The 57,671-nt window shown below is 56.8% G+C and carries 52 protein-coding genes (1 of these 52 only partly in view); 23 read left to right on the forward strand and 29 right to left on the reverse strand.

The window, feature by feature from the left end; all coding sequences use genetic code 11:
* Positions 1-210: 210 nt before the first annotated feature.
* Both ACR0NN_RS17630 and ACR0NN_RS17635 read left to right on the forward strand, forming a co-directional pair.
* Positions 211-1,332 (forward strand): amidinotransferase domain-containing protein, encoded by a 1,122-nt coding sequence (locus tag ACR0NN_RS17630; RefSeq protein ID WP_170722812.1) that lies wholly within the window; start codon positions 211-213, stop codon positions 1,330-1,332.
* Between the two features lie 190 nt (positions 1,333-1,522).
* A complete protein-coding gene (locus ACR0NN_RS17635; protein ID WP_170722809.1) occupies positions 1,523-2,215 on the forward strand; it encodes a substrate-binding domain-containing protein in 693 nt (230 codons plus the stop codon).
* Between the two features lie 105 nt (positions 2,216-2,320).
* On the opposite strand, the gene mutT is transcribed toward ACR0NN_RS17635, so the two are convergent.
* Genes mutT through ACR0NN_RS17650 form a run of 3 tightly spaced genes read right to left on the reverse strand, consistent with a single transcriptional unit; the run spans position 2,321 to position 4,855 of the window.
* Positions 2,321-2,719 (reverse strand): 8-oxo-dGTP diphosphatase MutT, encoded by a 399-nt coding sequence (gene mutT, locus ACR0NN_RS17640; RefSeq protein WP_170684815.1) that lies wholly within the window; start codon positions 2,717-2,719, stop codon positions 2,321-2,323.
* 55 nt (positions 2,720-2,774) lie between these two features.
* Positions 2,775-4,001: a bifunctional glutamate N-acetyltransferase/amino-acid acetyltransferase ArgJ gene (gene argJ, locus ACR0NN_RS17645; RefSeq protein ID WP_170722807.1), complete on the reverse strand. Its 1,227-nt coding sequence runs from the start codon at positions 3,999-4,001 to the stop codon at positions 2,775-2,777.
* 5 nt (positions 4,002-4,006) lie between these two features.
* Positions 4,007-4,855, reverse strand: a complete 849-nt coding sequence (locus tag ACR0NN_RS17650; RefSeq protein WP_170722805.1) for a peptidylprolyl isomerase — start codon at positions 4,853-4,855, stop codon at positions 4,007-4,009.
* A 176-nt stretch (positions 4,856-5,031) separates the two neighbouring features.
* On the opposite strand from ACR0NN_RS17650, the gene secA reads away from it, so the two are divergent.
* The 3 genes from secA (at position 5,032) to ACR0NN_RS17665 (ending at position 10,340) form a co-directional block, all read left to right on the forward strand.
* Entirely contained in the window at positions 5,032-7,749 is a 2,718-nt protein-coding gene (secA, locus tag ACR0NN_RS17655; protein ID WP_170722802.1) for a preprotein translocase subunit SecA, read from the forward strand.
* A gap of 100 nt (positions 7,750-7,849) precedes the next feature.
* Positions 7,850-8,767: a hypothetical protein gene (locus ACR0NN_RS17660; RefSeq protein WP_480685227.1), complete on the forward strand. Its 918-nt coding sequence runs from the start codon at positions 7,850-7,852 to the stop codon at positions 8,765-8,767.
* Between the two features lie 25 nt (positions 8,768-8,792).
* The gene (locus ACR0NN_RS17665) at positions 8,793-10,340 is read left to right on the forward strand and encodes a phosphate ABC transporter substrate-binding/OmpA family protein (protein WP_480685228.1); all 1,548 of its coding nucleotides are present in this window, start codon (positions 8,793-8,795) and stop codon (positions 10,338-10,340) included.
* A gap of 3 nt (positions 10,341-10,343) precedes the next feature.
* Here the strand turns inward: ACR0NN_RS17665 and radC are convergent, their stop codons facing one another.
* The 3 genes from radC to dnaK all read right to left on the reverse strand — a co-directional run bounded on the left by radC (position 10,344) and on the right by dnaK (position 14,389).
* On the reverse strand, positions 10,344-11,099 hold the full coding sequence (gene radC, locus ACR0NN_RS17670; RefSeq protein WP_480685230.1) for a RadC family protein: 756 nt from the start codon (positions 11,097-11,099) through the stop codon (positions 10,344-10,346).
* A gap of 159 nt (positions 11,100-11,258) precedes the next feature.
* Positions 11,259-12,407 carry a molecular chaperone DnaJ gene (gene dnaJ, locus ACR0NN_RS17675; RefSeq protein WP_170722795.1) on the reverse strand — a complete coding sequence of 383 codons (1,149 nt, stop codon included), beginning with the start codon at positions 12,405-12,407 and terminating at the stop codon, positions 11,259-11,261.
* A gap of 74 nt (positions 12,408-12,481) precedes the next feature.
* Entirely contained in the window at positions 12,482-14,389 is a 1,908-nt protein-coding gene (gene dnaK / locus ACR0NN_RS17680; RefSeq protein ID WP_170722791.1) for a molecular chaperone DnaK, read from the reverse strand.
* Positions 14,390-14,602: 213 nt separating this feature from the next.
* Here dnaK and ACR0NN_RS17685 point away from each other — a divergent pair, with 213 nt between their 5' ends.
* Positions 14,603-15,205, forward strand: a complete 603-nt coding sequence (locus ACR0NN_RS17685; protein WP_170722788.1) for an alpha-ketoglutarate-dependent dioxygenase AlkB — start codon at positions 14,603-14,605, stop codon at positions 15,203-15,205.
* Positions 15,206-15,261: 56 nt separating this feature from the next.
* Here ACR0NN_RS17685 and ACR0NN_RS17690 read toward each other — a convergent pair whose 3' ends face one another.
* Positions 15,262-16,083, reverse strand: coding sequence for an ABC-2 transporter permease (locus tag ACR0NN_RS17690; RefSeq protein WP_170722785.1), 822 nt, complete (start codon positions 16,081-16,083; stop codon positions 15,262-15,264).
* Positions 16,084-16,206: 123 nt separating this feature from the next.
* On the opposite strand from ACR0NN_RS17690, the gene cysQ reads away from it, so the two are divergent.
* The 7 genes from cysQ (at position 16,207) to ACR0NN_RS17725 (ending at position 24,099) form a co-directional block, all read left to right on the forward strand.
* Entirely contained in the window at positions 16,207-17,004 is a 798-nt protein-coding gene (gene cysQ / locus ACR0NN_RS17695) for a 3'(2'),5'-bisphosphate nucleotidase CysQ (protein WP_170722982.1), read from the forward strand.
* On the forward strand, positions 17,004-17,804 hold the full coding sequence (locus ACR0NN_RS17700; protein WP_170722783.1) for a 3-deoxy-manno-octulosonate cytidylyltransferase family protein: 801 nt from the start codon (positions 17,004-17,006) through the stop codon (positions 17,802-17,804). Before cysQ ends, ACR0NN_RS17700 begins: the two co-directional genes overlap by 1 nt.
* The gene (gene galE / locus ACR0NN_RS17705; protein ID WP_170722781.1) at positions 17,801-18,784 is read left to right on the forward strand and encodes a UDP-glucose 4-epimerase GalE; all 984 of its coding nucleotides are present in this window, start codon (positions 17,801-17,803) and stop codon (positions 18,782-18,784) included. Before ACR0NN_RS17700 ends, galE begins: the two co-directional genes overlap by 4 nt.
* Complete coding sequence (locus ACR0NN_RS17710; RefSeq protein ID WP_170722779.1) at positions 18,781-19,827, forward strand: glycosyltransferase family 2 protein; 1,047 nt, start codon at positions 18,781-18,783, stop codon at positions 19,825-19,827. Before galE ends, ACR0NN_RS17710 begins: the two co-directional genes overlap by 4 nt.
* A 148-nt stretch (positions 19,828-19,975) precedes the next feature.
* Positions 19,976-20,962: a glycosyltransferase family 2 protein gene (locus ACR0NN_RS17715; protein WP_170722777.1), complete on the forward strand. Its 987-nt coding sequence runs from the start codon at positions 19,976-19,978 to the stop codon at positions 20,960-20,962.
* The gene (locus tag ACR0NN_RS17720) at positions 20,959-22,659 is read left to right on the forward strand and encodes a DUF5927 domain-containing protein (protein WP_170722774.1); all 1,701 of its coding nucleotides are present in this window, start codon (positions 20,959-20,961) and stop codon (positions 22,657-22,659) included. The genes ACR0NN_RS17715 and ACR0NN_RS17720 overlap by 4 nt, the downstream gene beginning before the upstream one ends.
* A 6-nt stretch (positions 22,660-22,665) precedes the next feature.
* Positions 22,666-24,099 (forward strand): nodulation protein NodH, encoded by a 1,434-nt coding sequence (locus tag ACR0NN_RS17725; protein ID WP_170722772.1) that lies wholly within the window; start codon positions 22,666-22,668, stop codon positions 24,097-24,099.
* Between the two features lie 7 nt (positions 24,100-24,106).
* On the opposite strand, the gene ACR0NN_RS17730 is transcribed toward ACR0NN_RS17725, so the two are convergent.
* From ACR0NN_RS17730 to hslO, 8 genes are all read right to left on the reverse strand, one after another.
* Positions 24,107-24,625, reverse strand: a complete 519-nt coding sequence (locus tag ACR0NN_RS17730) for a L,D-transpeptidase family protein (RefSeq protein WP_170684787.1) — start codon at positions 24,623-24,625, stop codon at positions 24,107-24,109.
* A gap of 62 nt (positions 24,626-24,687) precedes the next feature.
* On the reverse strand, positions 24,688-25,473 hold the full coding sequence (locus tag ACR0NN_RS17735; RefSeq protein WP_170684785.1) for an ion transporter: 786 nt from the start codon (positions 25,471-25,473) through the stop codon (positions 24,688-24,690).
* A gap of 22 nt (positions 25,474-25,495) precedes the next feature.
* A complete protein-coding gene (locus tag ACR0NN_RS17740) occupies positions 25,496-26,719 on the reverse strand; it encodes a class I SAM-dependent RNA methyltransferase (protein ID WP_170722770.1) in 1,224 nt (407 codons plus the stop codon).
* A gap of 50 nt (positions 26,720-26,769) precedes the next feature.
* Positions 26,770-28,602, reverse strand: a complete 1,833-nt coding sequence (locus ACR0NN_RS17745; RefSeq protein ID WP_170722767.1) for an ABC transporter ATP-binding protein — start codon at positions 28,600-28,602, stop codon at positions 26,770-26,772.
* Positions 28,599-30,437: an ABC transporter ATP-binding protein gene (locus ACR0NN_RS17750; RefSeq protein ID WP_170722765.1), complete on the reverse strand. Its 1,839-nt coding sequence runs from the start codon at positions 30,435-30,437 to the stop codon at positions 28,599-28,601. The genes ACR0NN_RS17745 and ACR0NN_RS17750 overlap by 4 nt, the downstream gene beginning before the upstream one ends.
* Before the next feature lie 194 nt (positions 30,438-30,631).
* Positions 30,632-31,786, reverse strand: a complete 1,155-nt coding sequence (locus tag ACR0NN_RS17755) for a CCA tRNA nucleotidyltransferase (protein WP_170722763.1) — start codon at positions 31,784-31,786, stop codon at positions 30,632-30,634.
* Positions 31,783-32,382 (reverse strand): CoA pyrophosphatase, encoded by a 600-nt coding sequence (locus ACR0NN_RS17760; protein WP_170722760.1) that lies wholly within the window; start codon positions 32,380-32,382, stop codon positions 31,783-31,785. Before ACR0NN_RS17760 ends, ACR0NN_RS17755 begins: the two co-directional genes overlap by 4 nt.
* Positions 32,372-33,358, reverse strand: coding sequence for an Hsp33 family molecular chaperone HslO (gene hslO / locus ACR0NN_RS17765; protein ID WP_170722757.1), 987 nt, complete (start codon positions 33,356-33,358; stop codon positions 32,372-32,374). Before hslO ends, ACR0NN_RS17760 begins: the two co-directional genes overlap by 11 nt.
* Positions 33,359-33,434: 76 nt before the next feature.
* Here hslO and ACR0NN_RS17770 point away from each other — a divergent pair, with 76 nt between their 5' ends.
* Complete coding sequence (locus ACR0NN_RS17770; RefSeq protein WP_170722755.1) at positions 33,435-33,878, forward strand: NUDIX hydrolase; 444 nt, start codon at positions 33,435-33,437, stop codon at positions 33,876-33,878.
* Here the strand turns inward: ACR0NN_RS17770 and ACR0NN_RS17775 are convergent.
* A complete protein-coding gene (locus ACR0NN_RS17775) occupies positions 33,875-35,149 on the reverse strand; it encodes a SpoIIE family protein phosphatase (RefSeq protein WP_170722980.1) in 1,275 nt (424 codons plus the stop codon). The genes ACR0NN_RS17770 and ACR0NN_RS17775 overlap by 4 nt on opposite strands.
* Positions 35,150-35,270: 121 nt before the next feature.
* On the opposite strand from ACR0NN_RS17775, the gene ACR0NN_RS17780 reads away from it, so the two are divergent.
* Entirely contained in the window at positions 35,271-35,621 is a 351-nt protein-coding gene (locus ACR0NN_RS17780; protein ID WP_170684770.1) for an Hpt domain-containing protein, read from the forward strand.
* Here ACR0NN_RS17780 and ilvA read toward each other — a convergent pair.
* Positions 35,618-36,844, reverse strand: coding sequence for a threonine ammonia-lyase IlvA (ilvA, locus tag ACR0NN_RS17785; RefSeq protein WP_480685238.1), 1,227 nt, complete (start codon positions 36,842-36,844; stop codon positions 35,618-35,620). The two genes, ACR0NN_RS17780 and ilvA, sit on opposite strands and share 4 nt — an antisense overlap.
* A gap of 58 nt (positions 36,845-36,902) precedes the next feature.
* Positions 36,903-37,670, reverse strand: a complete 768-nt coding sequence (locus tag ACR0NN_RS17790; RefSeq protein ID WP_170722750.1) for a hypothetical protein — start codon at positions 37,668-37,670, stop codon at positions 36,903-36,905.
* 140 nt (positions 37,671-37,810) lie between these two features.
* Here ACR0NN_RS17790 and ACR0NN_RS17795 point away from each other — a divergent pair, with 140 nt between their 5' ends.
* The 3 genes from ACR0NN_RS17795 (at position 37,811) to msrA (ending at position 40,217) form a co-directional block, all read left to right on the forward strand.
* Complete coding sequence (locus ACR0NN_RS17795) at positions 37,811-39,037, forward strand: argininosuccinate synthase (protein WP_170684764.1); 1,227 nt, start codon at positions 37,811-37,813, stop codon at positions 39,035-39,037.
* 135 nt (positions 39,038-39,172) lie between these two features.
* Positions 39,173-39,454, forward strand: a complete 282-nt coding sequence (locus tag ACR0NN_RS17800) for an SCP2 sterol-binding domain-containing protein (protein WP_170722748.1) — start codon at positions 39,173-39,175, stop codon at positions 39,452-39,454.
* A 91-nt stretch (positions 39,455-39,545) separates the two neighbouring features.
* The gene (msrA, locus tag ACR0NN_RS17805) at positions 39,546-40,217 is read left to right on the forward strand and encodes a peptide-methionine (S)-S-oxide reductase MsrA (RefSeq protein WP_170722746.1); all 672 of its coding nucleotides are present in this window, start codon (positions 39,546-39,548) and stop codon (positions 40,215-40,217) included.
* Here msrA and ACR0NN_RS17810 read toward each other — a convergent pair.
* Both ACR0NN_RS17810 and ACR0NN_RS17815 read right to left on the reverse strand, forming a co-directional pair.
* Positions 40,214-41,086 (reverse strand): ribokinase, encoded by an 873-nt coding sequence (locus ACR0NN_RS17810; protein ID WP_170722744.1) that lies wholly within the window; start codon positions 41,084-41,086, stop codon positions 40,214-40,216. The genes msrA and ACR0NN_RS17810 overlap by 4 nt on opposite strands.
* 3 nt (positions 41,087-41,089) lie before the next feature.
* Entirely contained in the window at positions 41,090-43,345 is a 2,256-nt protein-coding gene (locus tag ACR0NN_RS17815) for an NADP-dependent malic enzyme (RefSeq protein WP_170684954.1), read from the reverse strand.
* A gap of 160 nt (positions 43,346-43,505) precedes the next feature.
* Here ACR0NN_RS17815 and mutS point away from each other — a divergent pair, with 160 nt between their 5' ends.
* The gene (gene mutS, locus ACR0NN_RS17820) at positions 43,506-46,121 is read left to right on the forward strand and encodes a DNA mismatch repair protein MutS (RefSeq protein WP_170722969.1); all 2,616 of its coding nucleotides are present in this window, start codon (positions 43,506-43,508) and stop codon (positions 46,119-46,121) included.
* A 59-nt stretch (positions 46,122-46,180) separates the two neighbouring features.
* Here mutS and ACR0NN_RS17825 read toward each other — a convergent pair whose 3' ends face one another.
* Both ACR0NN_RS17825 and hrcA read right to left on the reverse strand, forming a co-directional pair.
* Entirely contained in the window at positions 46,181-46,744 is a 564-nt protein-coding gene (locus tag ACR0NN_RS17825) for a nucleotide exchange factor GrpE (protein ID WP_170722742.1), read from the reverse strand.
* Between the two features lie 10 nt (positions 46,745-46,754).
* On the reverse strand, positions 46,755-47,819 hold the full coding sequence (gene hrcA, locus ACR0NN_RS17830) for a heat-inducible transcriptional repressor HrcA (RefSeq protein WP_170722741.1): 1,065 nt from the start codon (positions 47,817-47,819) through the stop codon (positions 46,755-46,757).
* Positions 47,820-47,931: 112 nt separating this feature from the next.
* Between hrcA and rph the strand changes: the two genes are divergently transcribed.
* The 4 genes from rph to ACR0NN_RS17850 are packed head-to-tail and all read left to right on the forward strand — an operon-like array spanning position 47,932 to position 50,757.
* Positions 47,932-48,645 carry a ribonuclease PH gene (rph, locus tag ACR0NN_RS17835; RefSeq protein ID WP_170722740.1) on the forward strand — a complete coding sequence of 238 codons (714 nt, stop codon included), beginning with the start codon at positions 47,932-47,934 and terminating at the stop codon, positions 48,643-48,645.
* A complete protein-coding gene (rdgB, locus tag ACR0NN_RS17840) occupies positions 48,642-49,256 on the forward strand; it encodes an RdgB/HAM1 family non-canonical purine NTP pyrophosphatase (RefSeq protein ID WP_170722737.1) in 615 nt (204 codons plus the stop codon). Before rph ends, rdgB begins: the two co-directional genes overlap by 4 nt.
* Complete coding sequence (hemW, locus tag ACR0NN_RS17845) at positions 49,246-50,400, forward strand: radical SAM family heme chaperone HemW (RefSeq protein ID WP_170722735.1); 1,155 nt, start codon at positions 49,246-49,248, stop codon at positions 50,398-50,400. The genes rdgB and hemW overlap by 11 nt, the downstream gene beginning before the upstream one ends.
* A 3-nt stretch (positions 50,401-50,403) precedes the next feature.
* Positions 50,404-50,757 (forward strand): YbaN family protein, encoded by a 354-nt coding sequence (locus ACR0NN_RS17850; protein WP_170684724.1) that lies wholly within the window; start codon positions 50,404-50,406, stop codon positions 50,755-50,757.
* Here the strand turns inward: ACR0NN_RS17850 and ACR0NN_RS17855 are convergent.
* From ACR0NN_RS17855 to ACR0NN_RS17885, 7 genes are all read right to left on the reverse strand, one after another.
* On the reverse strand, positions 50,747-51,640 hold the full coding sequence (locus tag ACR0NN_RS17855; protein ID WP_170722732.1) for a ParB/RepB/Spo0J family partition protein: 894 nt from the start codon (positions 51,638-51,640) through the stop codon (positions 50,747-50,749). The two genes, ACR0NN_RS17850 and ACR0NN_RS17855, sit on opposite strands and share 11 nt — an antisense overlap.
* A gap of 20 nt (positions 51,641-51,660) precedes the next feature.
* Entirely contained in the window at positions 51,661-52,464 is an 804-nt protein-coding gene (locus ACR0NN_RS17860; RefSeq protein WP_170684720.1) for an AAA family ATPase, read from the reverse strand.
* Complete coding sequence (rsmG, locus tag ACR0NN_RS17865; protein ID WP_170722730.1) at positions 52,457-53,080, reverse strand: 16S rRNA (guanine(527)-N(7))-methyltransferase RsmG; 624 nt, start codon at positions 53,078-53,080, stop codon at positions 52,457-52,459. The genes ACR0NN_RS17860 and rsmG overlap by 8 nt, the downstream gene beginning before the upstream one ends.
* Positions 53,077-54,945, reverse strand: a complete 1,869-nt coding sequence (gene mnmG / locus ACR0NN_RS17870) for a tRNA uridine-5-carboxymethylaminomethyl(34) synthesis enzyme MnmG (RefSeq protein WP_170722725.1) — start codon at positions 54,943-54,945, stop codon at positions 53,077-53,079. Before mnmG ends, rsmG begins: the two co-directional genes overlap by 4 nt.
* A 12-nt stretch (positions 54,946-54,957) precedes the next feature.
* Complete coding sequence (mnmE, locus tag ACR0NN_RS17875) at positions 54,958-56,244, reverse strand: tRNA uridine-5-carboxymethylaminomethyl(34) synthesis GTPase MnmE (RefSeq protein WP_170722722.1); 1,287 nt, start codon at positions 56,242-56,244, stop codon at positions 54,958-54,960.
* A 31-nt stretch (positions 56,245-56,275) separates the two neighbouring features.
* Positions 56,276-57,547, reverse strand: a complete 1,272-nt coding sequence (rho, locus tag ACR0NN_RS17880; RefSeq protein WP_170684712.1) for a transcription termination factor Rho — start codon at positions 57,545-57,547, stop codon at positions 56,276-56,278.
* Positions 57,548-57,669: 122 nt separating this feature from the next.
* Positions 57,670-57,671 carry a 2-nt sliver of a CopD family protein gene (locus tag ACR0NN_RS17885; protein WP_170684710.1) on the reverse strand. The gene runs 448 nt beyond the window's last position, so only 2 of the gene's 450 nt are visible here; its start codon lies off the right edge, out of view — the gene reads right to left on this strand; its stop codon straddles the right edge of the window (only 2 of its three bases are visible, at positions 57,670-57,671).

Consider the following 57,671-nt stretch of genomic DNA (forward strand, 5'->3'; position numbering starts at 1 on the left):
AATTGTAACAAAGACCCGCTCATCGATCTGGCCAGGGCCTGACACACCCGACTTCCCAATGCTCAAAAGCAATGCTATGAGCGCTCAAAATGCTCTGGCGATGGCGTCGCCAGGTGTAATTTCAGCGTTGAACCATATCCTGTACGCCGGGACTTTCAATCAAGGAGATTGAGGGCCCGGTCCTGATCTCCGTTATCACAGGAGACAGCGATGGCCTGGTCGCCCGACAAAACCGAAGTCAAAAGCTGGAACGAGTGGGACACGTTGCGCCACATCATCGTCGGCCGCGCAGATGATTGCCACATTCCGCCCGAAGAACCCGCGCTGGACGCCAAGGTCCCCGAAGACAGCGATATGCGTGGGCAATGGGGCCGCCGCCCGCAGGAAACCATCGATCGAGCCAATGAACTGCTGGACAATTTCGCCGATCAGCTGCGCAAACGCGCCATTCGTGTGGATCGGCCCACCTCGATCGATCACTCTCAGCCCGCGACCACCCCGGATTTCCATACGGCTAGCCAGTTTGGCTGTATGCCCCCGCGCGATGTGTTGCTGACCGTCGGGCACGAGATTCTTGAGGCGACGATGTCATACCGCTGCCGCTGGTTCGAATATCTGAACTATCGTCCGCTGATGCAGCAATATTGGGACGAAGACCCCAACTTCCGGCACGAGGCCGCGCCCAAACCGCGCCTGACCGATGCGGATTACCATCCCGACTACCTCAGCGACACGATCGGTGTCGAAAAACGCCTGCAATGGGCGGCTGAGAAGTTCTTTGTCACCACCGAAGAAGAGCCTTTGTTCGACGCGGCTGATGTGCTGCGCTTTGGCCGCGATCTGGTGGTGCAGCATGGGTTTACCACCAACCTCAAGGGGATCGAGTGGCTGCGCCGTCACTTCCCGGACCATCGCGTTCACACGGTGAATTTCCCGGGCGACCCTTATCCGATCCATATCGACGCCACGTTCACACCGCTGCGCCCCGGTCTGATCCTGAACAACCCGCAGCGCCGCTTGCCCGAAGATCAGCGCGGCATGTTCGAGAAAAACGGGTGGGAGATCGTGGACGCCGCGCAACCGGCCCACAATACACCCCCACCGCTGTGCTATTCCTCGACCTGGCTATCGATGAACGTGCTGGTGCTGGACCCCAAAACCGTCTGTGTCGAGAAATCCGAGGTCTATCAGGCCGAGCAGATGGACAAGCTGGGCATGGAAGTTGTCGAGGTTGAACTGCGTGACGCCTACGCCTTTGGCGGTGGCTTGCATTGCTGTACCGCGGATGTCTATCGCGATGGTGAGTGCGAGGATTATTTTCCGAACATGTAGGGTTTGTAGGTTGAGAAGATGGTGCCTGGGATTTCTCAGGCATCCTAGCTTGGATGGATAGAGCTAAATGTTGCGTGAACGGCAACTATGAGCCCAAAATGACATCACCGCAATCGGGCTTGCTGGGCACAAAACGATTGCGTTTGATTGTAGGGCCACAGAGCATGCGGGTCTCGGGGAGAGCTTTAGAATGCCGACCACATTGCGGATGTTCATTCCTACGGCGATCCGGGCTGTCATGGAGCACCTCACGCCGCGCGTGGAAGCAGCGACAGGCGTGCGGCTCATACAGGAGGTTGAACTTAACCCACTGATACCGGAGCGACTCAGAGCGGGCGAGCGCTATGACATCGGTCTGACCAATCCACCTTACGCGAAGGCCTTGATCGATGATGGCTTTGCAGACGGAAGCAGCCACCGTGCATTCGGGCGAGTCTCACTTGTGGTTGCGCGCAAAGGCTCGACACATGGCCAATTGATAACGGACACACATGGTATCGAAGCGCTTCTCCGCAGTGCGAAAAGCATAGCCTATACAGGCGCTGGCACGAGCGGACACACCTATCTGGATGTGATGGAGCGCATGGGGCTGACTGACTCCGTCTTGCCGCAAAGCCATGCGATGTCTGGGGGCGTGCCTGCGGCATCGGTTGCGACCGGCGAATACGAACTTGCGATTGCCCCGCTCACAACAGTGATTGCCACACCTGGAGTCGTTCCGGTAGCGGTGTTCCCGGAGCATCTTGGGACACAAATCGACATGTCAATATTTCGGAACGCCGCATCCCCAAACATAGCTTCAGAAGTGATCGAATTCCTAACCGATCACGATCTCGACGATATACTCACCGCTGCGGGAATTGCGCGTTTTGAATTGATCTGATCGCAATTTGAACTTCCGGCAAAATCGCGTACAGATAGGGGAGGCCTGTAAGTCCGGTTTGTCCGCAGTCCAGACACTAAACTACAACGCGGTTTGATCCCGAGACTACAACCAGTCCCGCAAAATCGGGATCAGCGGGATATCCGCCGCGGGCATCGGATAGTTCCGCAGATCATTCGCGCGCACCCATTTCAACGCCTGACCCTCTTTCGATTGCGGAATCCCCTCCCATTTGCGGCAGGCGAATAGGGGCATGAGCAGGTGGAAATCGTCATAGCTGTGGCTGGCGAATGTCAGCGGCGCGAGGCAGGAGGCCCAGGTGTCGATGCCCAGTTCTTCATGTAATTCGCGGATCAGTGCGACTTCGGGCGTTTCGCCGGGTTCGATCTTGCCGCCGGGGAATTCCCAGAGGCCGGCCATGGATTTGCCCTCGGGCCGTTGAGCCAGCAGGACCCGGCCCTCGATGTCGATCAGGGCGACAGCAGATACTAAGACAGTTTTCATGGTCGCGATCCCGGACGCAAAACCGGGCTCCACTTTTGCTGGAATTGCTCCGGTTTCACGAGCGATAATCCGCGTTGATCTCGATGTAGCCGTGGGTCAGGTCGCAGGTCCAGACGGTGGAAGTCCCCTCGCCCAAGCCCAGATCGACGGCGATCACGAGGTCTTGGCCTCTCATATAGGCGGCGGCATCTTCCTCGCGGTAGTCGGGACTAACCCAGCCTTTTTCTGCCACAAGCATGTCTCCGAACGAGATGCTCAGCAGGTCGCGGTCGGCGGCAGCGCCGGATTTGCCGATGGCCATGACGATGCGACCCCAGTTCGGGTCCTCGCCTGCGATGGCGGTTTTGACCAGAGGCGAGTTGGCGATGGCCAGCCCGTGGGTTTTGGCGTCGGCGTCCGTGGCGGCGCCGGTCACACGAATTTCAACGAATTTCGTGGCCCCTTCACCGTCGCGCACCACTTGCTGCGCGAGGTCCAGCATCACCGTTTCCAAAGCCTGCTCAAACGCGGCGTTGCCGGTGGCGTCGATACCCGAGGCTCCGGTTGCACAGAGCAGCAGACTGTCAGAGGTTGAGGTGTCGCTGTCCACAGTGATGCAGTTGAATGTGCGGTCGGTCTGCGCGCCAAGCATTGCCTGCAAAGCGGATTGGTCGACCTGCGCGTCAGTAAAGATGTAAACCAGCATCGTCGCCATATCAGGCGCGATCATGCCGGAACCTTTTGCAATCCCTGCAATAGAGACTGTTTTGCCGTCGATCTCGACCTGAGCGGACGACCCTTTCGGGAAGGTATCGGTGGTCATGATGGCGCGGGCGGCGTCTTCGATGGCGTGGCGGCTGAGGCTGGATTTCAGCTCTTCGAGCTTGGCCACGATACGCTCATGCGCCAGCGGTTCGCCGATCACGCCGGTCGAGGACGTAAAGACCCGCTGCTCGGCCACACCGGTGGCTTTGGCGACGGCCTGCGTCACCTCGGCCACCGAGGTTTGGCCGTAATGGCCGGTAAACGCGTTAGCGTTGCCCGAGTTCACCAGGATCGCCGCTGGTCCGTCTGACGACCCGCCAATCTTGTCCTGACAATCAAGCACAGGTGCCGCGCGGGTGGCCGAGCGGGTGAAAACACCCGCCACCGAGGTGCCAGGATCAAGCACGGCGAGCATCACATCGGTGCGACCCTGATAGCGAACGCCCGCTTCGACCGTGGCAAAGCGCACGCCATCAATGGCAGGCAATTCGGGGAAGGCCGCCGGGGCCAGCGGGGAAACCTTGGTGATTGTGGCCACGGGGGTTACTCCTGCAGCAGGTCGATCTGGCGCATGATCTCGGGGCCGGCACCTTCCAGCGCGGGGCGTTCGATCGTTGCCTGTTGGGTCAGTTCGTCAACCTTGGCCTGAATGGCCTCTTGCCGGAGGGTCTGGGCAAGTTCTTCGCGCACGGCGTCCAGTTCTGGCGCCTGGGTTTTGCGTTTGTCATTCAGGGTGACCAGATGCCAGCCGAATTGCGTCTGGACCGGATCCGACACGCTGCCCTTTTCCAGTGCGACAACGGCGTTTTCAAACTCGGGCACCATCTGGCCCTTGCCAAACCAGCCCAGCGCGCCGCCATTGGGACCCGACGGGCCGGTGGATTTCTCTTTGGCCAGCTCGGCGAAATCCGCGCCATCGTCCAATTGCGCTTTGATGGCTTTGGCTTCGTCTTCGCTTTCGACCAGAATATGGCTGGCGTTGAATTCGTCTTCGCCTTCGAACTCGGCGAATTGTGCGTCATAGGCGGCTTGGATGGCCTCATCCGTGACTTGGGCGGCAGTGACCGCTTCGACTGTTTGCACCGCGCGCAAGGACCGGGTTTCGTTGTCCAGCCGTAGCGCGTTCAGGGGGCTCAGCGCTTCTTGCTCTTGCCCAAGAAGATGCTGCTGGACCAGTTGTTCAACTATGAAGTCATACAGAACGTCGTCTTCCAATTGCTGATACTGCGCAGGCAGGGCAGACGCGGTGGCGATGACGTGACCCAATGTGATCTCATCGCCGTTCACACGCGCCACAACGGTCGAGGCATCGGGCTTGGTTTCGGCGGCCAATGGCAGGGCCATCACGGCGGTCAGTGCCAGCGATGGCAGAAAAGTGAGGCCTTTGGGCATGGAATCATCCTATTTCTTGGCCGCGACAGGGCGCAGCGTTGACACTGTGGAACCTGCCGCTTACATCGCTTTGAAGCCTTGGACAGGGCCGCCTTTCACCCCCCGTATCTATGGGTTGCGCGCAAGGTGGGCAAGCCTGTCGCAACCACGATAAGAACAGATCCGCTGGAGTGAACATGCTGGGACTCGGAACGCTCGCCAAAAAGGTGTTCGGAACACCGAACGACCGCAAGATCAAGGCGACCCGCCCCCTGATCGATAAGATCAACGCGCTGGAACCAGAGTTTGAGAAACTGTCGGATGAAGGCCTGATCGAAAAGACTGCCGAACTGCGCAAACGGGCGCTGGATGGTGAAAAGCTGGATGACCTTTTGCCCGAAGCCTTTGCCAATGTCCGCGAAGGCGCCAAGCGCGCGCTGGGTCTGCGGGCCTTTGACGTGCAGCTGATGGGCGGCATCTTCCTGCATCAGGGCAATATCTCGGAAATGAAGACGGGCGAAGGTAAGACCCTGGTTGCCACCTTACCTGCCTATCTGAACGCGCTGACCGGCAAGGGCGTGCATGTGGTTACGGTGAACGAATACCTAGCCAAGCGCGACTCGGAATGGATGGGCAATGTGTTTGCCGCCGTGGGCATGACCACCGGTGTGATCTGGTCGGGCCAGCCCGATGCCGAGAAGATGGCGGCGTATAACTGCGACATCACCTATGCCACCAATAACGAGCTGGGCTTCGATTATCTGCGCGACAACATGAAGGCTGATCTAGAGCAGGTCTATCAAAAGCACCACAATTTCGCGATTGTGGATGAGGTGGACTCGATCCTGATCGATGAGGCGCGAACGCCGCTGATCATCTCGGGGCCAGCGCAAGACCGGTCAGACCTGTATACGGCGATCGATGCTGTCATCCCGGCACTGCAAGATGATCACTTCTCTCTGGATGAAAAGACCCGCAGTGTAACCTTTACGGATGAGGGCAACGAGTTCCTCGAAGAGCGTTTGCTGGCCGCAGGTCTGCTGCCCGAAGGGCATTCGTTGTACGATCCCGAAAGCACGACCGTTGTGCACCACGTCAATCAAGGCCTGCGTGCGCACAAGCTGTTCCAGCGGGACAAGGACTATATCGTTCGCGACGGGAACGTGATTCTGATCGACGAATTCACCGGACGAATGATGCCGGGCCGCCGTATGTCCGAAGGTCTACATCAGGCGATCGAAGCCAAGGAAGGTGTTCAGATTCAGCCCGAGAACGTGACGCTAGCCAGCGTGACCTTCCAGAACTACTTCCGCCTTTATGACAAGCTGTCGGGCATGACCGGTACGGCACTAACCGAGGCGGAAGAATTCCAGGAAATCTATGGTCTGGGTGTTGTCGAGGTTCCAACCAACAAGCCGATTGCACGTGTGGACAAGGACGATCAGGTCTATCGCACCACGGCCGAGAAATATGACGCCATCATCAAGCAGGTCAAAAAGGCCGGTGAAAAGGGTCAACCGGTGCTGGTCGGTACCACGTCGATTGAAAAGTCCGAAGTGATCAGTCAGTTGCTGACCAAGGAAGGCATCGAACACAACGTTCTGAACGCCCGCCAGCACGAGCAGGAAGCCCAGATCGTAGCCGATGCCGGACGCCTGAGCGCGGTGACCATCGCCACCAACATGGCGGGCCGCGGCACCGACATTCAGCTTGGCGGCAATGTCGAGATGAAGGTTTTGCAGGCGCTGGCAGAAAACCCCGAGGCCGATCCGGCCGAGCTGCGTGCGGCGGAGGAAGCCAAGCACGCTGAAGAAAAAGACAAGGTGCTAGAGGCCGGTGGTCTTTACGTCATGGCGTCCGAACGCCACGAAAGCCGCCGGATCGACAACCAGCTGCGCGGTCGTTCAGGCCGTCAGGGTGACCCGGGCCGCACTGTGTTTTACCTGAGCCTCGAAGACGACCTGATGCGCATTTTCGGCTCGGAGCGGTTGGACAAAGTCCTGACCACGCTGGGCATGAAAGAAGGCGAGGCGATCATTCACCCCTGGGTGAACAAGTCGCTGGAACGAGCGCAGTCCAAGGTCGAAGGTCGCAACTTTGACATGCGCAAGAACGTTCTGAAGTTCGATGATGTGATGAATGACCAGCGAAAGGTCGTGTTTAGCCAGCGGCGCGAGATTATGTCGGCAGATGATCTGTCGGATGTCGTCTCGGACATGCGTGAGCAGGTGATTGACGACCTGATCGACGAATATATGCCACCCAAAACATACGCGGATCAGTGGGATACCGTGGGCTTCTATGCTGCAGTTATCGACAAGCTGGGTGTAGATGTGCCGTTGATTGACTGGGCAGAAGAAGAAGGTGTCGATGACGAGGCCATCCGTTCACGTCTTACTAAAGCAACAGATGAAATGATGGCTCAGAAAGCCGTCGCCTTTGGCCCGGAAAACATGCGCACTATCGAAAAGCAGGTTCTGCTGCAGACCATTGATGGCAAATGGCGCGAACATCTTCTGACGCTGGAACATCTGCGCTCAGTCGTAGGTTTCCGCGGCTATGCCCAGCGCGATCCGCTGAACGAATACAAGACTGAAAGCTTCCAACTGTTTGAAGGAATGCTGGATTCGCTGCGTGAAACCGTGACCCAGCAGTTGTCTCGCGTTCGCCCACTAAGCGAGGAAGAGCAAAAGGAAATGCTCGCCCAAATGGCGGCGCAACAGGCACAGACCCAGAAAACCGTGGATCAAGCCGCCGAGAAGGCCGAGGCAATCGCCGAGGCCGAAGCATCCGGTGACAGGCGCCCGAGCTTTGTCGAAGATGATCCATCGACCTGGGGCAATCCGTCACGCAACGATCCTTGTCCGTGCGGCTCAGGTAAGAAATTCAAACATTGCCACGGCAGATTGACCTAGGGTTACCTGCTTTCAAACACAATGAGTCCGCCTCAAGGCCACATATTGGCCTTGATTCGAAGGCAAGTTAAGGCCTGCTCCTTCAACTGGGGAGGGTGTCTTGTTTGTAATAAAGAACTACGTGACCACGGGCGGAACCGTTGCCTGCGCCTTGGCCATTGGATATTTGATGCAAAGCGGATCGGCGCAGCAACCCAGCGCTGAGCCAAGTGGCGCGCGCGTAGCATCGATATCCGAGCAGGGTGCAGACCTTGCCGGGCTTCAGAGCGTTGTGCTGACGTCATCTTCCCCATCTGATGCGCGCGACGATGTGCTACCCACACCCTCGCTTCCAGCACCTGCTCAAAGCCGTTTGCCGTCGAATTGCGACCTGAGCGCACGCGCCTTGGCCGTACCTGGCGCAAATGCGCGGCTGCGGGTCAAAGCCCCGTGCCATGCAAACGTGACCATCGAGGTTCACCACAACGGGCTGATTTTCAGCACTGAAACCGATGCGCTTGGCGGCTTGAACATGACTGTCCCGGCGCTGTCCGAATACGCCATTTTCCTGATCTCGTTGCCGGATGGTGAGGGCACGGTTGCAACAACCCATGTGCCCGAGATCAACGAATTCAGCCGGATCGCGCTGCAGTGGCAGGGCCAAACTGACCTGCAACTACATGCATTGGAATTCGGTGCGGGCTATGGTGAAGCGGGCCATGTGTGGTCTGGCTCTGACACCGGGACGGGGTCTGTGATCCACTTGGGTCAGGGCGAGTCGGACGCGGTGCGTAACATCGAAGTGTATTCCTTCCCGATCCAGTCGGTCGACCAAGACGGATCAATCGCATTGTCGGTCGAAACCGAAGTGACCGAGGTGAACTGCGGCAAATCCCTGAATGTGCAATCGCTGGAATGGCGCACGGGTCAACGTCTGCGTTCGCGTGAACATACGCTTGAATTACCCGGCTGCGAGGCGACCGGTGATTTTCTGGTGTTGAATAATCTGTTCCCAGACCTGACAATCGCTGCAAAATAAGCAGCAGGCAGGACTTAGGTCTCACATGAAAACTGTTCGTGCGGTTCTGGCCGCGCTTTTCACCATGTTGGCAGCGCATGGAGCGCATGCGCAAGACATTACCCTCACATCTCATGATGGTCAGGTTGAAGTTGTCGGCACGCTGCTGGGCTATGATGGTGAGTTTTATCGCGTCGATACTCAATTCGGTGAGCTGACAATCGATGGTTCAGGCGTCACTTGTGATGGCCCCGCCTGCCCCAGCCTGACCGATTTCGTCGCCGAGATTCGATTGTCGGGCGCATCGGTCATGGCCGAAACTCTGCTGCCCGCATTGATACAAGGTTTCGCCGCACAAGAAGGGCTGAGCGTCAAACAATCCGAAGAAGGATTCACATTTGCATTGTACCAGCCAGATCGGCAGGCTCCGCTTGCGCGTTTGATCCTGAGGGCAACTGATACAGGTCAGGGCTTCGCAGATCTGGCCGAGAATGCCGCGGATATAGTTCTGGCTCAGCGAGAGATTCGCCCGGCCGAACAAGAATTGGCACAAGAGGCCGGGCTCGGGGATTTGACCCGCCCACGGCTTTCTCGGGTTCTGGCACTGGACGCGATCGTGCCCGTTGTCGCAACCGACAATCCCGTACAGAAAATCTCAGCTGCTGAACTGGCGCGCGTGTTTTCTGGTGAGATCACCAATTGGTTTGATCTGGGTGGTCCGGATGCCCCAATTGCCTTGAATCTCACCGGTTCAGCATCGGGTCTCGCGCAGGCGGTGGACGATCTGCTTATGAAGCCGGTTGATGCCACTGTGTCCAACACAATTACGCGCCATCCCCGAAACAGCGATCTGGTCCGCGCGGTCTCGGCTGATCCTTTTGCCATTGGCATCGCCAGCCTGGCCGAAACAGGGGCGGCGCGCGCGCTGCCGCTGGCCGGAGGCTGCGGCCACGCCATCATGGCAACGCGTCAATCGGTAAAGACCGAGGACTATCCACTGACCTCGCCGATGTTTCTGTATTTGCCACAGCGCCGCCTGCCTCGGATGGCCCGTCAGTTTCTGGCTTACACACAAAGTCGTGACGCGCAGAGCGTGATCCGGCAGGCCGGGTTTGTTGATCAATCGACGGAAGAGATTCGGATAGGCCTGCAAGGGGATCGGTTGGCAAATGCCATCGCAACTGGCGGGGCAGAGGTCGGTTTGGACACGCTGCAACGCATGATCGAAACTTTGCGCCCGATGACACGCCTATCGCTGTCTTTCCGGTTCGAGCCAGGTTCATCCCGCCCGGATGCCCAGTCGCGATCAAATATCCTGCAACTGGCCCAAGCCTTGGAAAGCGGCACTCTGGACTTGCAGAAGCTCAGCTTTGTGGGCTTCAGTGACGGCGTTGGCGGCGCCAAGGCAAACACAAGCATTGCGCTCCGCCGTGCTCAGACTGTCCGCAACCTTGTGCTGGCGGCGGTTGAAACCAGCATACCTGAAAGCATTGAGATTACGTCCGAAGGTTTTGGCGAAGCCATGCCCATGGCGTGCGACGACACCGAATGGGGCCGCAAAGTAAATCGCCGCGTCGAGGTTTGGGTGCAATAAACCTCACAGATATCCCTGCGACCGAAAACTCAGTTCCGTCGATTTGCCAATGATCAGATGGTCATGCAGCGTTAGCCCTAGTGCCGTGCAGGCATCCTGTATCCGATTGGTCATATCGATATCAGATTGTGAAGGCGTTGGATCGCCCGACGGATGGTTGTGAACCAAAATCAGTGCCGAGGCATTTAGTTCCAACGCCCGTTTTGCCACCTCTCTCGGGTAGACGGGTACGTGATCCACGGTTCCTTTGGCCTGCTCTTCATCGGCGATCAACACATTCTTGCGGTCCAGGTAGAACACACGGAACTGCTCAATCTCGCGATGGGCCATCGTGGTGTGGCAATAGTCCAGCAACGCGTCCCAACCCGAAATCACATGCCGCTGCATCACCCGCGCTCGGGCCATGCGATGGGCGCAAGCCTCAAGGATTTTGAGATCGGTGATCACCGTGTCCCCGACACCTTTGATCTGACGCAGCCGTTCCTCAGGCGCGGTCAGGACCCGATTGAAATCACCAAACGCATCCATCAGCGCTCGCGCCAGCGGTTTCACGTCTTGTCGGGGAATGGATCGGAACAAAGCAAGTTCTAACAACTCATAATCCGGCATCGCCGCCGAGCCGCCGGACATGAACCGTTCGCGCAGCCGCTTACGATGATCCTTGATGTAGGAGGGTAACCGACCACCGGGCAGCGGCTGCGCAGGCGCTTCGTCCGTATCGAATAGCATGGGAGCTTCGGCAAAGGCGTCTTGGGTCATGGGTTCACCCTGACGCAGAATCGGTTTCCGAATAGTTAACGCACCTCAATTGTACGCCTTAAAGCGCAAAACTAGGGGATGAGAGCGGGGGATCCGGTCTTCATCTGGCTAGAAATATCCCGGGGGAGTCGCCCAGCGGGCGGCGGGGGCAGAGCCCCCTTAGCCTTTCATCCCATCCCAAAAGGATTTGACGGATGAGAAAAAGCTTTTTGACTCCGGATGGTTATCCTCACCCAGATCATCAAACTCACGCAGCAGCTCTTTCTGGCGACTGGTCAGATTGACCGGGGTTTCCACGGCCAGTTCGATGAACATGTCGCCGATACCACCCCCACGTAGCGCGGGCATACCTTTGCCACGCAGACGCATTTGGCGGCCTGATTGGCTGCCTGCCGGTATCTGCACGCGGCCGCGACCGCCATCAATGGTGGGAACCTCGATCGATCCACCCAGCGCAGCCTTACCCATGCTGACCGGGACGCGGCAATAGAGGTTCACGCTGTCACGCTCGAACAATTTGTGCTCGGACACTTCGACAAAGATATAGAGATCACCCGGAGGGCCCCCGCGCATACCGGCTTCACCCTCACCTGCCAGGCGGATACGGGTGCCGGTTTCAACGCCTGCCGGAATGTTCACCGACAGCGCGCGGTCTTTTTCGACACGTCCAGCGCCGCTGCAGGATTTACAGGGGTTTTTGATGATCTGACCCAGACCGGAACAGGTCGGGCAGGTGCGTTCAACGGTGAAAAAGCCCTGCTGCGCGCGCACCTTGCCCATGCCGGAACAGGTCGGACAGGTGGTTGGTTCTACGCCGCCCTCTGCGCCGGTGCCTTCACATGAAGAACAGGCGACAGCCGTTGGGACATTGATGGTTTTCTGCAGGCCTGCATAGGCCTCTTCCAGCGATACACGCAGGTTATACCGCAGGTCCGAGCCGCGTGCGGCACGGCGTCCACCACCTCCGCGTTGTCCACCCATGAAGTCGCCGAACAAATCGTCGAACACATCCGAGAATGCGCTGGAGAAATCCCCTTGCCCGCCAAAGCCGCCGCCGGGGCGTCCTCCACCCCCCATGCCGTTTTCAAAGGCAGCGTGGCCAAAGCGGTCATAGGCGGCTTTTTTGTCGGCGTCGCGCAGCACGTCATAAGCCTCGTTGGCCTCTTTGAACTGCGCTTCGGCATCCGGATTGTCCTTGTTGCGATCGGGATGCAGTTCCTTGGCTTTCTTACGAAAACCTTTCTTGATCTCATCCGAAGAAGCGCCCTTGGACACGCCGAGCACTTCGTAGTAGTCGCGTTTGGACATCAGTATTTCCTTCTGCCTCAACGTAATCGGGCCGGCCCGGCAACCGGACCGGCCCTAATTGGCCCGGTTACCCGTTAGTTACGCTTGTCGTCGTCCAGATCTTCGAACTCGGCGTCGACAATATCGTCCTCACCCGGCGCGGCATCTGCGGCTGCGGGCTCATCTTCGCCCTCTTCCGCTTGTGCCTTATAGATCGCTTCGCCCAGTTTCATGGCCGCTTCGGTCACGTTCTGGATGCCTGATTTAATCTTGTCGGCATTGTCCGTTTCCAGCTCATCCTTGAGCGCGGCAACGGCCAGTTCGATCGCTTCGACGGTCGACGGGTCGACCTTGTCGCCATGTTCCTCGATCGATTTCTCGGTCGCGTGGACAAGGCTTTCGGCCTGGTTTTTGGCTTCGACCAGCTCTTTGCGGGCCTTGTCTGCCTCGGCGTTTTCCTCGGCGTCCTTGACCATCTTGTCGATATCTTCGTCCGACAGACCGCCCGATGCCTGGATGGTGATCTTCTGCTCTTTGCCGGTGCCTTTGTCCTTGGCCGAAACCGAGACAATGCCGTTGGCGTCGATGTCAAAAGTCACCTCGATCTGAGGCATGCCGCGCGGTGCGGGCGGGATCTCTTCTAGATTGAACTGACCCAGGATCTTGTTGTCCGCAGCCATTTCGCGCTCACCCTGGAAACAGCGGATGGTCACGGCGTTTTGGTTATCCTCGGCGGTTGAGAAGACCTGAGACTTCTTGGTCGGAATGGTCGTGTTGCGGTCGATCAGGCGGGTGAACACGCCACCCAGCGTCTCGATGCCCAGCGACAGCGGGGTCACGTCCAGCAGAACCACGTCTTTGACGTCGCCCTGCAGAACACCGGCCTGAATGGCGGCACCCATAGCAACAACTTCGTCCGGGTTCACACCCTTGTGCGGCTCCTTACCGAAGAACTTGGTGACCTCTTCGATCACTTTCGGCATCCGGGTCATACCACCGACCAGAACAACCTCATCCACGTCGCCAGCCGACAGGCCCGCGTCTTTCAGGGCAGCCTGGCAAGGCTTCATCGACTTCTTGATTAGGTCGCCAACCAGCGATTCCAGCTTGGCACGGGTCAGCTTCATGACCATGTGCAGCGGCTGACCGTTCGAGCCCATCGAGATGAACGGCTGGTTGATCTCGGTCTGCGAGGTCGAGGACAGTTCGATCTTGGCTTTTTCAGCGGCTTCTTTCAGACGCTGCAGGGCCATCTTGTCAGCGGACAGATCGACACCGTGTTCCTTTTTGAACTCGTCTGCCAGGTAGTTGACGATGCGCATGTCAAAGTCTTCACCACCCAGGAAGGTGTCACCGTTGGTCGATTTGACCTCGAACAGGCCGTCGTCGATTTCCAGAATGGTCACGTCGAAGGTACCGCCACCAAGGTCATAGACCGCGATGGTTTGGGTTTCTTCTTTGTCCAGACCATAGGCCAGAGCCGCCGCTGTCGGTTCGTTGATGATCCGCAGCACTTCCAGACCGGCGATTTTACCGGCGTCTTTGGTGGCCTGACGCTGAGCATCGTTGAAATAGGCCGGAACAGTGATGACAGCCTGCGTGACTTCCTCACCCAGATAGCTCTCGGCGGTTTCCTTCATCTTGCCCAGAGTGAAGGCCGAGATTTGGCTTGGGGAGTACTTTTCACCGCGGGCTTCGACCCACGCGTCGCCATTGCCGCCATCGACGATAGCGTACGGCACCATTTTCTTATCTTTTTCGACTTCTGCATCATCCACGCGACGACCGATCAGACGCTTGACGCCAAAGATCGTGTTGTCGGGGTTGGTGACCGCCTGACGTTTTGCAGGCTGACCGACCAGACGCTCATCTTCGGTGAAGGCGACGATCGAGGGCGTGGTCCGCGCCCCTTCGGCGTTTTCGATGACCTTCGGCTGCGAGCCGTCCATGATGGCCACGCACGAGTTGGTGGTACCGAGGTCAATCCCGATTACTTTTCCCATATTTTCAATCCCTTTCTCTTCAAGGCGATGTCCCGAGGGTTGGACCCGTTGCGGCATCCTGCCCCCGATTGTTGTGCGCGACAGCACTACACCATCGCGCGTCGAGGCGTATATAAGGGCGAGATGAGGGGCCTGCAAGCGTTCAGAAACGCAGGTTTTCGGGAATCTGTGGCCTTTTTTGGCAAGGATTTGGCAAGGTTTGGGGATTCTGGAATGGCGCGGCTGTTATTGCGCGGATTTGATATCAGGAAAGGCTATTTGGATGTGGTGGTGCAGGCCCAATTGATTGACCTGCTGAGACCGATTCTGAAAGCCGCGCCTCTCTATCGGCCTGTTACGCCGTCGGGCAAGCAAATGTCAGTGCGCATGACGTCGGCCGGGGCGTTGGGCTGGGTCACAGATCGGGCCGGGTATCGGTATCAGGACACGCACCCAAAGGGCATGACATGGCCCGCGATCCCCGATGAGATTTTGGCTATATGGCAAGACCTGACCGGCGCGGATCGGCGGCCCGATTGCTGCCTGATCAACTATTACGGCGAAGGCACCAAGATGGGCCTGCATCAGGACAAGGACGAGGCTGATTTCTCATGGCCCGTCCTATCGATCTCACTGGGTGATGACGCATTGTTCCGGATCGGGAACACCACGCGTGGTGGCAAGACCGAGTCAATTTGGTTGAACTCGGGCGATGTGGTGATCATGGGTGGCCCTGCCCGGCTGACCTATCACGGGGTGGATCGTATCCGGTTCGGATCATCCAAACTGCTACCCAAGGGTGGGCGCATCAACCTGACACTGCGGGTCGCAACATGAAGGCAATCCAAAAAGTAAGAGCCGGTTTTTGGACCAAATTGCGCGTCCAAATTGAATCAACGGCGCGCATCCCAACTTTTTGACACCTGCTTGCGGGTGTAGAATTCGGCTAGCAAGCCGATCATGGTCAGAACAATGCCCACCCACAGCGCGTATTCCCAGCTGGTATTGCGCGGAAAATAGTTGCGAAACACAAAGCCACGGCACTGATCAATAACGTGAAACAGCGGGTTCCATGCAAACATGGTCAGCAAGAAACCACCAAGCGCGTTACCAACGAACATCTTACCTGAAAACACCATATTCATGCGGCGATAGATATTTGTCAGGATGGTCACCGTATTAGGGAACCAGGGCTTGAGCGACAAAAATACCAGACCCACCGAACATCCGGTGAACCAAGCCAGCGCAAGCATGGCAAAGGCACCACCGGGTTCCTGAATTTCAAGCGGTGAAACAGTAACGCTGTAAACAAACAGGATCACCAAAATCGAGACAAGTTGCGTGTAGAGAGTACCAAGCGCAGCGGCAGACAACATCACCATCATGGTCATCGGCGAATGCAGCGTCATAGGATTGTTGCCATCCCCGACGCCCGCAATAGCGCCAACCGACTTGATATGTGTTAGGAACAGAAACACGCCGGATAACAGGAACAGAACGAACTCTCCCCGTATCTTGGCAATACGGGTGCCCATCAGCGAAAGGATAAAGTAGAACGCAGATGCGACAATAACGACCTGCAGAATATTGATCAGGATCGCCATGACCGCATTTGAATGCTGCGACCGGATGTTGCGCACAACTGCATGAAATATCAGTTCAGCGGTAGTGAACGCCCCGCCAAGCAACGACTGATTTCGTTTATAATGAAACACCCGAACACTCTTTCCTGCTCATGTCGCCCGCAAGATGGCACGAAATTCTTGCTGTTCCGTATCCGCCGCATCATAAGTCCGTCAGATGCCCTAATCAACAAACCACAGGAACGGAGCTTTTTTGTGACTTATGACGCGCTTATTCCCGTCATCCGGCGGCTGGCCTTGCAGGCCGGGGATAAGATCATGCAGATCTATGAGGCGGATGATTTCGACGTCAAAGTCAAATCGGATGCCAGCCCTGTGACCGAAGCGGATGAAGCGGCGGATGCGCTGATCTCAGCCGGGCTGCGCGACGCCTTCCCGAATATTCTGCTGGTGACCGAGGAACAGGCAGAATCGCATTCCGAAAAGGGCGATACATTCCTGATCGTTGACCCGCTGGACGGCACCAAAGAGTTCATCAACCGGCGCGGTGATTTCACGGTGAATATTGCTCTGGTCGAGAACGGCGTGCCGACGCGCGGCGTTGTTTATGCACCCGCGCGGGGCCGGATGTTCTATACGCAACCCGATGGGCAAGCGGTTGAGGAAACCGGCGCACTGGACAAAGAACAGGCGGGCCATGTCACGCCGATATCAGTCTCTAAACCGGACAATTCGGCGCTGATGATCGTGGCATCCAAGTCGCATCGCGATCAGGCGACCGAGGACTACATCAACAAATATCAGGTGCGCGACAGCAAAAGCGCCGGCTCGTCGCTAAAATTCTGTCTGGTTGCGACGGGCGAGGCTGACCTATACCCGCGCGTTGGCCGCACGATGGAATGGGACACTGCCGCAGGCCACGCCGTGTTGGCCGGAGCAGGTGGCGAAGTGGTGCGTTTTGACGACCATTCCCCGCTGACCTATGGAAAAGACGGCTATGCCAACCCGTTTTTCATCGCCTATGCTCCGGGCGTTGAGTTGAAGGAGGCCTGATGTCCGTTCTGATCGCCATTCCTGCCCGCTATGCCTCATCCCGTTATCCGGGCAAGCCTTTGGTGCCGCTGAAAGGCGCCAATGGCACAAACATGACCCTGATCGAACGCTCGTGGCGCGCTGCGATTTCCGTTTCAGGTGTGGATCGCGTGGTTGTGGCCACAGATGACGATCGCATCCGCGAAGAAGCCGAAGGTTTCGGGGCCGAGGTTGTGATGACCTCGGAGGCCTGCCGCAACGGCACCGAACGCTGTGCAGAAGCGCATGCGGCGCTGGGCGGCGGCTTTGACATTGTAGTCAATCTGCAGGGCGATGCGCCGCTGACACCGCACTGGTTTGTCGAAGACCTGATCTCGGGCCTGCGCGCGGCAACGGATGCGGGCGTCGCAACGCCGGTTCTGCGCTGCGATGGCGACGCGCTGAACGGGCTGCTAAACGACCGCAAACATGGGCGCGTGGGCGGTACAACAGCCGTGTTCGGCAATGATCACAGCGCGTTGTATTTCTCGAAAGAGGTGATCCCGTTCACCTCGGACACCTATGCCAGCGCCGATCCCACGCCAGTCTTTCACCATGTCGGCGTCTATGCCTACCGGCCCGATGCGCTGGCGGCCTATCCCTCGTGGACCAGCGGACCGTTGGAGACGCTGGAAGGCCTGGAACAGCTGCGCTTTATGGAGAATGGGCGCAAAGTTCTGTGCGTCGAAGTCGAGGCCAAAGGCCGCCAGTTCTGGGAACTGAACAACCCGCAAGACGTGGCCAAGATTGAAACGATGATGGCTGCGATGGGGTTAGAATGACTCATATTCTGGTGACCGGAGGGGCGGGGTATATCGGCTCACACGCGTGCAAGGCGCTGGCGCAGGCGGGCTATGTTCCCGTCACATATGACAATCTGGTCACCGGCTGGCAGGATGCGGTGAAGTTCGGGCCGTTCGAACAGGGGGACCTGCTGGACAAGGCGCGGCTGGACGCGGTGTTCGCCAAGTACCAACCCGCCGCCGTGATGCATTTCGCCGCCCTCAGTCAGGTGGGTGAGGCGATGTCAGAGCCCGGCAAGTACTGGTCAAACAACGTGACCGGTTCATTGACTCTGATACAGGCTGCGGTGGATGCGGGGTGTCTGAACTTTGTGTTCTCGTCGACCTGCGCCACCTATGGCGAGCATGACAATGTGGTGCTGGATGAAACCACGCCACAGCGCCCACTGAACGCCTATGGGGCCTCGAAACGGGCCATCGAAGACATACTGAGTGATTTCGAAGCAGCTTATGGCCTGAACCATGTGATCTTCCGTTATTTCAACGTGGCCGGAGCCGATCCGGAGGCGGAAGTTGGAGAGTTTCACCAGCCCGAAACCCATCTGGTACCGCTGATGTTGGACGCCATCGACGGCAAGCGCGGCGGGTTGACCGTGTTTGGCACGGATTATGATACGCCCGATGGGACCTGTATCCGTGACTATGTACATGTCTGCGATCTGGTTGACGCCCATGTGCTGGGCTTGAACTGGCTAGAGCAGGGCAAGGAAAGCCGCGTGTTCAATTTGGGCACCGGGTCTGGTTTTTCGGTCATGGAGGTAATCGAGCATTCCAAGGCCGTCACCAACCGTGCAGTACCCTACAGCATCGGTCCCCGTCGGGCCGGGGATTGCACGCGATTGGTTTCAGGCTCGGTTCGGGCCGAAGAAGAGTTGGGCTGGACACCAAAAAGATCAACGTTAGAAACGATGATCACGGATGCCTGGCGTTGGCATCAGAATGGCAGTTATAACAAGTGAGCCTTGAAGATCGGCCGCTAAGCTGGGTGCAGCGCTATAAGCTGCGCCTGAAACGCAAGCGGCTGTTGTGGCGGTCTTTTCGCAGCCGCCATCAGCTGAAATCGCTGAGTAACAACACCCAGAATATCATTCCGGGAACCATTCTGGCATTCACCACGCTGCGGAACGAAATCACCCGATTGCCCTGGTTCCTGCAGCACTACCGCGCGCTGGGTGTTGATCACTTTTTGATTGTAGACAATGGCAGTGATGATGACTGTGTCCCTTATCTGCTTGAACAACCGGATGTTTCGCTGTGGCAAACAGGTGCCAGCTATCGCGCGTCACGGTTTGGGCTGGATTGGCTGACCTGGCTGCAATGGCGATACGGGCACGGGCACTGGACGCTGATGGTCGATGCTGACGAGTTACTTATTTACGCCCATCACGATACGCAAACACTGCATGACCTGACTACGTGGCTGGATGCACGCGGGCAAATCGCCTTTGGCGCGTTGATGTTGGACCTTTATCCGAAAGGCCGCCTGGGCGAGCAAGCCAGTGATCCGCAATCTGATCCAACTGAAATACTGAACTGGTTCGACGCCGGCCCCTATCGCGCCCAGCGCCAGATGCCGATGGGCAATCTCTGGGTTCAGGGCGGCGTGCGTGAGCGGATGTTTTTTTCGGGCGAACCCAAAAGATCGCCCACTCTGAACAAGATCCCTCTGGTCCGGTGGTCGCGGCATATGGCCTATGTGAATTCAAGTCATTCCGCCCTGCCCAGATCCCTGAATTTTGACTATGACGGGCCCGGCGGGCAGGCCCCCTCGGGCGTGTTGCTGCATACGAAATTCCTGCCTGAAATTGTCGAAAAGTCGCGCGCCGAAAAACAGAGGCGGCAGCATTTTCACGATCCCGATCAGTTTGGCGCGTATTATGACGGCATCATCAACCAGCCCGATCTGTGGACATCTGCCTCGGTCAAGCTAGATGATTGGCAACAGTTACAAGACCTTGGACTGATGCACGGGGGCGGATTTCCGGCCACAGCGGGGAAGTAAACCGGATTTAAACCCGTTGCCTCACACAGTGCAGAAATGTCATAAACGGTAATGGTCCGGCACCACTCAGGCCTCAGGCGGCCCCGGGCAGACACGCGTATCAAAACAAAGGTTGGGCAGCCGCGTGAGCCTTTTGGATTCCTATCGCATGAGATTGCGGCGCAAGCGCCGACTTTTGCGGTGTCTGCGCCGTCGGCGAGATCTGAAAGCGGTGCAAAACAATACGTCAAGCATCAAACCAAACGATATCCTTTCGATAAGCGTGGTGCGGAACGAAAAGATCCGCCTGCCTTATTTTCTGGAATATTACCGCAAGCTGGGCATTAATCACTTTCTGTTCGTGGACAACAACAGCGACGATGGCACGCGTGAATACCTCAGCAGCCAACCGGACGTGTCGCTTTGGTGGACCGATGCAAGTTACAAAAGATCGACCTATGGTCTGGATTGGTCAAATTATCTGCTGCGCAGATACGCCCATCGGCACTGGGTGTTGACCGTTGATCCCGATGAATTCTTCATTTACCCGTTTTGCGATACGCGCCCGATAAGCGCGCTGACCGACTGGCTGGATGACACTGGCGTGCGTAGTTTCGGAACCATGTTGATCGACATGTATCCTGAAACAGCGATCCAGGATGCGCCTTATCATGAGGGCCAGAACCCATTTGAAATCGCGCCGTGGTTCGATTCTGGCAATTACATGATCACCCGCAACCCGACCTATGGGAATCTGTGGATTCAGGGCGGTGCACGTGCGCGGGTGTTTTTCAAGGACAAGCCAACAAAAGCACCAGCTCTGAACAAGATCCCGCTTGTGAAATGGCATCGGCGCTATGCCTATGTCAGTTCAACCCATGCGCTGCTACCGCGTGGACTTAATCAGGTTTACGAGGAAAAAGGGGGCGAAAAAACCAGCGGTGCCCTGCTACATGCAAAGCTAATCGATACGCTGGGGGATAAAGCACGGGAAGAGATCGAGCGCGGACAGCACTATGGTGCGTCGGGTGAATACAGGGCCTATGCCGAACAGTTGGATGAAAAGCCGGTATTCTGGAACACATGGTCCGAGAAATACATCAACTGGCGGCAGCTTGAGATCCTGGGCCTGATGTCCAAGGGGAATTGGGCATGAGCAGCCTGGGCGTCGTAATGTTGGTGCACACCGCCCTGGACCGGGTCGAGCAGGTGGCGCGCCACTGGACCGCCTCGGGTTGTCCGGTGGTGATCCATGTGGACCAAAAGGTAGGCAATCCGGCCTATTCCGATTTTGTGGCCGCGTGTGCGGATGAGCCAATGATCCTGTTTTCGGACCGTCATGTTTGTGAATGGGGCGGATGGGGGATTGTCGCTGCGTCGCAATCTGCCGCCGCTCTGATGCTTGAACGGTTTCCCGATGTCCGACACGTCTACCTCTCGTCCGGTGCGTGCCTGCCACTACGTCCGATCCCTGACCTGATTGACTATCTGGCCGATCGCCCCAGGGTCGATTTTATCGAAAGCGCGACTACTCGGGATGTGAGCTGGACCATAGGTGGGCTGGATTTGGAACGGTTTACCCTACGGTTCCCGTTCTCATGGCGCAAACAACGAAAGCTGTTCGACAATTATGTCCGGCTGCAACGCGCCCTTGGACTGCGTCGCCGCATTCCCGAAGGCCTTGTGCCACATATGGGCAGCCAGTGGTGGTGTCTGACACGGCAAACTCTGTCGGCCATTCTTCAAGACCCAAAACGCGTGGAATATGATCGCTATTTCCGTCATGTATGGATACCGGATGAAAGCTATTTCCAGACTCTGGCGCGGCTTTATTCCACGCATATCGAAAGCCGGTCTCTGACCCTGTCCAAATTCGACTATCAGGGCAGACCGCATATGTTCTACGACGATCACCTGCAACTGCTGCGCCGATCTGACTGTTTTGTGGCACGCAAAGTCTGGCACCGGGCAGACCGGCTGTATCAGGCCTTTCTGACCGATCAAGACAGCGCCATGACCCCAGCCGAGCCCAACCCGGGCAAGATTGATCGGGTGTTTTCCAAAGCGGTTGAGCGGCGGGTGCATGGCCGGGATGGGCTGTATATGCAAAGCCGCTTTCCAAACACCACGACAGGGCGCAGTCTGACGGCCTTTCCCTATACTGTGCTTCAGGGTTTTGCAGAGCTGTTCGAGGACTTTGAGCCCTGGCTTGCAAACACCACCGGCGGACGTGTGCACGGGCACCTGTTTGATCTGGAACGTGCAAAATTTGCCGAAGACGCACCGATGATCAATGGTGCGCTCAGCGACTGCGCCGCGCTGCGCGACTATAACCCCTCGGCCTTTCTGTCGAACCTCATCTGGAACACTCGGGGCGAGCGGCAGTTTTTTCAGTTTGGGCCAACGGATACACAGGAAATCAATGACTTCCTGGCGCGGGATCAGAATGCACAGATTGCTGTGATCTCGGGCGCTTGGGCCGTGCCACTGTTCCGCTCGAACCTGAATTTCGCCGATATCCGATGTGAAGCCGCCCGGCTTCAACAGATCGAAAGCAAACAGCTGAAACTGCTGGACGCTGCCCGCGCAAAAGCGCGTATCCGGATATGGACGATGGCGGAATTTGTGGAATCCCCGATGGAACAATTGCAGACTGTGCTTGAGGATATGGGCGCGCCCCAGCCCACACATCTGACCGAGGCGCCAACGATGGTGGATCTGACCGGGTTCGGAAAGTTCCTGCAAAATCTCAAGAATCAGGGGATGCACCCTTATCTGATGGGGGATTTCCCGGTGAACGACGTGTTTGGGGCGCAGTCTAAATCGTTCAAAAAACCCTATCTGGTGCAGTAGCGCAAAATGACCCGCCGTTTCGATTACTTCATCGTGCTGGCCGATATGCGCACCGGGTCGAACCTGCTGGAATCTCAGTTGAACGCTATGGAGGGCGTTGCTTGCCATGGTGAGGCGTTCAACCCCTACTTCGTCGGCCTGCCAAAGCTGGATAGCCTGCTGGGATTTGACCTGGAAGATCGCGAGCGCGATCCGCTGGCCCTGATCGACGCGATCCGGAATGCGCCGGGTGAGATGAACGGCTTTCGCTTTTTCAGTGACCACGATGCGCGCGCATTAGAACCCGCGCTGGATGATCCGCGCTGCGCCAAGATCATATTGATGCGCAATCCGCTGGACAGCTACATCTCGTGGAAAATCGCGATGGAAACCAAGCAGTGGCGGTTGGTGAACATCAAGCAGAGACGAGAGGCGCAGATCACCTTCGACGCCGAGGAATTCGCAGACCAGCTTGACCAGCGGCAGGCGTTTCAGCGGACCGTGCTCAGGCACCTGCAGACCACCGGGCAGACGCCGTTCTATATCGACTATGACGACCTGACTGATTTGAACGTGCTAAACGGGCTCGCCGCATGGCTGGGCGTCAGTGCCCGCCTTGAAGAGCTGAACCAACACCTCAAACGCCAGAATCCTGCACCTGCCCTCTCGAAAGTCTCTAACCCGGATGAAATGGAGCAGGCCCTGTCTCGGTATGACCGGTTCAAACTACACCACATCCCGAATTTCGAGCCCAGCCGAGGGCCATCTGTGTCACGCTATGTAGGAGCGGTGGAAACGCCGCTGATGTACCTTCCGGTACGTGGAGGACCCGAGGTTGAGGTAGCGCAGTGGCTTGCCGAGCTCGACGGGGTCACGACCGATGATCTGATTACCGGACGTAATCAGAAGCAGACGCGGAAATGGATGCAGGACCACCCTGGTCATCGTAAATTCACCGTGCTGCGCCATCCGTTGGCGCGCGCGCATGCCGTATTCTGCGACCGTATCTTGCACACCGGTCCCGGCGCATATGTGAGCATCCGAAACATGCTGAGCCGAAGGTACAATGTACCCCTCCCCGCCAAGGGAGATCTAAGCGCATATACGCGCGATCAGCATTACGAGGCGTTTTCTGCCTATCTGGGCATGTTGCGCAGTATTCTGGCAGGTCAGACCCCGATCCGCGTGGACGGAGAATGGTGCGGGCAAGCGCAGACACTTGAAGGAATGGCCGGTTTCACCATGCCCGACCTGATCTTGCGAGAGGACGAAATGGTAACGGCCCTGCCCGAACTCGCCCGTCTGGTGGGCCACAAGACCCCGTCAGATCCGATCAAAGCAATGCCGGATGCGCCATATTCGCTTGAACAGATTTACGACGCACAGCTCGAAATTCTCGCAAGAGAGGCCTACCTGCGCGATTATACGGTCTTCGGATTTGACGATTGGAAACCGCTATGACCTCTGCCTAGGGACGCAGGGTGATCACGGTTCCTTCGTTCACCATCGCGTAGATCTCTTCGATCTCGTCATTTTTGACTGCGATACACCCCGCCGTCCAATCCGGCGTCTTCTTCGCGCGCTTGAATTCGGATCGCAGATTGGGTTGGCCATGAATGAAGATATCGCCCCCGGGATCAACCCCTGCTGCCTTGGCTTTGGCCCGGTCTTCCGAGTTAGGATAAGAAATACCCAAAGACAAATGATACCGGCTGCGCGGATTGCGGCGGTCAATCAGATATGTGCCTTCGGGTGTGCGGCCATCGCCTTTTTGGGTTTTCGTGCCGTTAGGGGCAAAGCCCAAATCAACATCATATTCCCGCAAAATCTGTTCGTTGTGGAGAAGGTACATTTTGCGCGCGCCCTTATTGATGACCAATGAGGTCACCTCGGGCCCGCGATAAGAAAGAAATCTGGGTTTAGCTGAAGCGCATGCTGAAAGGCTCAGCGTTGCCATCGCACCCATTCCAAATGCTCGACGATCCATAATTTTCACTGCCTGATGCTCTTTTTTGCTAATTATTATGCCAGATTTCCGCGAAACATAAATCACTTTTTGCTGTTCGACTGTTCCTTCAGGCGGCGCTCAATGGATTCCAACCGTTCAAGAACCTCATCCCGGTAGGCGTCGGTTTTAACCTCATCCTCGGCATGGTGCGCATCCTGCATCGAGTTCACGATCAGACCGACGAGAAGGTTCACCACTGCAAATGTGGTCACCATGATGAAGGGTACAAAGAACAGCCATGCGTAAGGATAGACCTCCATCACCGGGCGCACGATGCCCATGGACCAGCTTTCCAACGTCATGATCTGGAACAGAGTGTAAGCCGACAGCCCAAGATCGCCGAACCAATTCGGAAAACTGTTCGAGAACAGTTTGGTTGAGATCACCGCGCCGATATAGAAAAGGATCGCCATCAACAGGAACACACTCGCCATACCGGGTAGGGCTGAAATAAAACCTTCGACCACCCGGCGCAGCCGTGGCGCAACCGAGATAACACGCAGGACCCGCAATATACGCAACGCCCGCAGCACAGAAAGCGCCCCGGCGCTAGGCACGAGAGCAACGCCCACAATCACGAAATCAAACACATTCCAGCCGCTGGTAAAGAACCTGCGCCCGGTGGCGATCAGTTTCATCACGATTTCGACGACGAAGATGGTAAGGCACAATTTGTCGAGAGTTACGATCAGCGGGCCTGCGGCCTCCATCAGCGTCGGCGACGTTTCCATCCCCAGCAGAACTGCGTTGAACAGGATCACACCAGTGATGAATTTCCCGAAAACCGGGGCTTCGATGATGGGCAGCAGACGTTGGGCGATCCCCATGCGGGTGGTCCTTATCTCAGATTTATGGGTTCAGGGCGAACCGGGCGGCAAGTTCGGTGTGTAACGACCATCGAAATTGGTCAACCACCTGTACCCAATCAAGGGTATATCCGGCGTTAACCAGCATTTTTGCATCGCGGGCGAAGGTCACTGGGTTGCATGAGACAAAGGCGATCACCGGGCGTTGCGCCTGAGCCAGCTCGGTCACCTGCGCCTCAGCACCCGCGCGCGGCGGGTCTAGTACAACGGCATCGAATTTCAGCAGTTCATCGGGCATGAGCGGTCGGCGGAACAGGTCTCGAGCCTCGGTCGTGACTTGTTTCAGGCCCTGCGCCTTGCGCCAGCCCTGATCCAGTGCTCTGGTCATCTCGGCCTCGCCTTCGACAGCGTGAATTTCAGCCATTTGAGCCAACGGCAGAGAGAAGGTTCCGCACCCCGCGAACAGATCGGCGATGCGTTTCGCCCCCTGCGTTGCCTCCAAAACTGCCCTTAATAGAGCCTGTTCTCCGTCTTTTGTGGCCTGCAAGAAGGAACCGGGAGGAGGCACAACATCAGCCGCGCCAAAGCGCTGCGCCGGAGGCGTACGCATGGCGATAACCTCATCATCCCAGCTGAGCCGAGCAAGGCCATGTTGTTCGGTCGCCTGAGCCAGCGCCAGTTCCAATGGGCCATCCAGCGGCTTGCCACCTTTGACCGACACATCCAATCCACTCTCGGACAGAATCAGCGTTACGGCCAGCACACCTTTGCGGCTGCCACCCAGAAGCGCCAATGCCTCGGCCACCGGGATCGCTTTGGTCAGGTCCGGGTGCAGCAGATGGCAATCCGGGATCTCGGTGATCGTATCCGAAGCGCGACCATGAAATCCGGCTAGAGTTCCCCTTTTTGTTCGACGCACAGCGATCGTGGCGCGGCGGCGCGAACGTTCAGGTGAGGTATGTATGGGCCGCATCGGGGCATCGAGCCCCTGCGCGGCCAGCGCGTTGCGCACCACGTCGACCTTCCAATCGGCAACAAACTCATCAGCCGCGTGCTGCAATTGGCAACCACCACAGGCTTTGTAGTGACGACAAGGGGCTTTGACCCGCTGATCCGAGGGCGTTTCAACGCGGATATCTGTCAGCACCTGCCCATTGAGCACACCGCTCACCACTTCGCCCGGCAAAGTACGTGGTGCATAGATCGGACCATCGGCGATCCCGTCGCCCTGATGACCAAGGCGGGTTATGGTGTAGTGCTGCGTCATAGGGGCCTGATAACGGGGGTTTGGGCGCAACAAAACCCCTCCGAGGTGATTTACTCTGCCGCTTCCACCTGAATGAATCCACCCGACTGACGGTGCCAGAACCGGGCGTAAAGCCCTCCGCGCTCTAACAGGGCCTCATGCGTACCGCTTTCGACGATGTGCCCGTGATCCAGGACGATGATCCGGTCCATCTCGCTGAGTGTGGACAGGCGGTGCGCGATCGCCAGTACGGTTTTGCCCTGCATCACCCGGTGCAGCGCGGTTTGAATCGACGCCTCAACTTCAGAATCCAGCGCCGAGGTTGCTTCGTCCAACACCAAAATCGGGGCATCTTTCAGAATGGCGCGGGCCAGCGCGATCCGCTGCCGTTGACCACCGCTGAGCTTCACGCCCCGTTCGCCAAGATGCGCATCATAGCCTGTGCGGCTCTGCGCGTCCTGTAGCCCAAGAATGAATTCATGCGCTTCGGCCTTTGTGGCCGCCTCGATCATCTCAGCCTCAGTCGCATCGGGGCGACCATAGAGTATGTTCTCGCGCGCTGAACGGTTGAACATTGCGGTTTCCTGCGTGACCATCCCAATCTGCTGTCGCAGACTGTCCTGTGTCACTTGGCTGACATCCTGACCATCGATGCGAATTGCGCCTTTTTCCCCGTCATAGAGCCTAAGTAGCAGCGAAACCAAGGTCGATTTCCCGGCACCCGATGCCCCGACGATGCCCAGCTTTTCGCCCGGCGTGGCGGTGAAATGCAGATCGGACACGCCTCCGATATCGCGGCCATAGGCAAAACTGACATGATCAAAGGCGATCTCACCTGTTGAAACGGTCAGCGTCGAGGCATCTGGTGCGTCCTCAACCCGATCGCGTTTGGTCAACGTGCGCATGCCGTTCTCAATCTCACCGATATTGGCGTAAAGGCCCATCAGGGTAAAACTGACCCAGCCTGTCATTTGTGAGATGCGGATCGCAACAGCCCCGGCCGCCACGATATCTCCGGCAGTCGCGGTGCCAGCCTGCCAAAGCCAAAGCGTCGCGCCAATCAGCAGGATGGGTAGAACCCCAGCCAGTGTCATCAAAATGAACCGGAAACTGGCCGACAACTTACCGAATTCAAGCGAGCGTTCACGCAGATCGACCATCGAATTCCGCGCCGCATGATCTTCGAATTCGGAATGGGCAAATAGCTTGACGGTTTTGATGTTGGTGATCGTATCCACCACCTGCCCTGACACCATCGCCCGCGCCCCGGCCCGCGCGGCTGAGCGAAGACGGATACGAGGCAAGTACCAGCGCACGAGCAGGAAATAGACCCCGAGCCACGCTATAAACGGGACCATGACCAGGGGGTGAATAGACCCTAACAAAAGCAATGACCCCGCAAGTGAGGCCAAGGCGAAGACAATCGCGCTGATCGTTTCCGACACCACTTGCGTCATTGCGTTCGAGGTTTGCATTTGTTTCTGAGCAATCCGCCCGGCGAAGTCATCGTCGAAATAGGTTACCGACTGGCCCAGTGTCCAACGGTTCAGCTTGGCTAGCACCAGCGGTGTGATGTTGGGCATAACGATGTAGTTGTTGGCCACCGAAGACAGGCCGAACAGCGCTGGGCGCAGCAACATGAAGAATGCAATAGCGCCCAGAAGGATCGCTAGATTACCCCCGGTCAGTATTGCCTCTGGCCCATTGGCGGTGACCAGGTCGATGACGCGTCCCAAAACCCAAGCGTTGCCCGCCTCCATCGCGCCTGCAATTGCCGAGAACGCAGCGGCGAGGAACAGCATGGGCCAGGCGCCGGTCAGGCTCCAGCGAATGAACGCCCCCAGCGTTTGCGGCGGGGGCGTTTCGATGTTTTTGAACGGTTGGATGAGGTCGGCAATCCTCATTCAGCGGCCTCCGGGTTCAGGAAGCCCCCAGATTGCCGCGCCCAGAACTGGGCGTAAAGCCCTCCTTGCGCCAGCAGGTCAGAATGGCCGCCCTGTTCAACGATCCGACCACCATCCATCACCAGAATACGATCCATCTGCGCAATCGTGCTGAGCCGGTGCGCAATGGCGATCACGGTTTTACCTTGCATCATGCCGTAGAGTGTTTCCTGAATCGACGCTTCGACTTCGGAATCTAGGGCGGATGTGGCCTCATCCAACAGCAAAATCGGCGCATCTTTCAGGAGCACGCGCGCCAGCGTCACCCGCTGCCGCTGACCACCCGAGAGTTTCACGCCCCGCTCGCCCACATGCGCATCGTAGCCGGTGCGGCCCTCCGGGTCCTGCAGGTCAAGGATGAAATCATGCGCCTCGGCCTGTTTCGCAGCGGCGACCATCTGTTCCTCGGTCGCATTAGGACGACCATAGAGGATGTTTGCCCGCACCGATCGATGCAGCAAAGCGCTGTCTTGTTGGACCATCCCGATATAACCGCGCAAACTGTCCTGCGTGACCTTCGAGATATCTTGGCCATCGATCAGAATCGCGCCCTGCTCGACATCGTAAAATCGCAAAAGTAGCTTTACTAGGGTCGATTTTCCGGCACCAGAGCGGCCGATCAGTCCGATTTTTTCACCTGGTTTGATCGTCAAGTTGACGTGATCCAAGCCCCCGGCTTCACGGCCATAATGGTGCGAAAGATCACGGATTTCGATCTGGCCATTGCCCAGCCGCAAGGGCTTCGCATCGGGCTCATCCAACAAGTCGATGGGCTGTGCGATGGTCTGCATTCCCTCGGCAACGATGCCCAGTTCCCGGAAGAAGCTGGTCAGCGCCCACATGATCCAACCGGTCATGGCATTCAGCCGCAGCGTCAAGGCTGTGGCGGCGGCCACCACACCGACCGTTGCGCTTCCTTGCGCCCAAAGCAGGATTGCCCAACCGACGACCCCCACGATGAGCACACCGTTCAACGCTACTAGTGCGGCATCCATGATGGTGAAAATCCGCATCTCGATCTGGAAAGTGCGACGGGTTTCAGCAATCGCCTCGCGCGCATAGTCCTGTTCCTGCGTGTCGTGGGCGAACATCTTGATCGAATGGATGTTGGTATAACTATCCACCACGCGCCCCGTCACGGTGGAACGCGCGTCGGATGCGGCTTGCGACGCGGGGCCGACCCGCTTGACCGTCCACCGCACCAGCGCTCCGTAAAACACCAGCCAGATCAACAGCGGCAACAACAGACGCGGATCAGCCGCCATCAACAAAATGGCCGCACCGATCATGTAGGCGATCGAGAACGAGATTGCGTCGAAGACCTGAAAGACGACCTCACCCGCGGCGGGCGGAGTCTGCACGACCCGGTTGGCGATACGCCCGGCAAAGTCATTCTCGAACCAGCCAACTGATTGACGCAGAACATGTTTATGGGCCCGCCAACGGATCAGAGTACCAAAATTCGGCAGGATCGTATTGTTAAGCAGCAAGACATCAACCAATTGCAGAATCGGGCGAATGAACAGGATCAGCGCGGCGACGACGATCAACTCGGTCCCGTGTGCTTGCCAGAATTCAGCAGGTGTGCTTCCCAACAGGTCCACAACGCGGCCCATATAGAAGATCAGCCCGACCTCGACCGCAGCAACGATCACGGACATCAGCGCGGCCAGCACAAAGACGCGTTTGAAAGGCTGCGAATAGGCTAGCATGAAGGGCCAGAGCCGTGTTGGCGGCCTGTCTACCTCTTCATAGGCAACAAAAGGGTCAATGAGATTTTCAAAGTAGCGAAACATGGAGAGTGCTCCGATTGAGCAGGTAATTTGGAAATGCGAAGAAAGATGGCGCCAGAACACCACCCCAACGGGTCACGTGTTCTGCGCTTTAGCCGAACCAGATCCCGTAATACATTCGCATTCCTCCCTCCATTCGAGTTACGCGCACCCTGCCAAATCAAATCGGGTTTGTCATCCCCTTTTGAGACTTCAATTTATTCGGCCAGCAATTCTTCGCGGCTGAGTGCAAAATCCGACGCGATCCAGCGCGCCTCAAGCTCGGCCAGTTTTGCGCCCAGCGCCGGGCCGGTAAATGCGGGTATCAAATCCGCCGCTCTGATCGGGAAGCTGGCTGCGGCCCCTTGTTGCAAGGCTTGGCTCAGGTCTTCTGACCAGGGCTGTTCAAGAAATGCGTGACGCAATAGCGTCTCGTGCAATCCACCTTCCGATCCATAGCGATAACCCAGTTCTGCGACGCTGGTAGTTGCCATCGCTTCGTCGCGCATCCGGGTCAGGCGCTGCAATTGAGCCCGGCTAAGTCGCAATGTCATGGCCACCTCGGGTGGCGCAATCGCAGCCAAACGGCGAATCGCTTCGGGTGTGGCATGGGCGTCATATTCCAGCTGAATCAGGATCGCCAGCGCCCGATCATCCGCACCGGGCAAAAGCTGCGCCAGAACACCGGTGCTGCGCATGGCGGCAACTGAAGGTGCGGGATCGGGCGCGGCCAAAAGTTTAAGCATCTCAGCGCCGACCCGTTCGCGCGAAAGTGTCTCTAACCCGTCCAGATTCGCGGCAATCGCATCTAGCGCATCGGGATCAAAGCCCAGATCTGCGTCGCCATACCAAGCGTGAAACCGGAAGTATCTGAGCGATCTCAGATAATCTTCTCTGATACGATCACTGGCCTCGCCAATGAAGCGCACCCGCCGCGCCTGCAGGTCCGGCAAGCCATCCAGAGGATCGAGAATCGTGCCATCGGGCCGGGCATAAAGCGCGTTCATAGTGAAATCGCGCCGCGCCGCGTCTTCCTCTACCTTATCAGAGAATGCGACTACTGCGCGCCGGCCATCCGTCTCGATATCGCGCCGGAATGTCGTGACCTCATGCGGGATGCCTTTGCTGACGACGGTAACAGTGCCGTGTTCTATTCCAGTCGGGATCGGCTTAAGCCCAGCTCTTTGCGCCAGTTCCACAACCTGTTCCGGCCTTGCATCTGTAGCAATATCAATGTCCGAGACCGGAACCTGCAGCAACGCATTGCGCACGCAACCACCAACAAAAAGGGCTTGTGCCCCGCCATTCGTCAAAGCCGTGCACACATCCTGAGTGGCTTGTTCTGTTAACCAGTCTTCCGTGATCCGCTTCATTCACTCATCCGCGCTGCCAGTCCCCGCAGCATCCGCGCCGTCGCGCCCCAGATATAGTAGGGCCCATAGGGCACGGCATAATAATACCGTCTTTGACCACGCCACCGGCGCGACTCGACGACATAATTCTCTGGGTTCAGAACATGCGCAAGCGGAACTGAAAAAACCTCCTCAACCTCTCCGGGCTCAGGGATGGCCTCGAAGCTGGATTCAAGGATCGCAACTACCGGCGTGACGGAAAAAGAGGTAACGGTTTCATGGATGGGCAGATGGCCCAGGATGCGCGGCATCTGGGTTGGCAGACCAATCTCTTCTCGGGCTTCGCGCAGGGCTGTTGCTGTGACATCGGAGTCGCCTTCATCCTGTTTTCCGCCGGGAAAGGCGATTTGGCCAGGATGATGTTTCAACGCCGAAGAGCGCTTGGTCAGGATTAGCTTTGCCGTGTCGTCAACCACAGAAACAGGCACTAACACACCTGCAGGGCGCAATTTTCGCCCCGCAGGCAGCACCGTTTCCGGGTTCAGGTCAAAGTCACTGGACCCTGATCCATCACGGGTAAGCGCCGTCGTCAGTTCCGAGATCAGGTCACGCGCCATCCGAACCTTCGGCCTCGAACCCGACGGTTGTCGGGTCCAGCACGTAATGTGCACCACAGAACTGACAATCGGCTGTAACGGTGCCCTCGTCTGTCGTCATCTTCGCGATATCCTGCGCCGAGTAGATCGACAGGCTTTGACGCACGCGATCCTCGGAACAGGTGCAGCCGAACTGTACTTGCTGCGCGTCATAGACACGCGGTTGTTCCTCGTGAAACAGGCGCACCAACAAGTCGGTCGGCGCGATCACTGGCCCGATCAGTTCCAGATCATCCACGGTGTCGAGCAGGATGTTCACACGACCCCAGTTTTCACCTTCTTCACCTTCGACCAAATCGGCGGCGGTCAAAATCTCACCACTACCTTCGCTGGATGCGGCAAAGGGCGAAGCTTTGGGCATGTGCTGCAGCATGATCCCGCCCGCACGCCAGTGTTCACCGACACCGGGCTCGGTCGATTTGCCGAAACTCAGCGAGAATCGCGTCGGCAGCTGTTCAGACTGCGCAAAATAAGCCTCGGCACAGGCGCTGAGCGATCCACCGGCCAACGGGGTGATGCCTTGATAGGGCTGTGTGCCCTCACCCTGGTCGATCATGATGGCAAAATAGCCCTCGCCCACCTGATCAAACGGTGCTGCATCGGTCAGCCGATCGCGGTCAAAGCTGGCATAGGCCCGGATCTTCGCGGGCTCACCTTCGACCTGCGGCGCATAATAGTCGGTGGCGATCATCCGCACGGCGCCTTTGGACTGCACCTGCAAGGACAGTTTCCAGCGCAGCGAAATGGTCTGGCCGATCAATGCGGTCAGCAAGGCCATCTCGGCCACCAGCGCCTCGACCACCTCGGGGTAATCGTGCTGCTTCAGGATGCCATCCAACACGCCGTCCAGCCGCGCCACGCGGCCGCGCATGTCCGAGACATCGAGTTGAAAGGGCAGGACCGTATCGTCCCACGCGATTTTGGTTCCAATAGACATGGGGTTTCCTTAAACGCCACAGGTTGGCATACCGCCACCATATAGGTTGAACAGTTTTGGTTGAAAGGGGCCTTACATGATCAGACGGTTCGGCGAAAGCCCCGAAGCCGGTCGCGCCTACACTCAGCGTGTTGGCGTTTACGCTCTGCTGCCCCAGGGCAACCGACTGCTTCTGACCTGTCAGCTGGAACCTGGCCCCGATTTGCAGCTGCCGGGTGGTGGCATCGATCCGGGGGAATCACCCATCACGGCGCTACATCGCGAAGTCTATGAGGAAACCGGCTGGCTGATCGCCACACCCCGCCGCGTGGGTGCGTTTCGCAGGTTCACTTATATGCCCGAATACGACCTTTGGGCCGAGAAAGTATGCCTGATCTATCGCGCACGCCCCGTCCGCCGCATGGGCCCCCCAACTGAAGACATTCACGAAGCCATCTGGATGGAGACTGCAGATGCCGTGCATCTGTTGGGCAATGAGGGTGACGCCCATTTCGCCCAGCGCCACCTGCACGGGCTTTAAGGACCGTTATATTCGAAGAACACGGCTGACACGTCATCCGTCATTCCGCTGTCCGGTGACATCACCTGAGTAAGCCGCCAGAACATGTCGTCGAGGAATTCTGGCCCTCCGTGATCTGCGACGCACTCAGCAGCCATTTTCCTTAGCCCGTCATCATCCAGCAAGCTGCCATCGGCAAGCTGGCATTCAGTGAAGCCGTCCGAGTTCAAGAGCAACTTGTCGCCCGGCTGCATATAGGTCTCCGTTTGTTGGAACTGCGCCTCGGGCAGCAAACCAATCGGCAACCCGCCTTCGCCCAAAAACTCGGTTTCTCCAGTATGGCGCAGCAACAGCGGATGCGGGTGCCCCGCCTGTACCATTTTCAGATGCCCGTTGCGCAGATCAATGATTGCATAGACCATCGTGAAATACTCTTCGATCCCCGCATCTGCGATCAGGCGAGAATTGAGCAGACACGCAACCTCTTCCGGCGGCAGTAGGGCGTAGAATTTGTTGAACCGACGTTCCATCGCGATGTTCTGATCGAAATGTTTACTGGACAGATATCCGCCCAGACGGGCCGTCATCATCGCGGATGTAATCCCGTGGCCCGAGACATCGATGCTGTAGAATCCCAGCCGATTGACACCGGGTGAGAACATTCCCACCAGATCACCGCCGATATGACCACAGGGCTTCAGCAACAGGCTGACCTGTGATTTGCCAAACGTCCCCTTTAGCTCAGGCACCAGCGATTCCTGAATCTTGCGGGCCTGCATCAGGTCCTTGTCGATCGCATCATGGGCAAGCTTCAACTCGTTCAGCGCTGTTTCGATCATCTGGTTCTTTCGCGACAGCTCGCGCTGCATGTCCAGAATACGCGCACCCGCCGAGATACGTGCGCGCAGCTCATCCGCCTCAAGCGGTTTGATCAGAAAGTCATCGGCCCCGGCATCCAGCCCCTTCGCGACCTCTTGCTTTTCGCTTTTTGAGGTCAGAAGAATGAAATAGCTGTATTGCTCGCTATCCAGTTCCCGGAAAGCGCGACAGAATTCCAGCCCGCTCATGCCCGGCATGACCCAGTCACTGAGCACCAGATCGGGCGGGTCGGTCACGCAAAGATCAATCGCTGCTTCACCATTGTCTGACTCAAGCACTTCGAAACCCCACTTCTTTAGCGAGGCGACCAGAATCCGCCGTTGCAGACGACTGTCGTCCACAACGAGAACCTTGCGGATCGCGCCAAAATCCAGCTCGACCCGGGTCTCGACATGACTGGCATCCGGCACCATGAAGTCCCTGTACTTGTTCAACTCTCCAGTTGTCGCCAAGCTAAGGTTGGCAGCTTAACATCCTATGAAAAATCAAATGGCCGGGGTTTAACCCGGTCTTTACCTTCAGCAAGCTACCAATATGCAACCGCAAGAGGGTGGCATGATTCAGTGGTCCAGAGTCAGACAGTTGCGCGATGAGGTTGGCGCAGATGAGTTCGACGAGGTTGTCGAAATCTTTCTGGATGAGGTTCAGGAAGTCATCATCAAGCTGCGCAATGATACGGCCCGCGCCGAGATTGAGCAAAACTTGCATTTCCTGAAAGGCAGCGCCCTGAGCCTGGGCTTCGACAGCTTTTCAAAGCTGTGCCAGGATGGCGAGCGCCGGGCCGCTGCAGGCGACCGTGCAGCGGTAGACCTGCCCGAGATTATCGCGGCCTATGACGAATCAAAAACGCTGTTTCAGGCCGGTCTGGCCGAGAACCTGCGCTAGATCACAAACTGCGCCAGCGTCTCGTCTTCGGTGATGTCCGTGTAGGTAAAACCGGCCTCGTCCAGATGGGCGAACAGACGCATGAAATTCTCGGGCTTGCGGGTTTCGATACCAATCAGAACCGAGCCGAAGTTGCGCGCTGATTTCTTCATATATTCGAACCGTGCGATGTCATCCTCGGGGCCAAGGATGTTCAGAAATTCCTTCAGCGCGCCAGGACGCTGCGGCAGGCGCAGGATGAAGTATTTCTTCACACCGGAATAGCGCTGGGCGCGCTCTTTGACTTCGGGCAGACGTTCGAAATCGAAATTACCGCCAGACGTCACGCAAACCACTGTCTTGCCACGGATAAAGCTTTGGACATCGGCAACAGCCTCAATCGCCAAAGCGCCAGCCGGCTCAAGCACGATACCTTCGACATTCAACATCTCGATCATCGTGGTGCAGATGCGATCCTCGGACAGGACCAGAACGTCGGACAGGTGGCGATCTTTCAACAGCTCAAACGGTTTCGCGCCGATCTTGCCAACCGCTGCGCCGTCGACAAAATTGTCCACGTGATCCAGAGCCACCGGATGACCTGCCGCCATTGCCGCATGCAAGCACGCGCCACCCTTTGGTTCCACGAACAGACAATGTGTTCGATCACCAAACCACGTCGCCACCCCTGACGACATGCCGCCGCCGCCAACAGGCAGGATCATATGATCGGGTACGCGGCTCAATTGCTCTTCGATCTCGACCGCCAGAGAGGCCTGTCCCTCAATCACATCTGCATCATCGAACGGAGACAGGAAGTACCCACCCTGTTCTGCGCACCAGGATTGAGCAGCGGCCAGCGTGTCGTCGAAATAGTCACCGGTCAGATGAATCTCGATATTATCGCCACCAAAGATGCGGGTTTTCTGAATCTTCTGCTGCGGCGTGGTCACTGGCATGAAGATCACACCCTTCACCCCCAGATGCTTGCACATATAGGCCACGCCTTGGGCGTGGTTGCCCGCGCTCGCGCAGACAAACAGCTCTTGCCCTTGCTGTTTGCGCATCGCATTGAACGCACCGCGGATTTTATACGACCGCACCGGACTGAGGTCTTCGCGCTTGAGCCAGATATCGGCGCCGTAACGGTCGGACAGATGAGCATTCCGCTGCAACGGGGTTGCCGGAAAGACGGAACGCATCGCCTGTTCAGCGGCGCGGGCGCGGGTTGTGAAATCAGTCATGCTGGAGTCCCTGCCCCATCATCGCTGAAAGGGCAAGGAATACATATGTGTACGCGGGTCAGGAGAGTTTGCGTTTCTCGATGAAGACGCCGTACATTGTGGTGAATATGCTGACGTTGATCATCGGAAGGACAAGCGTGCCGAAAAACACACTCAACAAGACTCCTAAAATCGGGATGAATGCCAGCGCCATGAATACCAGTTGCACTAATACCTGAAACAAGAAGGCGACAAGTAAAAGCAACAGGATCGCACCGCCGACCCCCGTCGTATTGTTCCAAGCATCGCTGAGAGAGATCGGGCTTCCTATCGCCGCCGCTGGAAGGATAATTGACAGGCGGTAGAAGCATATGACCAGAAAAATCGAGTAGACAATCATCAGGATGACCGAAAGCACTGCGAGACCCTCGCCTAATACAGCAAAGACCAAAAGCATGGGTATATACGCGATCATCATCAAAATCCCTAGCATAAGAATACGTCCGAAATAGGCGAGGATCCTGTCAAACCGGAATGTTGGGAAAATTCCGGTGGGATACTCTTCCATTAGGATGAAACGATGCCAGGACACCGCGATCCAGAACATCGTGATGAATATCACCGCGAGCAAAACGAACACGAAAACAAAAACTGATCCCGCGGAAACACCCGGCGGCAGATCACCCGCATTCTCGTCAAGCGCCTCAAGCGGGATACCAAGCGCAACAAACAGGCCAACGATGACGATCGTCGCAATCAGCGCAGGGCCAACTGTTATCTGCAGAACCTGCTTTAGGTTTCCAAACACCATCCGCACCGAATGCACAAATATCTGCCATCCCAACATATGAATCTGCCCTCTCAACCAATCCTTGTTCTCTATCCGCCCGTTTCACCCCAATTCCCGGCCTGCGTCAATCCACACAGCTTGCCCCCGGGTCCAAAACCCGTTAGGGGCCAGTCGATCTACGCATAAAGGGAAGTCAGATGTCCGCGCCCAAGAAAGTTGTTCTGGCCTATTCCGGTGGCCTTGATACCTCGATCATTCTGAAATGGCTGCAGACCGAGTATGGCTGTGAGGTCGTGACCTTCACCGCCGATCTGGGTCAGGGCGAAGAGCTTGAGCCAGCCCGCAAGAAGGCTGAGCTGCTGGGGATCAAGCCCGAAAACATCTATATCGAAGACATCCGAGAAGAATTTGTACGCGACTTCGTCTTCCCGATGTTCCGCGCCAATGCGCAGTATGAAGGCCTGTATCTGCTGGGTACGTCGATTGCGCGCCCGTTGATCTCGAAACGTCTGGTTGAGATTGCCGAAGCGACCGGCGCGGATGCAGTCGCCCATGGTGCGACCGGCAAGGGCAACGATCAGGTGCGGTTCGAACTGGCCGCGTACGCGCTGAACCCCGACATCAAGGTCATTGCTCCGTGGCGTGAGTGGGATTTGACCAGCCGCACCAAGCTGCTGGAGTTTGCCGAAGCAAACCAAATTCCGATTGCCAAGGACAAGCGCGGTGAGGCTCCGTTCTCAGTCGATGCCAACCTGCTGCACACCTCGTCCGAGGGTAAGGTTCTGGAAGATCCCGCCGATATGGCGCCCGACTATGTCTATCAGCGCACCGTCCACCCCGAAGACGCGCCGAATGAGCCCGAGTTCATCGAGATCGGCTTTGAAAAAGGCGACGCGGTCAGCATCAATGGCGAGGCGATGAGCCCCGCAACCATCCTGACCAAGCTAAACGAATATGGTGGCAAGCACGGCATTGGCCGTCTCGATCTGGTCGAGGGCCGTTTTGTGGGCATGAAATCGCGCGGTATCTATGAAACCCCGGGCGGCACCATCCTGCTGGAAGCGCATCGTGGCATCGAATCCATCACAATGGACCGTGGCGCGATGCACCTGAAAGACCAGCTGATGCCGCAATATGCCGAGCTGATTTATAACGGCTTCTGGTACAGCCCCGAGCGTGAGATGCTGCAGGCGGCCATCGACAAATCTCAGGAACATGTCACCGGCACCGTTCGTGTGAAACTGTACAAAGGTCTGGCCTCAACCGTGGGCCGCTGGTCGGATCACTCGCTCTATTCCGAAGCGCATGTGACCTTTGAGGAAGACGCCGGCGCTTACGATCAGAAAGACGCGGCGGGTTTCATTCAGCTGAACGCCCTGCGCCTGAAGCTTCTGGCTGCGCGCGACAAACGACTGAGCAAGTAAGCCGTCAGAATTCTAAGATTGGCCCCGGTGTCCCTTCAGGCACCGGGGTTTTTCTTTGCGTGGTTCCCGTGAGGTCAATCTTGTCCCGGTCGGATGTTTGTCATTACGCGTAGGTCAATCAAAGAAGGGTAGATCATGCTGCAAGACATCGCTGACGGAATTCAGAAGGGCCTGAACGGAAAGAACTTTGATGGGTCGCTTAAATTCGATTGTGGTGATGAGGGCGTGATTGTTTTGGCGGACAATACCGCCTCGACCCGGGATCAAGACACAGACTGCACCATCCGCATCTCGCGTGAGAACCTGTCCAAACTGCTAAGCGGTAAACTAAATCCGATGACCGGTGTCGCGCTGGGTAAGCTGAAGATCTCGGGCAACATGGGCGTGGCGATGAAGCTGGGGCAGTTGCTGGGCTGATAAACTCGTCTCACCAGCGCGTGACAAATCATGTCAGTGCATTGCACGGATGATAATCTGAGGGCAGCATGGTATCGGAAGGAGACATGCCATGACCCGGACCATCTACCTTGAATTCTTGAAGCCCTCACTTCTTTTTGCGCTGATCCTGTTGGTCGCAATGCTGCGTGCCTTGCCAGCCCAGGCGGCGGGGACCGAGACTCTGACGGTCGCTGGCGGCTGTTTCTGGTGCGTGGAATCAGACTTCGAATCCGTACCTGGGGTGATTGGCGCGGTTTCGGGCTATACCGGCGGCAAAACGGAAAGCCCCACCTATGATCAGGTCTCGAAAGGTGGAACAGGGCATTACGAAGCAGTACAGATCACCTTTGATCCCGCTCGCGTTTCTCGTGAAACCTTGCTGAACATGTTCTTCCGCTCGGTCGATCCAACGGATGCGGGTGGCCAGTTCTGCGATCGGGGTGAGAGCTATCGTACCGCCATTTTCGTCTCTAACGCAGGCGAAAAGGCGCTGGCGCAGAAGGCCAAGAGCAGTGCGCAAAACGCGCTGGGGCAAACTGTGGTCACACCGATCTTGCAGTCCGGTACTTTTTATCCAGCCGAGGCATATCATCAGGATTACTATAAGGGCGACAAACTGGTTCTGACCCGGTTTGGACCCAAGCGCCAAAAGAACGCGTACAAAGCCTATCGCAAAGCCTGTGGTCGTGACGCGCGCGTCAAACAATTGTGGGGAAGCCAGGCGCCCTTTGCCGGTTCCTAATCGAACTCCGCTTCGCGAACTTCTTTCAGATCAGGAATCACATCCGCCGTACCGTGTCGCGTGACCATCAGGGCCGCGGCACGGTTTGCTTGGGCAATCGCCTGTGCCATCGGCATACCCCGATCCATGCCAGCCAACACATAGCCGGTAAACGTATCACCTGCACCAGTGGTATCCACGGCAGTGACCTTATGGGCCTGAAATGCCTGAGGGTCATGTCCTTGCTGATAGTATCGCGCGCCTTTTGAGCCAAACGTGACGATCACATGTTCGACCGGTAAGTCTGACGGTGCCAGGCCTGTTGCATCCTGCAATTGCTCGGCCTCGACCTCGTTCAGAATCAAGAAGTCGAGATAGGGCAGAACCACTTGTACCGCCTTGGCCTGAAACGGGGCGGCGGCATAACAGACGGTCAGCCCCATTTCGCGCCCCAATTTCGCGGCCTCAACCTGTGCATTGGTTTCGTTCTGCATCACCAGCAGATCACCGGAAACCGCCGACGATAACGCCTGCCCAATTTGGTCATCCGAGATGGCATGATTGGCGCCTTGATACAGAACAATCAGGTTTTCGCCCTGCGCATCTACGGCGATGATCGCGTGACCCGTGGGCACATCCACCTCCGCAATATGGCGCGTGTCCACGCCATATTCTGTCAGCCTGTCCCGTGCCCAATGGCCATCCGACCCAACTGCACCAATATGCGATATCCGCGACCCGGCCCGGGCTGCCGCAACCGACATATTGGCGCCTTTGCCGCCCAGAAACCTCTGCAATCCGTTGGCCGCAAGGGTTTCACCCGCCTCGGGCAAATGCGGAAGCGAGTACACCATATCGGCATTGATTGAGCCAAGGTTCCAGATCGTCATGAGTCACCCGATATCGCAGGAGGCCAGAATGGCCATATTCAGAATATCATTCGCGGTTGAAACCGTCGAACAAATCTGGATCGGCTTGTTCACACCGGACAGGATGGGGCCAATCACAGTGGCCCCGCCCATTTCCTGCATCAGCTTTGTCGAAATCGACGCCGAGTGCCGCGCCGGGACGATCAGGATATTGGCCGGTCCGGTCAAACGTTGGAAAGGGTACGCAGCTTGTTGATCGACATTCAGGGCCACATCAACCGTCATCTCGCCCTCGTATTCAAAATCAACGCCACGCTGATCCAGCACCGCGGGCGCGCGATGCATTTTCTCGGCACGCTCAGACACCGGGTAACCGAAGGTCGAAAAGCTTACAAACGCCGCCCGAGGTTCAAGCCCCATATGGCGCGCCACAGCTGCGGCGCGTTCGGCAATATTGGCCAAGTCGTTTTCATCGGGCCATTCATGCACCAACGTGTCGCCAATCAGTACGATCCGTCCTTTGTGCAAGACGGCGGTAACCCCTGCCGCGCCATGGGCGGCATCCGCATCAAACACATGGTTGATACGGTCCAGCACATGGGCCGACTTGCGCGTTGCCCCGGTCACCAGACCATCCGCATGGCCATGCGCCAACATTAGAGACGAAAATACGTGTCGATCCCGCGCGGCGAGGCGATGAATATCCTTGTGGTCAAAGCCCTTTCGTTGCAGGCGTTGATAGAGAAAATTCTTGTAGCTCTCGAGATGCGAAGTGTTTGCAGCGTTCACAACTTCGATCTCGCGTACCGCATCCCCCAGACCTGCGGCTTCGAGCTTTTCTTTCACATCATCAGGCCGCCCGACGACCAGCGCCTTACCAAATCCCGAGCGCTGATACATGACCGCAGCGCGCAGGACGCGTGGATCGTCACCCTCGGCAAAGATCATCCGACTTTGCGCCTGACGCGCGCGTGCGTTCAGGCCGCGCAAGATGCTGGCCGTCGGGTCCATGCGGGATTTCAGGCTCAGCTCATAGGCGTCCATATCGATAATCGGACGACGGGCTGCGCCCGTATCCATCCCGGCCTTGGCAACGGCGGGTGGAATGCGGTGGATCAAGCGCGGATCAAACGGGGTCGGAATAATGTAGTCGCGCCCAAAAGTAAGTGACTTGCCGTAGGCCATTGCTACTTCATCTGGCACATCTTCACGCGCCAATCGTGCCAGCGCATGGGCGCACGCAATTTTCATCTCGTCATTGATCGCACGGGCATGAATATCTAACGCGCCGCGGAATAGATAAGGAAAGCCCAGAACGTTATTCACCTGGTTCGGATAGTCGCTACGGCCCGTCGCAACGATCGCATCAACGCGGACCTCATGCGCCTCTTCCGGTGTGATTTCGGGATCGGGGTTCGCCATCGCAAAGATCACCGGATTGTCAGCCATACTGGCGACCATATCCTGCGTCACCGCGCCCTTGACCGAAACGCCCAGGAACACATCCGCGCCTTTCATGGCCTCTTCCAGAGTACGCAGGTCTGTGGTGATGGCATGGGCCGACTTCCACTGGTTCATGCCCTCAGTGCGGCCTTGATAGATCACGCCTTTGGTGTCGCACACGATGCAATTCTCATGCCGCGCGCCCATGGCTTTGAGCAGTTCGATACAGGCGATGCCCGCAGCCCCCGCGCCGTTCAAGACGATTTTAACATCTTCGATCTTCTTGCCCGAGATATGCAGAGCATTCAGCAAACCCGCCGCACAAATCACCGCCGTGCCATGCTGGTCATCGTGGAAGACCGGGATATCCATTTCTTCCTTCAGGCGCTGTTCAATGATGAAACACTCCGGCGCCTTGATGTCTTCAAGGTTAATTCCGCCAAAGGTCGGCCCCATCAGGCGCACGGCACGGCAAAACTCATCCGGGTCTTCAGTGTCCAGCTCAATATCGATCGAATTCACATCGGCGAACCGTTTAAACAGAACCGATTTCCCCTCCATCACCGGTTTCGAGCCCAGCGCGCCCAGATTCCCAAGGCCCAGAACCGCAGTTCCGTTCGAGATCACGGCGACCAAATTACCCTTATTCGTATAGTCATACGCCGTCTCGGGCGCCTCGGCGATGGCTTCACATGGTACCGCAACGCCGGGGCTGTAGGCCAGCGACAGATCGCGCTGCGTGGTCATAGGTACAGTCGCTTGCACCTCCCACTTGCCGGGGGTGGGGTCCAGGTGAAAGGCCAGCGCCTCTTCTTTGGTGATCTTCGCTTTGGGCATCTTTTCGGTCGTTTCCATGACTTAAGGGCTGTTGCGTCATAGCGCAGGCAAGGCCGCGCCTCAACGAGAATACTTTTCGCCTTTCACAGCCAAGGCCGGGTTTGTAAGGTCGCGACCGGAATACGCCAGAAGGGGGCCGGTTTTGTCCACAGTCACGCCGATGATGGCGCAGTACCTTGAGATTAAAGAGGCTCATGCTGACGCCCTGTTGTTTTACCGCATGGGTGATTTCTACGAGATGTTTTTCGAGGATGCGGTGAACGCGGCCGAGGCGCTGGACATCGCCTTAACCAAGCGCGGCAAACACAATGGCGAAGATATCCCGATGTGCGGTGTGCCGGTGCATTCGGCCGAGGGCTATTTGCTGACACTGATCCGCAAAGGATTTCGGGTCGCGGTTTGCGAACAGATGGAAAGCCCGGCAGAAGCGAAAAAAAGAGGCTCTAAATCAGTCGTAAAGCGCGATGTTGTGCGTTTGGTGACGCCAGGCACTTTGACCGAAGATGCCCTGCTGGAGGCGCGCCGCCATAACTTTCTGGCCGCCTATGCCGAGGTTCGAGACGAAGCCGCATTAGCTTGGGCAGATATTTCTACCGGTGCGTTTCACGTGATGCCGCTGACGTCGGTTCGGCTCAGCCCCGAGCTTGCGCGGCTGGCCCCGTCCGAGCTGATCGTGGCTGATGGGTCGGAGGAAAAGCTGCATGAGCCCGTTATGGACCTTGGCATATCGCTCACCCCGATCGGGCGCGCCAGCTTTGATAGTACTGCAGCCGAAAAACGCATCTGTGGCTTGTTTCACGTAGGCGCGCTGGATGCGTTTGGAAATTTTGGGCGCGCCGAAGTGTCTGCGATGGGTGCTCTCGTCGACTATCTGGAGATCACGCAAAAGGGCAAACTGCCCCTTCTGCAAACGCCACTGAAAGAATCCGAAGATCGCGTGGTTCAGATCGATGCCGCCACGCGGCGCAATCTGGAACTGACCCGGTCGCTGTCAGGTGGTCGCGCTGGTTCGCTATTGTCGGTCGTCGATCGTACCGTCACACCCGGCGGTGCACGGCTGCTGGAACAACGCCTGTCCAGCCCGTCACGCAATCTGGACGTGATCCACGCCCGACTAAACGCGGTGAGCTTTGCAGCCGAGGATAGCCTGATCGCCTCGGACCTACGTGAAGCATTGCGTAAGACCCCCGACCTGGATCGCGCCCTGTCCCGGCTTTCACTGGATCGGGGCGGCCCGAGAGATCTGGCCGCGATCCGAAATGGGTTGGCCCAAGCCGCAACAATCGCAGAAACTTGTACCTCGCAGGAGTTGCCCTTACTGCTCGCCACCGCCGTTCAGAACCTAGTTGGATTTGACGATCTGTTGGCCTTGCTGGACGATGCGCTGGTTGCCGATCCACCCTTGCTGGCCCGAGATGGCGGCTTTATCGCACCCGGTTTTGATGCCGAATTGGACGAAGCGCGCACACTGCGTGATGAAGGCCGTTCGGTTATCGCGGGTTTCCAGCAAAAATATGCAGAACACACCGGTATCACGTCGCTGAAGATTAAGCACAACAACGTGCTGGGCTATTTCATTGAAACTACCGCCACCCATGCCGAGAAAATGCTGAACCCACCGTTCAGTGAAACCTATATCCATCGCCAGACCACCGCCAATCAGGTACGCTTCACCACGGTGGAGCTGTCCGAGATCGAAACACGAATTCTGAATGCGGGCAATCGGGCGCTGGAGATTGAAAAACGGCTCTATCAAAGGCTTTCTGGCGCGATTCTAGAGCTTGCCGCACGGCTGAATCAGGCCGCGCGCGGGTTGGCCGAATTGGATTTGACCACCGCGCTGGCTGATCTGGCGTGCGGTGAAAGCTGGTGCCGCCCAAAAGTCGACGGATCCCGGTCCTTTGACGTTCACGGAGGGCGACACCCAGTGGTCGAGCACGCCCTGCGGCAGCAAAACGGCGATGCTTTCATCGCAAATGACTGCAATCTGAGCGCCGATACTGGTGCTGCAATCTGGTTGCTCACCGGCCCCAACATGGCTGGTAAATCAACCTTCCTGCGCCAAAACGCCCTGATCGCCCTGCTGGCCCAAATGGGCAGCTATGTTCCAGCGGAACAGGCACATATCGGGCTGATCAGTCAGCTTTTCAGCCGCGTCGGTGCATCAGACGACCTAGCCCGCGGCCGCTCGACCTTTATGGTCGAAATGGTTGAAACGGCTGCCATTCTGAACCAGGCAGACGACCGTGCGCTAGTCATCCTCGACGAGATCGGTCGTGGCACCGCCACCTATGACGGATTGTCCATTGCTTGGGCCACTTTAGAACATCTGCACGCAGCCAACCAATGCCGCGCTTTATTCGCCACTCACTACCATGAACTGACCGCACTGGCCGGAAGTCTGGACGGCGTGGAAAACGCAACCGTGGCGGTCAAAGAATGGGAAGGCGAGGTAATTTTCCTGCACGAAGTGCACAAAGGCGCTGCTGATCGGTCTTATGGCGTTCAGGTCGCACAATTGGCTGGCCTCCCCGCCTCGGTCGTAGATCGGGCGCGTATCGTGTTGGATCAATTGGAAAAAACAGAACGTGAGGGCGGCAAACAAAAAGCCCTGATCGACGATCTCCCCCTATTTTCGGCTGCACCTCCTCCACCACCGCCTGCTCCAAAGGCGTCGCCCGTAACCGATATGCTCGAAAGCGTCCTTCCTGACGAACTCACCCCCCGCGAAGCGCTCGACCTGATTTACAAATTGAAAGAGGCGGCCAAACCCTGACCGCCCCTTCATCTTTTCACAAATACTCTCGCCGAAGGCTTGGCCTTGCTAAAGGCCAATCAACTTGCGGGCATCGACGACACGCCAACCTGCGCCGGGCGCAGCAAACGGTCGTGCAGCATGAACCCTTCGGCTGAAACCTGAATGATGTCGCCGGCCTTGGTTCCGGGCACCGGGGCCTCGAACATTGCCTCATGCACATTCGGGTCGAACCGATCCCCGACCTGAGGCGTGATCACCTCGATGCCATGTTTCTGGAATACATCCTTCAGCGCCCGCATGGTCAGCTCGACACCTTCCAGCAAGCCCGCGGCTACTTCTTTCTGCTCATCCGTCGCGGCCTCAAGCGCGCGTTTCATGTTGTCGTAAACCGGAAGCATGTCGCGGGCCAGTTTCGACCCGCCATACTGTTCCGCATCTCGACGCGCCTTGTCGCCACGCTTGCGCGCATTTTCGGCATCGGCCAGCGCACGCATGAACTTGTCTTTGTAATCATCGCGCTCAGTACGCAGTTGATCGACCTCAAGCGCCTCATCGCTGATCTCAGCAAAATCTTCGGCAAACTCTTCCGCCTCGGCGGACATGATGTCGTCCAGAAATTCTTCGTTCTTGGGCTCTGCCATCTCTTACCCTCTAGCTCCGGTCGGAAATCAGCTTGCCGACCAGTTGCGCCGTATAATCCACGATCGGTACGATCCGTCCATAGTTCAGACGTGTGGGCCCGATGACCCCAACCGCACCGATTATCTTACGATCAGCGTTCATATATGGAGACACCACCAAAGAGGAACCCGAAAGTGAGAAAAGTTTGTTCTCAGAACCAATAAAAATGCGCACACCCTCACCTTCCTCGGTCAATTCGAGGAATTCGGCAATGTCACGTTTGCGTTCAAGGTCGTCAAACAGGGTGCGAATGCGATCAAGTTCTTCTGCCTGACCCGGCTCATTCAACAGATTCGCCCGCCCGCGCACGATCAACCGGGCCGAGTCGCCGCCGTCCCCGTCCCAAGCGGCAATGCCGCTCTCGACCATCTCACGCACCAGGACATCGATTTCCTGTTTCCGCGCGTCGATCTGCGACAGCATTTGACGTCGCACTTCGCTCAGCGTCCGGCCTTCGATCAGTGCATTCAGGAAATTGGCTGCCTCGCGCATCGAGCTTGGCGTCTGCCCGGGCGGAGGTGTAAACAGCCGGTTTTCTACCTGCCCGTCCGAAAACACCAATACCACCAAGGCCCGGTCATGCCCAAGCGACACGAATTCGATATGCTTGATCTCGGCCTCGTGCTTCGGCGTCAGAACCAGAGACGCCCCTTGCGTCACGTGTGACAAGGCCGAACCCACACGATCTAGCATTCCGCCAACATCGCCTGCGTTAGAGCCTAATGTCTCATCCAGTTTCTGCCGATCAGCCGCGCCCAGATCGCCCATTTCCAGCAATCCGTCCACGAACATACGCAGCCCCTGCTGCGTCGGAATCCGACCCGCGCTGACATGCGGGCTGTCAAGAAGGCCCAGGAATTCAAGATCCTGCATCACATTGCGCACTGTTGCGGCGCTGACTTTTTCCGACAGGGTGCGAGTCAGGGTTCGGCTGCCCACCGGCTCACCGCTTTCCAGATAGCTTTCGACGATCAACCGGAACACCTCACGCGACCGGTCGTTCATCTCGTCCAGAATTTTGCTCGCTTCGCTCATCGGCGACTCCCTGCTGGGTCGTCATTAAATCGCAGGAAAATGAAAGGTCAATCGGGGTTGCATCGTAACGCTTGTGGGCGTTATCCCCAAGCCAGCAAACAAAGGAATTCCCATGCGACCCTCAGGACGTGATCTAAACGAAATGCGCGCCGTTTCAATTGAGACGGGGTTCACCAAACATGCCGAAGGCTCCTGCCTGATCAAGATGGGCGACACCCATGTGCTATGCACCGCCACGATCGAGGATCGCGTGCCACCGTTCATTAAAGGCTCGGGGCTTGGCTGGGTCACTGCAGAATACGGCATGTTGCCCCGCGCGACCAATACCAGGATGCGGCGCGAGGCTGCAAGCGGCAAACAAGGTGGGCGCACGGTTGAGATTCAACGCTTGATCGGCCGCGCCCTGCGTGCCGGTGTGGATCGGGTTGCGCTGGGTGAGCGTCAGATTACCGTTGACTGTGATGTCATCCAGGCCGATGGCGGTACCCGCTGTGCTTCAATCACCGGCGGTTGGGTGGCACTCCGTCTTGCCGTGAACAAGCTGATGAAAACGGGCGATGTGATATCCGACCCTTTGTTAGACCCTGTTGCGGCCGTTTCCTGCGGAATTTATGCCGGCCAACCCGTGCTGGATCTGGACTATCCCGAAGATAGCGAAGCGGGCGTTGATGGTAACTTCATCATGACTGGCTCGGGTAAGCTGATCGAAGTGCAGATGAGCGCCGAGGGATCCGTTTTTAGCCGCGCGCAGATGGATCAGTTGATGGATCTGGCCGAAAAAGGCGTGGCCGAGCTGGCCGCTGCACAGAAAGCCGTCACCGCATGATCCGCAGGTTCGATGGCGACCGGTTGCTGATCGCCACCCACAACAAAGGCAAGCTTGAGGAGATGGCCCATCTGCTTGAGCCCTTTGGTGTTACGGTTGTCGGCGCGGCAGAAATGAACCTGCCTGAACCAGAAGAGACCGAAGATACTTTCGTAGGAAACGCCCGGATCAAGGCCCATGCCGCCGCCAAGGCCACGGGTCTGCCCGCCCTGTCGGACGATTCCGGGATCACAATCGATGCGCTGAACGGCGCGCCCGGTGTTTACACCGCCGATTGGGCCGAAACCGGCAGTGGCCGCGATTTCCTAATGGCGATGACTCGTGCCCACAATGAACTTGAAGCTAAGGACGCTCCCCACCCGCGCACAGCTCAGTTCCGGTGCACGCTGGTTCTGGCCTGGCCGGATGGTCATGACGAAGTGTTCGAAGGCATCGCGCCCGGCCACCTGACTTGGCCGATCCGGGGCAAGGATGGCTTTGGCTATGACCCGATGTTTGTCCCCGAAGGGCACGACATTACCTTTGCCGAGATGGATCGCTGGGAAAAGAACAAGATCAGCCATCGCGGCCGCGCGGTGGAGTTGTTCGTGAAAGGCTGCTTTGGCGGATGATTGGCGCAACGGAGGCTTTGGCCTGTATGTGCATTGGCCCTTTTGCGAGGCCAAATGCCCCTATTGCGATTTCAACAGCCATGTTTTAAAAAATATTAATCAAAAACAATGGCTTGAATGCTATCTACGTGAGTTGAAACGCTCAGCCGCCGAGACGCCAAATCGGGTATTGAACACGATCTTCTTCGGCGGCGGCACGCCATCGTTGATGGCCCCCGAGACTGTCTCTGCCATCATCGACGAAGCCCGTGCCCTTTGGCGACCCGCCAACGATATGGAGATTACGCTTGAGGCCAACCCCGGTTCGGTCGAAGCCGGACGATTTGCAGCCTATCGTGATGCTGGTGTAAACCGCATCTCGATGGGAGTGCAGGCCCTAAACGATGAAGACCTTCGCCGTCTGGGCCGGATTCACACAGTGGCTGAGGCCCGCGCCGCTTTTGATATCGCGCGTAACTGTTTTGAACGAGTGAGTTTTGACCTGATCTATGCCCGCCAGCACCAGACCCTGGACGCCTGGCGCGCCGAGTTGACGGAAGCGCTTTCAATGGCAGTCGACCACCTGTCGCTGTATCAATTGACCATCGAAGAAGGCACCGCATTCGGCGACCGCTATGCTATCGGCAAGCTGCGTGGTCTGCCCGAAGATGATAGCGCCGCTGATATGTATCTGACCACGCAAGAGGTCTGCGAAGCACACGGGCTGCCCGCTTATGAAGTTTCAAACCACGCCCGGCCCGGAGCCGAATCTCAGCACAATCTGATCTATTGGCGCTATGGCGATTACGTTGGAATCGGGCCCGGCGCGCATGGTCGGATCACCCTTGATGGCCGCAAGTTCGCGACCGAAACTCATCTGGCGCCAACGAAATGGCTGGCAGCGGTGGATCATGGGTCCGGGGAAAGCAGCCGGTTTGAACTTACGCCTCATGATCAGGCCTCGGAGTACCTTTTGATGTGTCTGAGGATTGCTGAAGGTCTAGATGTTGGAAGGTACGAGCAACTCTCAGGAAAACAACTATCGCTGGAAAAGCTTGATACCTTGACCGATCTGGGCATGCTGGCCCTTGAAGGCAACCAACTGCGCACCACGTCTGATGGGCGCGCAGTGCTCAATGCCGTGATCCGCGAGTTATTGGAGTAACAGATGCAATTTCTCTGGGCCGGATTGGGGTTGTTGTGCGTTGCGCTCGCCATGATCGGAGTGGTGCTGCCTTTGCTCCCGACAGTGCCGTTTCTTCTACTCGCCGCGTTTTTCTTCGCACGTTCTTCATCTCGGCTGCACAATTGGCTTCTGAGTCACCGTACATTTGGCCCACTAATTGTCGATTGGCAAAGCTCGGGCGCCATCCGACCCGCAGCAAAAAAGGCGGCTACCCTTTCGGTCGCCGCCGTATTTGGTCTGTCGTTCTTACTTTCAGCGCCGTCACACGTCCTAATCATTCAGGCCGTCGTGTTAAGCTGCGTCATGATCTTTATCTGGACCAGACCTAACGGCTGAGCTTGGCACACAGATCATCCAGTTGATCTAGGTTTTCATAGGACAACACCACCTGTCCCGATTCCGCGCCAGCCTTGTGGTTGATGCTCACCTTCATTGCCAAAATTGCAGACAAGTCTTTCTCAAGCGCGCGTGTATCTGCATCTTTCCCTGCATTCAGGTTACGGGACTTTGGCGCCGGCCTATCATCACCACTTTGCTGCTTCTTCACCAATGCCTCGGTCGCACGCACCGAAAGCCCATCTCGAACCACTTGTTTGGCCAATTCCGAAGGGTTTTCCGCTGTGATCAGCGCCCGCGCGTGTCCAGCGGACAATTTTCCTTCAATAACAAGGCTTTGCACATCAATCGGCAACGACAAAAGGCGCAGAAGATTGGCAATATGGCTGCGGCTTTTTCCCAAAGCTTCGGCCAGTTTCTCCTGCGTGTGACCAAAGCGATCCATCAATTGCTTGAACCCGGCGGCCTCTTCCACAGCATTCAAATCTGCGCGCTGAATATTCTCGATGATCGCGACTTCAAGCACTTCGGTATCGTCAAAATCTCGGACTATGACTGGAATATCATGGAGTTGTGCCATCTGCGCTGCGCGCCAACGGCGTTCACCGGCGACAATTTCATATTGACCACCGGCAATACTACGAACGATCAGGGGCTGGATGATACCTTTCTCTTTGACTGATGCCGAGAGCTCTTCTAGCTGCTCTTGTGCAAACCGGCGTCTGGGCTGATCAGGGTTCGCCTGCAGTTTCTCAATTGGTACCGTTAAATCAGGACGGCGCAGCTCAGAAGAAATCCGGCCCTCCGCGTCCGGCGCAACATCCGCCATGAGCGCCGACAATCCGCGACCCAACCCTCGGGGTTTACCTTTCCTGGCGTTCATATTGCCCTCCTCACGGTCACTTAGACGGCGACCTTGTTGTTTTTGTACATAACTTCGCGGGCCAAATGGCGATAGGCCATCGCCCCGAGCGAACCCGAGTCATATTGCAACACAGGAAGCGCATATGAGGGCGCTTCACTGACCCGCACATTTCTGGGTATCTTGGTTTTAAATACCATCTCACCCAGATTGTCACGCGCATCCTTTTCAACCTGACGGGACAAATTGTTGCGGTTGTCATACATGGTCAACACAACACCTTCGATTCGAAGGTCTGGATTGGCAGTTTGGCGAACCTCGCGAATGGTCAGCATGAGCTGTGACAATCCTTCGAGGGCAAAGAATTCGCTCTGCAGCGGCACAAGTACGGAATGCGCCGCGACCATAGCGTTTACCGTCAACAAATTCAAAGACGGCGGACAATCGATCAGTACAAAGTCCAGATCAAAAGCATCAATCGCAGTTTGACGAAGCGCATCATGCAGCAGATAGCTGCGCTTTTCGTTCGAGATCAGCTCAATATCTGCTGAACTGAGATCTACAGTCGCCGGAACCACAAAAAGATTGCTGATTTCGGTTTCCTGGACCACCGCTTCAAGCGATGCGTCATCCAGTATAAGGTCGTAAGTTGTCCAATCCCGATCTTCTACCCCAAGGCCTGTAGACGCGTTTCCCTGAGGGTCAAGATCGACCACAAGAACCTTGCATCCGGCCTCGGCCAGTCCGGCTGCCAGATTGATTGCTGTCGTGGTCTTTCCAACCCCGCCCTTTTGATTGGCAACCGCGATAATCCGAGGTCCGGCAGGACGAGACAGATCAACCACGAGTAACTCCTTTGATTTTCAGGATAACAGCTTGAGGTTCTGTTAAACTTCTAATCGGTTCGACCTGAAATTTCCATTCCTTGCGGGCGTCTTCGAGTTCTTTTTCCCAGGTCGCGCCTTTTGGCAACAAAGCCACGCCATCTTTACCTAAATGCCTGTCACAGAATGATAATAAAGTGGTCAGATCGGCCAATGCCCGTGCGGACATAACGGCCGCATTTAACGGATCAATCGCCTCGATCCGTTTGGAGATCACAGAACAGTTCGCGCCGCACTCTCTCGCCACATTACGCAGAAAGGCTGACTTTCTTTGATCGCTTTCAACCAGTGTAAACCGGGTTTCCGGTGCAGATTCAATTGCCATGATCGCACAGACCATGCCCGGAAAGCCCCCTCCACTTCCTAAATCCACCCAATGATCTGTGGGTTCAGCAATCTGGAACACTTGTATCGAATCTTTGATATGGCGAACCCAGATATCGGCGAGGCTGTTTCGTGACACCAAATTGATTTTTGGATTCCAGCGTTCAACGAGCGATACATAGTCGGCTAGGCGCTCAAATGTTTCACGTGAAACATTTAGCGAGTCTGCGGTAACCGAATTATGTTCGATCATGCTTTTCGGGCTTTCACATCACGCCGCAGCTTCGCCAGTACTAAAGTTAAAGCTGCAGGAGTGACGCCTTCAACTCGCCCCGCTTGGGCAATATTTGCTGGCTTAGCCTTTGAAAGCTTCTGCTTCATCTCTGAGGACAATCCATCGAGTAGAGAATAATCGAAATCTTGGGGGATTATATGCGCTTCATCGCGCTTCATCGCTTCGACATCTCTTTTCTGGCGCTCGATATAGTTGGCATATAATGCGTCACGCTCGACTTGGCGGCGAACCTCTGCATCCGTGTTCTCAAGTTCGGGTTCAAGCAAGATCAAATCTTCGAATGACACATTTGGAAAAGCCAACACGGCCATACCGTCGCGTCGATTACCATCTTGGTTGACGCTGATCCCTGCAGCGTTGATTTCTTTGGGCGTGTAGGTGTTGGCCGTAAGTATTTCTTTTATTGCGGACAGTTTCTCCAGCTTTTTTTCAAACATCACGCGACGCTCTTCGCCAACACATCCCAGATCTTTACCAATCGGAGTCAATCTTTGATCAGCGTTGTCGGCACGAAGGGATAACCGAAACTCAGCCCGCGAGGTAAACATACGATAAGGTTCGGCTACCCCACGGGTTGTCAGGTCATCAATCATCACACCAATGTAGCTGTCCGAACGGGTGAAGTGGATCGGCGATCTGGACTTTGCTTCGAGCGCAGCATTCAATCCGGCGACAAGGCCTTGTGCGGCGGCCTCCTCATATCCTGTGGTTCCGTTAATCTGACCAGCTAAATATAGCCCGGGCACGTCAGGTAACGAAAGCGAAGCTGAAAGTACCCGGGGATCAACGTAATCATACTCAATCGCATATCCAGGCTGCAGAATCTTTGCGTTTTCGAGGCCTAATATCGACTGGACATAATCAACCTGAACATCCTCGGGCAAGGATGTAGAGATTCCATTAGGATAAACCGTATGGTCTTGCAAACCCTCTGGTTCCAGAAAAATCTGGTGTGATTGCTTATCCGCGAATCGGACGATCTTATCCTCTATCGACGGGCAATATCGCGGGCCAACACCATCAATGTGCCCTCCATACATGGCGGATCGCGAGAGATTCCTCTCGATAATCTCATGCGTTCTTTCGTTGGTATGTGTGATCCCACATGAAATCTGCGGCGCCGATGGTTCTGTCGACATGAACGAAAACAAGGTTGGTTCTTCGTCGCCATCCTGCCGTTCCAATATGTCCCAGTTGATAGTTCGCCCATCCAACCGCGGCGGTGTACCTGTTTTCAGCCTCGCCATGGGTAGATTGAACTCATCAAGGCGTTCGGCCAGCCTAACGGAAGGTCGGTCGCCCATGCGCCCGCCGGGTCTGGATACGTCCCCGATGTGAATTACACCCCGCAAAAACGTGCCAGATGTCAGAATGACTGTCTGTGCTGGTATCTCAGAGCCGTCTGCCAACCTGATCCCGACCACCCGTTGACCATCCATAAGAAAATCGGTCACTTCACCGGTTATGATCGAAAGGTTGTCTTGCTTCTGAGTTTCTTCAGCCATCGCAGCGCGATATAGGGCTCGATCCGCTTGGGCCCTTGGGCCTTGTACCGCTGGGCCTTTTCGTCGATTCAACAGGCGAAACTGAATTCCAGCACGGTCCGCGACACGCCCCATCACGCCATCCAGCGCATCGATTTCGCGGACAAGATGCCCTTTCCCCAAGCCTCCAATCGCGGGGTTGCAGGACATGACTCCTATATCCCGTTCGGACAAAGTGACCAACGCCGTGTTTGCGCCCATGCGGGCTGCGGCATGGGCAGCTTCGGTGCCCGCGTGGCCCGCGCCGATGACTGCGACATCAAATCTCGAATGTTTCACGTGAAACACTCCTTATTTTCCCAGGCAGAAACTCGCAAAGATTTCATCCAAGAGGTTTTCAACATCAATCCGACCAACCAAAGATTCAAGAGATCGAATGGCCGTCCTCAGCTCTTCTGCGGCTATATCATACATATCCGGTCCCGATTCCAGAACCGCTTGAGCGGCGGCAAGAGAGTCCGACGCTTTAATCATCGCAAAACGATGACGCTCACGCGTTGCTATACCATGGCTTGCGTCTCGACCGCTAAGTACACACGATATATTGTCGATGAGTTCATCTATCCCCTGACCGGTTTTCCCCGAGATCCCGTTCAACGTCGCACCCCGAAGATCAGATTTCGGAAGCACATGTATATCATCGGCTTGCATTGGGACACCCAAGGTCTCTGGTGTCTCTGTCAAAAACACCCGTAGATCGGCAGCTTCCGCGCGTTTACGGGCGAGCTCAATTCCAAGATTTTCAACATGGTCTTCGGTTTCCCGCAAACCGGCGGTATCCAACAAGGTGACGGGCAGCCCTGACAAGTCCATTCGAACTTCGATTACATCTCGCGTGGTCCCCGCATATTCGGATGTAATTGCGGCCTCACGTCCAGCCAGCGCATTCAGCAAGGTCGACTTACCGGCATTCGGAAGACCAACGATTGCAACCTCAAATCCTGAACGTATCCGTTCGGCGATCCGAACACCTTTCGCTTCCTGTGTAAGCTCGTCCATGACCCCTGAGGTCAGCGAGCGAACTTCGGGCGTTACATCTGTCGGGACTTCTTCATCTGCAAAATCAATCACGGCTTCCAGCAAGGATGCCGCCCGTATCAGATCTTTCCGCCAACGCTCAGCCAATGTACCCAAAGCACCTGCTAAAATCGTCTGCGCCTGTTTTCGCTGTGCTTCCGTTTCCGCATCGATCAGATCGGCAAGACCTTCGACCTGCGCCAGATCCATTTTTCCGTTTTCCAGCGCACGACGCGTGAACTCACCGGGCTCTGCTAGGCGGAGGTCATCCATATCCGAAAGACTCGCCAGAACAGCATTGACCGATGCCAAACTGCCGTGAATCTGTAATTCAGCGACGTCTTCACCGGTAAAGCTGGATGGAGCCTTAAAGGTCAGAACCAAACCTTCGTCCAGCCGCGACCCATCAGACGCGTTAAGCGTTCGAACCGTCATCCCACGCGGCGGCAGGCCTCCTCCGGCCAGCAGATTGGCGGCCTTGTGAGCCTGCGGGCCGGACAACCTGATCACCGCAACGCCTGCTTTGCCCTGGGCGCTGGCCAGGGCGAATATCGTATCCATTGATGGCCCCCGCGTCAGTGCCAGAACCGGATCAGGTGTTCATTGAATCGAAGAACTCGCCGTTCGTCTTGGTCTGTTTGAGCTTCGACAACAAGAACTCGATCGCATCGGTCGTGCCCATTGGGTTGAGGATACGGCGCAGGACAAAGGTCTTGGCCAGATCGCCCTTATCAACCAACAGGTCCTCTTTCCGGGTGCCGGACTTGAGGATGTCGATGGCCGGGAACACGCGCTTATCTGCGATCTTACGATCCAGAACGATTTCCGAGTTACCGGTGCCTTTGAATTCTTCAAAGATCACTTCGTCCATCCGGCTGCCAGTATCGATCAGGGCGGTGGCGATGATGGTCAGCGAACCACCCTCTTCGATATTCCGCGCTGCACCAAAGAAACGCTTGGGACGTTGCAGCGCATTTGCGTCAACACCACCGGTCAGAACTTTACCCGAGGACGGGACCACGGTGTTAAACGCCCTACCAAGTCTTGTGATTGAGTCGAGCAGGATAACAACATCTCGTTTGTGCTCGACCAAACGTTTGGCTTTTTCGATCACCATTTCCGAGACAGCAACGTGGCGCGTAGCTGGTTCGTCGAAGGTCGAGGATACAACCTCACCCTTCACCGAGCGCTGCATATCCGTCACCTCTTCCGGGCGTTCGTCGATCAGCAGAACGATCAGGTAACACTCAGGATGGTTCTGTTCGATCGAATGCGCGATGTTTTGCAGGATGACTGTCTTACCGGTCCGCGGAGGCGCCACGATTAGCGACCGCTGCCCTTTCCCGATCGGCGAGACCAGATCGATCACTCGGGCCGACTTGTCCTTGATAGTGGGATCTTCGATCTCCATCTTCAGACGCTCATCGGGGTACAGAGGCGTCAGGTTGTCAAACAAGATCTTGTGCTTGGCCTTGTCCGGATCTTCAAAGTTGATTTTGGTGACGTTGGTCAGGGCAAAATAGCGCTCATTCTCGTCAGGCGCTTTGATCTCACCTTCCACCGTGTCGCCGGTGCGCAGCGAATGCTTGCGGATCATGTCGGGCGATACATAGATGTCATCCGGACCCGGCAGATAGTTTGCCTCGGGCGAGCGTAAGAAGCCAAAGCCATCCTGCAGAACCTCAAGCACCCCGTCACCACCAACGGTCCAGCCCTCATCCGCGCGTTCACGCAGGATCTGGAACATCATTTCGCCCTTGCGCATGGTCGAGGCGTTTTCGATCTCAAGATCTTCGGCCATGGCCAGCAGATCTTTGGGGCTTTTGGCTTTCAGATCGGCCAGATTCAGGGATTCATTGGACATGATGCATACCTTCACCGCTGTGAGCGCGGCTTGAAGTGGAATTTCAGTACGGAAAATACGCCGCCCGGACGGGCGTGTTATGCCCTACATATGCGCCCAAGCCAGCGGAGTCAAATAGGCCTTC

The organism is Ruegeria sp. BA2 (assembly GCF_056539605.1).

What these genes read in the sequence shown, in the direction of transcription:
- ACR0NN_RS17790 (WP_170722750.1), bottom strand. Translation starts at nt 37,670, where the DNA reads ATGTTGGGATGGCAGATATTTGTGCATTCGGTGCGGATGGTGTTTGGA.
- ACR0NN_RS17635 (WP_170722809.1), top strand. Translation starts at nt 1,523, where the DNA reads ATGCCGACCACATTGCGGATGTTCATTCCTACGGCGATCCGGGCTGTC.
- ACR0NN_RS17720 (WP_170722774.1), top strand. Translation starts at nt 20,959, where the DNA reads ATGAGCAGCCTGGGCGTCGTAATGTTGGTGCACACCGCCCTGGACCGG.
- ACR0NN_RS17770 (WP_170722755.1), top strand. Translation starts at nt 33,435, where the DNA reads ATGATCAGACGGTTCGGCGAAAGCCCCGAAGCCGGTCGCGCCTACACT.
- rdgB (WP_170722737.1), top strand. Translation starts at nt 48,642, where the DNA reads ATGATCCGCAGGTTCGATGGCGACCGGTTGCTGATCGCCACCCACAAC.
- ACR0NN_RS17800 (WP_170722748.1), top strand. Translation starts at nt 39,173, where the DNA reads ATGCTGCAAGACATCGCTGACGGAATTCAGAAGGGCCTGAACGGAAAG.
- radC (WP_480685230.1), bottom strand. Translation starts at nt 11,099, where the DNA reads ATGACCCAAGACGCCTTTGCCGAAGCTCCCATGCTATTCGATACGGAC.
- dnaK (WP_170722791.1), bottom strand. Translation starts at nt 14,389, where the DNA reads ATGGGAAAAGTAATCGGGATTGACCTCGGTACCACCAACTCGTGCGTG.
- ACR0NN_RS17740 (WP_170722770.1), bottom strand. Translation starts at nt 26,719, where the DNA reads ATGACGCAGCACTACACCATAACCCGCCTTGGTCATCAGGGCGACGGG.
- ACR0NN_RS17685 (WP_170722788.1), top strand. Translation starts at nt 14,603, where the DNA reads ATGGCGCGGCTGTTATTGCGCGGATTTGATATCAGGAAAGGCTATTTG.
- rsmG (WP_170722730.1), bottom strand. Translation starts at nt 53,080, where the DNA reads ATGATCGAACATAATTCGGTTACCGCAGACTCGCTAAATGTTTCACGT.
- ilvA (WP_480685238.1), bottom strand. Translation starts at nt 36,844, where the DNA reads ATGACTGATTTCACAACCCGCGCCCGCGCCGCTGAACAGGCGATGCGT.
- rho (WP_170684712.1), bottom strand. Translation starts at nt 57,547, where the DNA reads ATGTCCAATGAATCCCTGAATCTGGCCGATCTGAAAGCCAAAAGCCCC.
- ACR0NN_RS17780 (WP_170684770.1), top strand. Translation starts at nt 35,271, where the DNA reads ATGCAACCGCAAGAGGGTGGCATGATTCAGTGGTCCAGAGTCAGACAG.
- secA (WP_170722802.1), top strand. Translation starts at nt 5,032, where the DNA reads ATGCTGGGACTCGGAACGCTCGCCAAAAAGGTGTTCGGAACACCGAAC.
- ACR0NN_RS17760 (WP_170722760.1), bottom strand. Translation starts at nt 32,382, where the DNA reads ATGGCGCGTGACCTGATCTCGGAACTGACGACGGCGCTTACCCGTGAT.
- ACR0NN_RS17650 (WP_170722805.1), bottom strand. Translation starts at nt 4,855, where the DNA reads ATGCCCAAAGGCCTCACTTTTCTGCCATCGCTGGCACTGACCGCCGTG.
- dnaJ (WP_170722795.1), bottom strand. Translation starts at nt 12,407, where the DNA reads ATGTCCAAACGCGACTACTACGAAGTGCTCGGCGTGTCCAAGGGCGCT.
- ACR0NN_RS17855 (WP_170722732.1), bottom strand. Translation starts at nt 51,640, where the DNA reads ATGAACGCCAGGAAAGGTAAACCCCGAGGGTTGGGTCGCGGATTGTCG.
- ACR0NN_RS17825 (WP_170722742.1), bottom strand. Translation starts at nt 46,744, where the DNA reads ATGGCAGAGCCCAAGAACGAAGAATTTCTGGACGACATCATGTCCGCC.
- ACR0NN_RS17775 (WP_170722980.1), bottom strand. Translation starts at nt 35,149, where the DNA reads ATGGTGCCGGATGCCAGTCATGTCGAGACCCGGGTCGAGCTGGATTTT.
- ACR0NN_RS17700 (WP_170722783.1), top strand. Translation starts at nt 17,004, where the DNA reads ATGTCCGTTCTGATCGCCATTCCTGCCCGCTATGCCTCATCCCGTTAT.
- ACR0NN_RS17735 (WP_170684785.1), bottom strand. Translation starts at nt 25,473, where the DNA reads ATGGGGATCGCCCAACGTCTGCTGCCCATCATCGAAGCCCCGGTTTTC.
- galE (WP_170722781.1), top strand. Translation starts at nt 17,801, where the DNA reads ATGACTCATATTCTGGTGACCGGAGGGGCGGGGTATATCGGCTCACAC.
- ACR0NN_RS17810 (WP_170722744.1), bottom strand. Translation starts at nt 41,086, where the DNA reads ATGACGATCTGGAACCTTGGCTCAATCAATGCCGATATGGTGTACTCG.
- rph (WP_170722740.1), top strand. Translation starts at nt 47,932, where the DNA reads ATGCGACCCTCAGGACGTGATCTAAACGAAATGCGCGCCGTTTCAATT.
- msrA (WP_170722746.1), top strand. Translation starts at nt 39,546, where the DNA reads ATGACCCGGACCATCTACCTTGAATTCTTGAAGCCCTCACTTCTTTTT.
- ACR0NN_RS17815 (WP_170684954.1), bottom strand. Translation starts at nt 43,345, where the DNA reads ATGCCCAAAGCGAAGATCACCAAAGAAGAGGCGCTGGCCTTTCACCTG.
- hrcA (WP_170722741.1), bottom strand. Translation starts at nt 47,819, where the DNA reads ATGAGCGAAGCGAGCAAAATTCTGGACGAGATGAACGACCGGTCGCGT.
- mnmE (WP_170722722.1), bottom strand. Translation starts at nt 56,244, where the DNA reads ATGGATACGATATTCGCCCTGGCCAGCGCCCAGGGCAAAGCAGGCGTT.
- ACR0NN_RS17755 (WP_170722763.1), bottom strand. Translation starts at nt 31,786, where the DNA reads ATGAAGCGGATCACGGAAGACTGGTTAACAGAACAAGCCACTCAGGAT.
- ACR0NN_RS17665 (WP_480685228.1), top strand. Translation starts at nt 8,793, where the DNA reads ATGAAAACTGTTCGTGCGGTTCTGGCCGCGCTTTTCACCATGTTGGCA.
- ACR0NN_RS17630 (WP_170722812.1), top strand. Translation starts at nt 211, where the DNA reads ATGGCCTGGTCGCCCGACAAAACCGAAGTCAAAAGCTGGAACGAGTGG.
- ACR0NN_RS17725 (WP_170722772.1), top strand. Translation starts at nt 22,666, where the DNA reads ATGACCCGCCGTTTCGATTACTTCATCGTGCTGGCCGATATGCGCACC.
- mutT (WP_170684815.1), bottom strand. Translation starts at nt 2,719, where the DNA reads ATGAAAACTGTCTTAGTATCTGCTGTCGCCCTGATCGACATCGAGGGC.
- ACR0NN_RS17715 (WP_170722777.1), top strand. Translation starts at nt 19,976, where the DNA reads ATGAGATTGCGGCGCAAGCGCCGACTTTTGCGGTGTCTGCGCCGTCGG.
- ACR0NN_RS17745 (WP_170722767.1), bottom strand. Translation starts at nt 28,602, where the DNA reads ATGAGGATTGCCGACCTCATCCAACCGTTCAAAAACATCGAAACGCCC.
- ACR0NN_RS17850 (WP_170684724.1), top strand. Translation starts at nt 50,404, where the DNA reads ATGCAATTTCTCTGGGCCGGATTGGGGTTGTTGTGCGTTGCGCTCGCC.
- ACR0NN_RS17730 (WP_170684787.1), bottom strand. Translation starts at nt 24,625, where the DNA reads ATGGATCGTCGAGCATTTGGAATGGGTGCGATGGCAACGCTGAGCCTT.
- mutS (WP_170722969.1), top strand. Translation starts at nt 43,506, where the DNA reads ATGATGGCGCAGTACCTTGAGATTAAAGAGGCTCATGCTGACGCCCTG.
- ACR0NN_RS17750 (WP_170722765.1), bottom strand. Translation starts at nt 30,437, where the DNA reads ATGTTTCGCTACTTTGAAAATCTCATTGACCCTTTTGTTGCCTATGAA.
- hslO (WP_170722757.1), bottom strand. Translation starts at nt 33,358, where the DNA reads ATGTCTATTGGAACCAAAATCGCGTGGGACGATACGGTCCTGCCCTTT.
- ACR0NN_RS17795 (WP_170684764.1), top strand. Translation starts at nt 37,811, where the DNA reads ATGTCCGCGCCCAAGAAAGTTGTTCTGGCCTATTCCGGTGGCCTTGAT.